Raw genomic sequence first — 57671 nt, 5'->3', positions numbered from 1 at the left:
GAGTTCATATAAGCTCCTGTTTAAAAAGAACTGGGAATTCAGACCTGCTATTGTGTTCAGATATACCAAACCGGTTCCGGTACAGCTTTCTGTTCTTGCGCAGTTATCCTATAAAGACAAGTTGTTCGGAGGTTTGAATTTCAGGACCAATGATGCAATGGGTGTTTTTGTCGGAGTAAGATTGAAAAGCCGTTTGGCAATTACCTATGGTTACGATTACAGTTATACCAAATTGAGAAAATACAGCTCAGGCTCGCATGAGATCGGTATCTCTTTTATAATTACGAAAAACAGGCCTTCGCTCGAGGAGGAAGATGATAAATTGAATAACAGTATTCTGGAAGATATCCAAAAGGAAATCGACAAGAATAAATAGTAGGATGAATTTAGAGCTTATGAAATTACGACGAATAATACTGCTACTAGCTTTGATTTTTACGGTTGGTTCATTCGAAAGTAAGGGTCAGATTGACTCGGTCTTTTGGTTTGCCGCTCCATGGGTAACGCCGAGCCATGCTGGAAATACTCCTCTGGTATTGAGGATTTCCACATTTAATTCTCCGACAACCGTTCGGGTATACCAGCCAGCCGGAACATACGATTCTACTTTTGTGATTCCAGCAAACTCACTGAACTCACATTTCCTGACTTCCATCGTAAATACCCTGGAATCAAAACCTGCGGATAATGTGCTTAATTATGGAATAAAGATAGAAGCCGATACTTTGGTTACCGTTGTTTATGAGGTGGTTACAGGTGGGAATAACCCGGAAACATATTCTTTGAAAGGTCAGAACGCGGTTGGTACCGAATTCGTGTGCCCGTTTCAGAACACCTGGATCAATGGAAATTATGCGCCTATCCAGCCGAAATCAATGATCTGTATTGTTGCAACGGAAGATAACACAACGGTTTGGATCACTCCAAAAGCTACGGTGGTAGGACATCCTGCGGGAATTACTTACTCCGTTACTTTAAACAGGGGACAAACGTATACTGTTGAAAACACTTCACAGCTGACAAATACTGCAGGAAATAATTTAGGAGGTACCATTGTTGTTTCCGATAAACCTATTGCCGTAACTGTTTCAGATGATTCTGTTACGAACTCCGGTGGTGGCTGCCGGGATTTAATGGGAGATCAGATTGTTCCGGTGGATGTAGTCGGAACAAATTACATTGTGAACAGGGGAAATATGTTTGCAAACTCCCAGGAAGGAATCTTCATTGTGGCGACTCAAAATTTTACTTCGGTAACTGTAACGACTTCCCTTGGAACATTTTCACAGCTTTTAAACCAGGGAGATACCTGGAAATATGTGCTCACTGCTTCGGAAATGCTTGCTTATGTGGATGCGGATAAAAACGTGTACGTACTTCAGGCAAGCGGATTCGGATGTGAGGTGGGAGAAGCACTGTTGCCCCCGGTTAACTGTGCCGGATCCGATCAGGTAAGTTTTACGCGTACAAATGCTCAGACATTTATCTTGAATATTCTGTGTCCGACATCGGCAATTAATAACTTTTTGCTGAATGGAAGTTCTACTTTGGTACCTGGTTCGGCCTTTAACCTTGTTCCCGGAACAGCAGGTTTCTGGAGTGGAGCTCAAATAACCTTTAATACCACTGATATTCCAGCAGGATCTTCCAATTTATTGTCAAATTCCAGTGATTACTTCGGGATGGGAGTTATCAATGGTGGGGCAGGAACTGGCTGTTATTATCACTACATGTCAGCTTTCAATAGAAAGGTCTATGTGAAAGCAGGGAATGATACAACACTTTGTAACGGGGATCCTTCCGTATTGTTGAATGGTTCCGTTGAAGGTGGTTCTATAACAGGAGAATGGACAGTAATTAACGGTGCAGGGTCTTTTGTAGATGCAACAGATCTGTCCACATCCTACGTTCCTTCTGCATCGGATTATACCCAGGGAACCCTGACATTTGTACTTGCTTCGACAGGAAATTGTGATCCGGTAAGAGATACCATGGTTGTAAACTTTATCCAATCACCGGAAGCTAATGCAGGAACGGACGATTCCTATTGTAAAAATAATGTAGGAGCGGTACCGATTTCGGGAGCCTTTGCTTATTCCGCAGCTGCAACCTGGAGTGGTGGAGACGGAGGAGCATTTGGCAATATTGGTTCCCCTTCAACAACGTATACACCTTCGCCGGCAGATCTGGCAGCAGACAGTGTGCTTCTTTTCTACACAACTACAGGAAGTTTCTTCTCTTGCCCGAATCAGCAGGACACGGTGGTCATCTACTTTACGGAAGCTCCGTTTATTGATGCCGGTGGAGATCAGTTGGTTTGCTCAAATACTACGGATGTAGCACTAAACGGGATAATTACAGGGATAACAACAACCGGTATCTGGTCGGCAAACGGAAGCGGTGGTTTCTCACCTTCCCAAACAAACCTGAATGCAAACTATGTTTTGTCAACAGCAGATATTTCGAATGGTCTGGTTACCTTGTATCTCGAATCAACGAACAATGGAAACTGTTTGGCTGTATTTGATAGCCTGGAAATCCAGATTATTGATTTCCCGGTGGTAAATATCACCTCAATGGATTCGATCTGTTCCAATAACGCAACACTGAATCTAACAGGTACGGTGACTTCCGGGTTCGCTACACAATGGACTACTTCCGGCTTCGGAAGCATTTCGGATCCTTCCAATTTATCAACGATCTATTCAATTTCTCCCGTGGATGTTACAAATGGGTTTATTGATGTCATTCTGTCTACAACGGGAATTTGTCCGATCGCTCAGGATTCCATACGGGTCACCTTTGTTTCACCGCCTCAAGCTAATGCAGGTACGGATCAAACATATTGTCAGAACCAACTGGTTCAATTGAACGGCCAAATTATCGGGGCTGATACGACAGGAACCTGGTCAACATTGGGAACTGGCTCGTTCATTCCGGGACCAACTTACCTGGATGGTTTGTATGATCCGTCTGTCGGTGATGTTTCCGGGGGGCCGATCAGTTTGATTTTGACTTCCGCATCCAATTTTGGTTGCCCACCTGATAGAGATACACTGGTAATAACGTTCAACAGAATTCCGACAGCTGATTTTACATTCACCAATGTTTGTCAGGCGAGTAATATGAATTTTACTGATGCTTCCACGGCAAATGCCGGAACATTGTCAGCATGGTCCTGGTCTTTCGGAGACAATACAAATTCCATTGCTCAAAATCCTCAGCATGCCTATACAACCCAGGGGAATTTCAATGTGCAGATGATCGTTACTTCGAGTAACGGATGTACGGATACGGTTACAAAACCGGTGACAGTTTATCCTTTACCGCTTCCTTCATTCAATGCTTCGATCGCATGTGAATCTTATCCTACAAATTTCACGAATACATCGTTTATTCCTACGGGAACAATTAACAGTTATTCATACGATTTCAACGGAATTGGTTCCAGCACTCAGCCAAATACCTCCTTCGTTTTTCCTTCCAGCGGAATTTACAATGTAAGCCTGACTGCTGTTTCCGACTTTGGGTGTACCAATACCGTGATTCAGCAAATTGATGTGCATGCAATTCCAAATGCTTCATTTACTGCAAGTCCGAATCCGGCACTGGTTGAACAGGAAATTACTTTTACGGATGTAACCGGAGGAAATATTATTTCCTGGCAATGGAATTTTGGAGACGGAGAAGGGGATAATACTCAAATTACAACTCACAGTTACGATGGTGGAGGTGTTTACACTGTCACACTTACAATTGTTGATAATATCGGGTGTAGTGACACAGTTTCAAAACAAATTTCAATTGCCTTATTGCCGGTTTTACCTAGCGGTTTCACACCAAATGGTGATGGCGAGAACGATGTGTTCATTATTCGCGGCGGACCATTCAGAAACGTTGATTTTAAAGTGTACAATAACTGGGGGCAAGTGATCTTCGAATCAACTGACTCCAATGTAGGATGGGATGGAACGTACAAGGGAGAACCAGTTCCTTTGGGTGTTTACACATGGACTTTTGTAGTTGATATGGGAAGCAATTTTGTTGTCAGGGAATCCGGCGATGTAACTTTAATACGATAAGCCATGAGAAAAAGCGAAGCTTTTGAAGACAATGTCATGACAAGCGTCAGTGCGAAAATAACAAGGAAAATAGGAATTTGTTTTTTAGCCATTTTCTTGAATGGATTGTCTTACGGACAAGATGCACATTTATCAATGTATGATGCGGCACCTTTATTTTTAAACCCTGCTCTGACAGGTGTTGTGGAAGGAGATTTCAGAGTGCATGGTCAATACCGGACTCAATGGAAATCCGTAAATTATAAACCCTACACTTCTGCTTTGATCAGCTTTGATATGCCGATCAAAAAATGGGGTTTTGGAGTTCAGATCAACAATTTCAGAGCCGGAGCAGGTAACTTTAATGTATTGCAGGGCTTGCTTTCGGCTGCATATTATCTGCCTTTGAACAAGAACAAAACACATGTCCTGAACTTCGGTGTTCAGGGTGGTGTAACTCAAAAATCAATAGAATATCAATTGTTGTCCTTCAACAACCAGTACACCTTGAATAATGGAGGTGAATTTGATCAGACACTTGTAACCGGGGAAGACTTTGGGGCTCAATCCAAATTTATTCCCATGCTGAATGCAAGTGCCTTGTATTATTACTCAAAATCACAATCGCGCTTGAATCCCTTTATTGGTGTTTCACTCTTTAATTTAACTCAGCCGAACGAATCTTTTTTCGGAAGAGAAAGTAAACTGCCTTTGCGCATGTACACGCATTTGGGAACACGTGTGAATATTACCGAATTGTTTTATGTAATTCCCAAGCTACTCATCATGAATCAAAAGAAATTTCATGAACAAACGTATGCTTTGGAAGCTGGTTATTTCCTGAAAGGAAGCGGTGCTTATGTTCTCGGTGGAGTTATTTTCAGGGCGAAAGATGCCATGATTGCAACTATCGGAGCGAAGAAGGATGCATATACGGTGAAATTAGCTTATGATTTTAATATCTCATCGCTTACATCTACATCCAAAAGCAGGGGAGGATTTGAATTGTCCTTTACTTACGTGCATGCGAAGAAAAAACCAACCGATTACAAAATCTGTCCACGATTATAATACGTTTTCCCAATTATGAAATCTAAAATTAGTTGCTTTTTGTTTATACTGCTGTCCGGTATGTCACTGGCGCAATCAAAAAAAATGTATATCTATTTGGGGAATGAGTATTTCAATAAATTAGATTACGTAAATGCTATTGAACAGTATAAGCTGGCGCTTTCCGATTCTGTGTCTGTGTCAACGATGACGTATCCCTATGAAGTTCAGGTTACCAATCAAAAGCTTTCAGAATCAAAAGTAGTGGTCGACAGTACGCTCCTGGTAACGATGGAACAATACCTGCATCATCACGTGGCATGGTGCTATTACCGTTTGCACGATTATCCGAATGCTGAAAAGCACCTGAAAAATACAGTCGCTGAAAAAGCATATCCTCACGACAGCTATTATTTGGCTCAGAGCTACATGAATAACAGTAAATACGACGAGGCGATCGCACAATTTGAAGATTACATCCGTTCACCCAAGGCGGATATTGAATTATTGCATGCTGCCCAAGTCGCAATGACAGGTTGTTACCTGGCGAAAGAGGAAATTGAAAAAACACGTGAGATCAGTGTGAAAATGGCAGATACCTCAGTTTTTAATAAAGGAACCGCGAGTTTTGCTACCATGTACTTTGATAAAGATCAGAAGCTGATGTTCACCTCGGCAAGAGAAGGAGGGGTCATTCTGAATGAAAAACAACAATCGGAATACCTGTGTGATTTGTATTGGGTTTCATTGAATGCAGATAGTACATGGACTGCACCGACCAACTTCGGAAGACCTTTGAACAGTGCACAGAATGATGGTGCCGGATCTTTCAATAATAACAATGTGATCTTTTATACACGTTGGAGCGAGGAGAAGAAAACCGAACAGAATATCTACCTGGCCCGAATGATGAATATGAAGTTTTTCGAAGCTTATAAATTGGATACTTCAGTCAATTATCCGGGGTCAAGGAGCATTCAGCCCTATGTTTCAATGGACGGAAGAACCTTGTATTTTTCATCGAATCGTCCGGGGGGGCTCGGAGGAATGGATATCTGGAAGATTGCAATTGATTCGGCTGGAAATACGCAGGGTCATGCGGAAAACCTGGGCTCGTTGATCAATTCGGATCAGGACGAGGTTACTCCGTTTTTTCACGAGGTTTCATCCACTTTGTTCTTTTCATCAAACGGACACGGAAGTATCGGCGGACTGGATATATTCAAGTCACATTACGACCGGGAAACAGAAGCTTTCAGTGTACCTGCAAATCTTGGAATGCCGATCAATTCGAGCAGGGATGATGCGTATATGATGTGGGATTCCCGCTTGTCGAAAGGATTTTTCTCCAGTGACAGGGAACCTTGTTCTGGCGGAAGCTGTTATGATATCTATGAAGTAGTAAACGAACCGATCCACATTTATTTGAGCGGATACTCTTATAATAAAGACACGGAAGAGATATTGCCTAACGTAAAGCTGGCGTTCAAAGATGTTCGCGGAGTTTTCCCGCCCTACACGATCGTTACGGATTCAAACGGATATTATGAAAAGGAACTTTCATATGGTGTAGAGTTGTTCATAAAAGGCCAGAAGATCAATTATTTTGCCGATGCAACGAGTGTGAATACCAATTCCATTACGCAAACAACCAGTATTACAAGGGATTTTTACCTGAAACCGATTCCACAGGAGGAAATTGAGATCGACGGGATCGAATACGATTTTAATTCGGATAAATTAAGACCGGCTTCCCAGGCTATTTTGGATAAGTTATTTGATTTCCTGGAACTCAACAACAACATTTCTGTTGAGATCAATTCGCACACGGATGCACGTGGAAAAGATGCTTATAACTTAGACCTGTCGCAACGAAGAGCAAAATCATGTGTGGATTACCTGGTCTCCAAAGGAATTGATCCGTCTCGTCTGATTCCGAAAGGATATGGTGAAACCCAACCCAACCAGTTATACGGCCCCGACAAAAAGCCTGTTTTGGATGCTGAGGGAAAACCGGTTATGCTTGTTGAGGCATACATCAATACCTTCAAGGTAAAAGCAGAGCGGGAAGTATTGCACCAAAAGAACAGAAGAACTTCGTTTAGTGTAATCAACCAATAGAAATTCAAAAGAAGTTTTTTGAATTTTGCATTCATAATTTTGAATTACTGATAGTTCACCCACGAAATTCCATTCTTGAACACGGTGGTGTGTTCTTTTTGAGCATTCATGTAAGAAAGCGCATTTTGAGAACGTCCTCCTTTCTCGCAAACGAAAATAACAGTATCGTAGTTTAGTAATGCCTGTTTGTGTTTTTCTAATTCCGGTAAGGGAATATTGATGCCCCGGCCGTGACCTTGTTTCCATTCTCCTTTGCTGCGCACATCCACTACGAGTGTTTTTCCGTTCGTTGGTTTTTCGTTGCAGGCAAATAAGATAGAGGATATAAAAAAGAATGATAGTGTTCTCATTTGAGATAATTGAGTGAAGAATTATCAATTATCAATGAAGTAATTATCAAGAGGATTCTTTTAACTCTCCGAATCCTCTTGATAATTAATAATTAACTCATTGATAATTAAAGGAAATCACATTCCCTGGATCAAAAACTCCGTTCTACGATTTTTTGCTTTGTTTTCAGGAGTATCGTTCGCAACTTTTGGCTGGGCTTCACCGAATCCTTTTGCTTCTAATCGCTCATCTTCGATTCCAAGTGAGATCAGGTAGTTTTTAACTCCTTTTGCACGTCTGTCGGAAAGATCTAAGTTCTTCGCATCATCACCGTCACTGTCCGTATGACCCTGGATCATGATCTTGATCGTTGGATTCGATTTCAAGAAGCGTGCAAATTCACGAAGAATGAAACGCGATTTCGTCGATAGAATGTCTGAATTGTAATCATACAAAATGTCGTTGATTGTATATGCTTCGCCGACTTTCAGTTCTTTCACCTCCAGTTTGTTGTTCACGCGGTTTTCTTTCTTTGTAAGCTCTTCTTTTGTGATCAGTTTGGAATCAAATGCGGCACCGTCTTTTTTCACTGAAACCATGATGTCCTGCGGTTTATCTGTCTTAACAACAACCGCAAACTTTCCGTCGTTTCCGTTTACCCGCACTTGTTCTACTTTCTCAGAGTTTTCGTAAGCAACTTCAATGGTTGCGTTTTCGATTGGTTTTCCCGCAGGATCCTTTAAATCTCCTTTGATGATCGTGACTGCTTTCGGACGTGCTTCTTCATATAGCTCGAAGCCGTAAATATCCCAGTTGTTTTGCTGCTTGGAAGAATAATAGGCCAGTTTACCATCTGTAGAAACGAAAATTCCCAGTTCATCATCTTTGGAATTGATCGGATAGCCGATATTTTTCGGTTTGCTCCATACCCCGTTTTCTTCGCGCATGTAAAAAATATCCAGGCCTCCAACTCCTTTGCGTGTGTCCGAAACGCTTGAAACAAAGTACAAGGTTTCACTATCCTGGTGCAGGAAAGGACTTTTGTCTTTTCCGGCTGTATTGATCTCGTCAAATGGTTTTGGGGCTCCCCAGGTGCCGTCTGCGTTCCGTTTTACGATAAAGACGTCGTTGTCTTTTGTACTGGCTCTGTTTGCTGTGTAAAACAAGGTGTTGCCATCTGCGGACATCGAAGGCTGACCTTCCCATCCGTCTGCGGAATTGATCTTTGGCCCCAGGTTTACTAATTCCGTCCATTGATAATCGGAAGGATTGGGTCCGGTTTTTTGGTAGGTCGTGGAATATAGGTCGCAGTTCATATAAGGTTGTCCGTTTACCTCGGTTTTTTTACAGGCGCAAATGACCATTTCCTTGTTATCGACCGACATAGTTGCAGCTCCATAACTTTGGAAAGTTCCGTTATTGAAAGGTTTTGGAAAAGCTTTCCCGCCGTCAAAAGCCAAACCGTCATCCGTACGGATAGAGTAGGTATAGACCTCCTGGATATTGGACACAATGTCTCCGAGATTTTTCATGTCTTGTTTACGGGTATAAAACATCAACAGGTTATCCGGTGAGATCATCGGGAAATACTCGTCATTTCCGGTACTTACGTTGGGAACTTTTTTCGGGTTGAAAGGAACTTCCTTGCTGAGCATTTCGTTTTCTTCCTTTTGAGAAACCAAAAGCTTTTTCACATCGGCCAATTGCTTGGTATATTCTGCTCCGTAACGGGAATTATCATTGTTCTTAAATAAGACGAATTTTTCGAACCAGCTGGTTGCTACTTCTTTTTCTTCTTGTGTATAATTGATCACTCCCAGGTAATAGTAAAGGTCCGAATGGTAATCCGGGCACAATTCGATGGCTTTTTCAAACAATTCTTCCGCCTTTTTAAAACTTCTGTCTCCTGTTGCAGGATTTGCCACGGTTTCATAGTATTTCATCCCGGCGTTATAGGCATACATTCCGAACTCATAATAAGGTCCCGCATTATCCGGGTCTGCTTCAATTGCTTTGGTGAAATTCTCTGCTGCGGTTTTACCGTCTGGAGCATTTTTCCCGGCGTCGATCAATTTCTGGACTTTCTTTGAAGGTGCCAGACAAGAAGGATCTTCATCCTGCGCGTAAAATGAGTTTATGAAAGCAAGAGAAATTCCTGCAATAAATAAGTAGTTCTTCCACATATGCAATAAATACTGTTTGGACAGGCAATAATTATGCCCAACCCTCTATATCGTATTTTTAACAAAAAGGTTACTGTTTTTCTGAATAAAGTTCAAAAGATTCAATGAAGGTGACTGAGCGTTGAAAACCTTGACCGAAGCGTCAATGGGAGTCGAAGTCACCTTTATCAATGTTTGGCACAATTTTTTCTATGATGAGACCAATATTCGGAATTCGTAATTAGGAATTCGTAATTTTAAGAAAAATGAAACCGATGAGAACTAAATATCTCCTGTATTGCATCTGCTTTTTATGGTTAACTGTATTTATTCCCAACAGGCTGAATGCCCAGGCTGATTGCAGCGAACAAAAAGTGGGAAGAACTTATTTCAGTATTTGTCCCGATAATATTGTAACTGAAAAGAAAAAACTGTTTCTTACAACTAAAGCTCTTCCTAAAAGAATTGATGGAAAAAACACCTTCAAAGTGGTTCACTACTATGTTTCCGATAGAAAAATCACTGAAACGGATGAGATCTTTTTAGAATACAGCAAGTTTTTGAAGAATCTGGAGTCTCATGAATTTTTCCTGAATGGCAAAGAATTTACCGGCGTATTGAAGATAGCTCTTCCTTTTAAAAATGAAGGAATCAGCGTCACTTACAGTGGTTATGACCTCCTGACTTATGAATTCAAAGAAGGAAGATTTGTTTCTAAGAGCAAATTAACAGACGTTGAGCTTGAAAAAGAAAAGGCTGTTATTCGTCCGCAATAAGAAAAAGCAAAGCTTTTGATAAGATTGAGCCATGGCCGGTGAAGAAAAGCAAAATAATTTCAGGTTGCTTAAAACGAAGGAACAGGTGTTAACGCAGTCAAAAAAAGCAATCCGCTACAGCGGATAGATAAATAAGTACAATATCACTACCATTTTATGAAATATCTACTACTAAACTTCTTATTCCTGTTTGCATTTTCAGTATTCGCACAGGATGAAGAAGATGAACCGAAATCAGTTGAAAAAATCCAGCTTGAATCACCTTTGGTAAAAGCGGTACGTGCTAAAAATCTGGCTGAAGTTAAGCGCCTGGTTGAAGCGGGTGGAGATGTCAATGAAGGTGCCAGCCCTTTTGATAATGATCCGGACCTTTTAGCAATAGCCATTTCGATGAATTCCCAGGATATTGCTAAATACCTTTTGGCAAAAGGAGCGTCTTGTCGTGTAGGTTTGTGTGATGCCATCGAAACCGGAGATGTTGCATGGGTGCAAACCCTCATTAATTATGGATTCAAATGCTCCGACGGTGTGTTGAATGCAGTTGAAGCGAATAAACCTGAAATGGTCCGTTGTTTGGTTGAGCAGGGTTTTAGAGTGAACTTTTCTCAAAAACGCAGAACAGGCTTGTTCCGGAAACACTATGTCTCTCCGCTGGGAGCTGCGATCAGTATGAACTCGAATGAAATGGTTTATTCTCTTGTAAAGGGAGGAGCCGATGTAGACGAAGCATTCGCCTATGCGGTAGAAGGAAGCCATATCAAACTGGGCCAGCAACTGATCGATTTGAATTTGAGCAGGGACAAAATGTTCTTTAGCTGTTTTAAGAACAGATCTTTGGTTTTGGCAAAATATTGTATTCAAAAGGGAGTGGATAAGAACATTTTGGACCAGGACGGTTTAAACGCATATCACTATTCGGTGAAGGCAGGTTATAAAGAAGGAATGGATTATTGCATACAGGAATTGAAACTGGATCCGAATCAAAAAACCGGTACGAATGAAACTCCCTTGATGCTTGCCTGCTATTCCGGAAGTTTATTGGTGTTTAATGAAATTTTTGCTGCTCAAAAAGGTACATTGGAAGCTTTGGATGTAGAGGGCGAAACAGCTCTTTTTTATGCTGTGAAATCCGGGAACCTGGCAATCATTGAATACCTGGTAACGGCCGGAGCAAACATCAATCATCAAAATACTTTGGGAAATACGGTCTTTATGCTTTCTGCAAATAAGGATTCCAAAGAGATTTATGATTTACTGAAGCAAGCAAAACCGGATTTGAAGCTCAAAAACAATAAAGGTCAGAATATTATTAGTTACCTGATGAGTTCTTCCTCTTCTTCTTACAACAACAATGCAAAGGAAATACTGGAATTGAACGATTTGGGGGCTTCTCTGGATGTCAAATCACTGGAGGGAGTTACGATGGCTTTTTATGCAATGAATACTTCAAATATGGAATTATTGGTGCGTGTTAAGAATACCGGGGCAAGCATGGATGCTTATGATTCGGGAGGACTGAGACCAAGCACTTCCAATGCGGAGATTATCAAATTCGCGGTGGCAAACGGATGTAACCCGAATCGGGGAGATACCTGGGGAGATTCTTATCTCACGAAAGCAATAGATGATAATCAGACTGATTTAGCCTTGTTCTTAATTCGGAACGGAGCAGACGTGAACTGGAAGAAAAGAGGAGAAGAACCATTGGTGTTTGAGACCGTAAAGGATAAAAATCTCACCGGACTTCAGCTTTTAATTGACAATGGAGCGAAGGTAAATACGACCGATCGCAGGGGACAAAGTTTATTGGATATCGCAATAGAAGGGGGTGATGCCGGTATTGTGAGTTATTTAAAGGGGAAAGGGGCTAAAACAAAGGCGGAACTGGCAGAATTGGAAGTGATCCGATCGAAGGAGATCATGAAACTGGATCAGTTAATTACGGATAAGAATATGCCGGAAGTATTGGCACTTTTAAATAAGTATCCGGATATCATGCTGTCGAAATCACAAGTAAGTAACCTGGCTATCCTGAGTGTTGAGAAGATCAATTTGCCTTTGCTGCAGCGACTGATCGAAAAGGAGGGAATGAACATCAATCAATCTCTGAACTTCCAGGAGCAGAACCTCTTGCATATCGCTGCGGGAACAGGAAACCTGGATCTGGTGAAGCTATTGATCAATAAAGGAGCTGACTCTAAGAAAAAAGATGCATACGATAAATTACCTGTCGACTACGCCAAATCAAAAGAAGTGAAGAAGTATTTAAAGGGACTTTAAATACTTAAATGATCAATCATAAATGGAATTAATTATCAAGGGGATTTTCCGCCTTGATAATTAATAATTAGATCATTGATAATTAGAGAAAAAAAATATTATTTTTTTCTCGCAATCATAACCCCGTCACGGATTGGAAGCAGGATGTTTTCTACACGAGGATCATTTTGAATGAGCTCATTGAATTCTTTCAGTAATTGGGTGTCTTTGTCAATTTTCCCTTCGCTTTGAATAACTTTTCCGGACCACAGTACATTATCCGAGAAAATATATCCGCCTGGTTTTACTTTGTCAAAAACCAAATGGTAGTAATTGATGTAATTCATTTTGTCTGCGTCGATAAAGACCAGGTCAAACTGCTCATCCATTTTCGGGATTTCTTCCATGGCATTGCAGATTCGATAGTCTATCTTGGAAGCGTATTCACTTTCGGAAATATAAGAACGAACGAAGTCTTCCAGTTGTGCATTGATATCCAATGTGATGATTTTTCCCTTTTCAATCAATCCTTCAGCCATACAAAGTGCCGAATAACCGGTATAGGTTCCGATCTCGAGAATGCGTTCCGGGCGGATCATTTTGGAAAGCATGCTCAGCAAACGTCCCTGGAAATGACCACTTAGCATCCGCGGCTGTAAAATATTCACATGCGTATCGCGGTTTAATTTCGCCAATAATGCAGATTCTGCTGTAGTATGAGCACAACAGTAATCATCCAAAGCCTGGTCAATAAATTCCATGATTATACTCCGAATTGCTTTAAATGATGATCCAAATGTTTATACATTCCCAATCCCCATTGTTCTTTGGTAATATTTCCGAAGAAAGAATGGGGTAACGAGGTACATTGATCCATTCCGCCTTCCTGGAAAGCAATTAAATGGTCGATTAGTTCCTGTTTCGCTTTTTCAAAGTCCGAAGTACTTGTTATGATAAAGTCTTTGTGTGTCGGGCTGTTTTTCGGAACGGGTTTTTCATTATAGAATGATGACTTCATCATGCTCCCGAGTATGTAACTGATAAACATGCGTTTCAGCTCCTTTTGCCCGCGGGCCACTTTCATGGTCTCACTGCAATGATCCAGCATTTGAGCGGCATTCATTTTCCCCCAAAGTGGTGGAGTATCAGCCTGTAATTGATTGATTCGCTCAATGCTTTTGTCAACAGCCTGTTTCGAAAAAAGTGTTTTCATTATCATAATCTTACCCTTTAATGTATTCCCAGTCTTTAATTTCGTTAAACTTCAGGTAATCCGCTTTCGCTTTCGGATGCCACAAAGTTGATTCAGGGGAAACGCTTGGAACTTCTTCTAAAAGTAAGTTTTTTCTGATATAAATCTGATTCATTCCCAAATCATTTGCACCAACAAGGCGATAACCTTTCTTTTCTGCCAGCTGATTCATAGCAATAACGCTCGCTCCATGGTAGATCGGGTGTTTTCCCGGATACATGTAATTTGGGTCGTAAGGAACTACGATGTTCTCCAAACCGAATTCCGTATGTGTTTCAATCACAACTACTTTTGGCTGAACCACTGTTAAAGCATCCCAAACCCAGTAATCGTTTCCGTCAATATCAATGGAAAGCAATTCGATCTCTCCGCTCAGTCCTGCTTGTTCAATCAGCTGATTGATATTTTCGCGCTGAATGATCGCCTGGATATATTTTGGTTTCGCATGATAAGGTGTTGGGATCTTTGAGTAGAATTTTTCTCCCCGGCGGATCAGTTTCGCATCACCTTCAAAGAACAGACCCGACCAGCCGAAATGAATCGCCAGGTTACTGCAGTTACTGTTAATTCCGTCGTTGGAACCGATTTCAATAAAGGTTTTACTTCCTTCACCCATTAAGGAGAACAGGAAAAGCAACAGGCCGTCCTCCTCGAATTGAGAGAAAACCTTAAATCCCGTTGTGTTGAACGCAGGAACTTGTTTGTTTACCTGGGCCAGTTGGTAGTGCTGCATCAAAGCCCGTTGCTGAATTCCTACGGAAGGGTGCAGTTTATCGCGGTGAATGCGTTTGCTGAAATAATATTTGATCAAATTCTTTAGCCAGGACATTCCGCGAATTTAGAGGATTTTTTAGACTATAGACTAAAGACAGGAGACCAAAGACCAGATTTTGTTCTTTGGCCCTGGATATAAAGTCTTTAGCCTTAAGTCTATCAGTCTTTAATACATCAACTGCTTCTTGCTGCTGTTTTTCCAGCCAGCCTGACTTTCATAGTCCACAAAATAGATCTTCAAATCTGCCTGGCTTTCATATTTCACAAAATAAACCGACTTTTTCGCCTGACTTTCGTAATCGACAAAAAACCATTTTCCGTCGTTATCTCCTGCCTGAGAAGAGTATTTCACTTTATAAACCAAGAGGTCAGCCTGTGATTCATAATCCACAACAAAGACTTTCACATCTGCCTGTGATTCATAATCTACAGAGTAAACTTGTTGTGAAAATGCCTGGCTCGCGCCTAGGAATAAAATACCAAATGCTAGTAGTGCTTTCATAAAAGGTTGTTTTAACAAATATAATTTAAATGTTCAATGGTTCAAAAGTTCAAATTAAACGATTTCTGTTTCTGAACTCTTTGACCTACAAATTGATTGCCCGATCAATTTGTATTTGATCCAGGAAAATTTCATCGTGCGAAACTACAAGGATTGTGCCATGATATTGATTAATAGCGGCTGTTAGTATTTCAATATTTTGAATGTCCAGGTTATTCGTTGGTTCATCCAGGATCAGCATATCGGGAGATTTACTGGAAATGGTAAGACAGCAGAGAAGCAAGCGCATCCGCTCGCCGCCACTCAGATTGCGACAGGATTTATCCCAGGTCTCCTTGTGAAAAAGAAAACGATTCAGCCTGATCTTTATTTCGTGTTCCAGTAAAGCGGTGTTATTAAACGCCTGCGCTTGTTCATAAACGGTTTTGGAGTTGTCGATCAATGAATAATCCTGGTCAATATAAACTGCAGAAGCGTCTATCCGCTGAATTTGTGCGTTTTCCACGTGAAATTTTCCCAGGATTAATTTAAGCAGACTTGTTTTTCCGGATCCGTTCGGACCCTGAATTGAAATCCGTTCTCCGCTGTTTATTTGAATGTTTAGGGAACGTTTCCATAAAGTCGAATTTCCATAATTCAGATTCAGGTCTTTTGCTTTAAAAAGGATTTTACCCTTATGCAAAGACGCATTAGCAAACCCGAATTGAATTTGATCAAACTCGGGCAATTTGGACCGGACCTGCTGCAAATCCCCGGAGATGCCTTCAATTTTATCCGAATGCATGTTCTTCACTTTTGCCGTGCTCTTCTCCGCATTGTTCTTCAGAGTATTCATCATGATGCGCGCAACTCCGGCCTTGTCCTGTTTCTGCTTTCCGCGGGAATCCAGTTTGTTTTGTCTTTCTAAAGTTTCGCGTTCTTTTTCCTTTGCTTTTTTGAGACTTTTTTCGGTATTCCGCAGTTCATTTAGTAAAGCCTGTTGTTCGATTTCTTTTTGTTCGGTATAAAAATCATAGGTTCCGCCATAGACTCGAATTCCGGTCTTACTCAATTCGCAGATCGTATCCGTTAAATTGAGCAGTTTTCGGTCGTGACTTACGATAAGCAGGGTAGATGTGCTGTTTTGAACGAAATCATACAGTAGCTTGCGGCCTTCGGTATCCAAATGATTCGTTGGTTCATCCATTAAAATCAGTTCCGGCTGATGTATGGAAATTCCGGCGAGAAACACTTTTGTTTTTTGTCCGCCGCTTAGGGAATCAAGTTTTTGATCGGGATCCAAACCATTTAACTGCCAAAGATTGAGTGCCGTCTCACAGCGCTCTTCAATGGTCCAGTCGTCGTTTAGCGTATTTAAATGTTCTTCCGTAACATTTCCTGCAAGAATTTCTTTGAATGCAAGCAGTTTATCTTCGATCCGTAATGCTTGTGCAATGGAAAGCTGATCAAACTGGCCGAAGTGCTGTGGAATGAAATAGGGAACCGCCTGGATTGTTAATTGTCCGCTTGTCTGATGCAATTGTCCGGCAATGATTTTCAACAGCGTGGATTTACCCACACCGTTATTTCCAATGATGGCTGCTTTATTCTGATTTTGAATGCTTAGATTGAGATTCTCAAACAAGCGATCCTTATTGGGATGTTGATATGAAATGTTTTGAAGAATAATCATGATTTCTTTCTTGAGAGTGACGAATTACGGCAAACAACTCAGCGGTTTTGCCGCCTGTATTTATAGAAAGAAATTTGATTTTACATGACTGTGTTTATTCTGATTGCAAAGATAATGATTATTCCTAATTCGTAATTAAAACATTACTCCCTTCGTTTCTTCTTCTTCAAATCATAAATATCGGTTCTGCGGTCTTTCAGGTTTCTCACGGACCCGAACTGGTTCAGCTCGCGCAATAAGGTAATATCCACATCTGCGATCAGGATCATCTCCGTGTTTGGAGTGGCTTCCGCCTTTATTCCGTTTGAAGGGAAAGCAAAATCACAAGGTGTGAATACCATGGATTGCGAATATTGAATATCCATGTTGTGTACGTTCGGAAGGTTTCCTACACTTCCGGCAATTGCCACATAACATTCGTTTTCGATTGCTCTTGCCTGGGCACAATGACGCACGCGCGAATACCCGTTTTGTGTATCTGTCAGGAAAGGAACAAAGAGAATGTCCATCCCCTCATTTGCCAGTAAGCGGCTGAGTTCCGGGAATTCTACATCGTAGCAGATCAGGATCCCGATCTTCCCGCAATCCGTATCAAATACCTGCAGGTGATTTCCGCCTTCCATTCCCCAGATTTTTGCTTCGTCAGGGGTTACGTGGATCTTCTCAAAGCTTTCAATTCTGCCGTCACGGTGACACAAATAGCCCACATTGTAAAGTCGGTCATTTTGTATTTCGGGCATACTCCCTGTAATAATATTGATGTTGTAGCTGATTGCCAGTTTCGAGAATTGCTGCACCACCTCATGAGTATATTTTGCCAATTCACGAATTGCCTGCGGTTCCGATAAATGGTTGTCTTCAGCCATCAAAGGAGCATTAAAGAACTCCGGGAACAAGGCAAAATCCGATCGATAACCAGAAACGGCATCAATAAAGTATTCGGCTTGCTGCATCAGGTCGTCCAGGTTGGAGTAGGGCCGCATTTGCCATTGGATAAGCCCCAAACGAACAACGGTTTTTATCGCACTGGGAGCTTCATTTTTTACTTCATAGTATAAATTATCCCATTCCAGCAGGACCGCATAATCTTTGGAATGTGCATCGCCTTCCAGGTAATTCTTCAGGATCTTTGAAGGGTGAAAATCATTCGACATCTGGAAATCAAGTACCGGATCATGGATCTCTTTCCGTTTTACCTTTTCGATATATTCTTTCGGCGACATCTGCTTCGCGTACTTATGAAAATTCGGAATGCGTCCGCCGAATGCAATCCCTTTGAGATTCAGTTTCTCGCACAATTCTTTGCGGTAATCGTATAAACGTCGGCCGAGGCGCAAACCGCGGAATTCTTTTTTGATAAACACATCGATACCGTACAGGATATTCCCGGTAGGACGGTGTGTCTTGAAAGTATAATTTCCCGTGATCTGTTTGTAGGTGTGCAAATGCTCGTATTTCGAAGAGTCAACAATAATAGAAAGTGCCACGCCTGCTATTTGTCCGTTGACTTTAATAGCAACCTGCCCGTCGGGAAACTGGTTAATGAGCGTCTCTATCTGCTTTCTGTTCCAGTATGGATTTGCCAAACCCGCGTAGGATTCAACCATCGCTTCTTTCAATGCTTCGTAGTCGGAAATACTTAAATAGGTGAGTTCAATATTGTCAACAATGTCCATTAATCTGTGTTTTTTTTGAAATTACTCAAAAATCAAAGAACCAGGAAAGATGTTCGTGAGAATTAGTGATTTTTTAAAGTATTGAAGCATCTCCGAAGCCAAATTCAAAATTGGCCCTTGATTGGATTTTTAAAAACCAACATAAAATGGTCAAACTTCTGCGCCTTTTGCATCCTGCGGGAACAATAAATCCTGTTTTTTCTAAAAAAAAAGTAAAATAGTTCTACGAGTTAATTTTTACCTAGCCAGAACAACAGGAACAAACTTACCGGAAAAATCAGAAAATAATACAAAGCAGCTTTTTGAAGAGCAAGGTGATAATTTGTGGAAGATTTGTTCATCTGTAAACGGACAGAGATAAAAGCCATTAAAATTGGTGCAACGAAAACGATGAAAATGACTCCAAGTGAAGCGAATGCGGACCATTCCCAAAAAAGAGTTGTGAGTATAAGTATCAAAAGAACACCGTAAATAGCGAAAACCAATAATAACTCGATGACCGGTGGATTTTTAACCTGAGCTTTAATCATTTTATCCCTCAGATGCACGAAATAAAGCATACCTATGATTGGAGTCACAAAATAAATAAGGGTGGCTATAATAATTTCGTAAGTTGTCATTTATCCTTTTTAACTGAATTCAGGCAGGTCAATAAATCTGATTATTTTAACAATGAAAATAGATAGTTATACTAAACTAGTGTTTTTCTGAAAACTTTTGCGCCTTTTGTATCCTGCGGGAACTACAAACCCTATTTTATATTTATACATAAGTCGTTTGCCGAATACTGATTCGTTCCTCCGAAGCCAGATTCAAAATTGGCCCTTATGCTGGAAATCGTTGAAAAGGAATAAATGGAGCGAAAAAAAGCATTTCTTGTTTGAGCCGTCAGTATGACGGTGAGTTTTAAATGCTTTCGCGCAATGCCATGTACTTTTCAGATTTCCGAATACAGGCCTAGCCCTTTGGTTCTTTGCGGCAATGGCAAAGAACATAAAAATTAAAAAATAGTATTCTGAATACCTCTGCGCCTTCTTGCGTAATCTGCGGACTAAGAACCCTATTTCGTCCTTAAGTCGTTTGCCGATACTTCAACACCATCCAAACAACCATAAAAACAAACGAATCTTTAATCCCGCCTAAGAAAATACCCAAACTTGTTTTGTTAAATGTTAAATGACTGCCGCTTATCGTAAGATAAAGCGCAAAAGAAAGAAGTAAAAATCCAACGATATAGAATGAGCAATAGGTGAATACTCTGATAATAACTGTTCCAAAAGTAAAATCAGGAAGTTTGGGAGTCACAAACGCGGTTCCGGCAGAAGCAAGGAAGGCGATCAAGGCTTCCAATCCTATCTTATAGAATAAATAATCTAATTGCAATAAATGATGAAACGTAAAGGACGATGCTACCAAATCAAATAAAATACTTATTACCGAAAGAAAACCCGCGGAAATAAGCGCAGTCTTAAGAATTGAGGGGTTTTTAGATGGAGAATTCATGATTTCTTCAAAAGTTAGTTAACTGCTAAACTACTATTTTTTTTAAAAATCCGTGTTCCTCCGTGCTCCTCCGTGGGAGAAACTCATTATCCAAAACTTCTGCGTAACCTCATATCACTTCTCACTAGTGTAAACTATTTTCCTTACTTCAAACCCCAAAGCATCTCCATTTTTTCCCTCTCTCGACCCTTAAGCGAAGATCAAGCGACTATAGAGTGACAGTAGAGCGACTATAGAGCGAGTATAAAGCGACTTTTGTTCAGGATTTAACAAACGAGTTTATTGGGGATTGGAACTTTTATTTAACCCAAATATGAAAAAATAATCTCCTACAGGTCTTGACATCCTAAAACCATCATGTCAAAAAGAAAATGCTCAAATCTGTAAATTCGTTTCATCACAGCAGATTCCCCATTCAATTATCTCCTTTTGAATTTTGTTCCCGGTTTCTATGAGACTATCGTAGTCCCATATATAAAACCATCACCAAAGGAAAAAGTACCAAAGCAGTGGCTTTCTTCCAAACTTTGTCATTACTGCTGAAAGTTCCCAGGATTAAAACAAGGTAACTCACAATAGATCCGTAAAACAGGTATAAAGTGATTAAGCCAGCACTTTCATTATCATGAATTCCGCCCGAATAACGCCGGATCAGGAAATCATTGAACAGTGCGAAAACGATCAAAAAGATACTTTTCAGGATGCTTCGGGATTTCTTTCCCATTCCCATAACGATGATAACTGAAGTAATTCCCAAAATAATGGGTGTTCCTAAAATTCCACTCAGCGGATAGTAATGCCCGATGATCCCATTTATAATAATGATCAATCCGGCAGATACCGCAACAACTACTTCTTTCATACTCAACGGGATCTATTAGTTTATCATCTAAATTAGTGATCCCGTGGCGGTATTGCGGGCTTTTAGTATTTATTGGCAGAATTTCATTTAATGTCATGTTCGTCAGTCAAATGGAGATCGAGTTTTTGCACAAGGATTTTGTTCTAAAAGAGATGGCTAATGGATACAATTTAGACCGGAGCATTGGAAATGTTTTTTTTGACTTTCGTCACTTTATATGTAAATTACGGTTTTATACTACGAAGTAATTATTTAAACTCACATCAACATTTTAAGTAAATTAATATGAAGACACTATTCAACACATTACTACTAATCCTAATTGGTGGAACGACATTTTCACAAACAACAGTAAATTTTAGCAATAGTTCAACATTTAATGTTCCCGCAGGAGTTACCTCCTTAGACATTGAAGTCATTGGAGCAGGAGGCGCCGGTGGCGGAAATGGAGGTGGCGGTGGAGGTGGCGGCGGTTATGCGAAAGGAACATATGCAGTAACCCCCGGTCAGATTTTAACAGTAACTGTTGGAGTGGCGGGAGGCGGACCTGCCGGAGGAACCTCGGCTGTAGACATGATGATTAGTGCTACTGGTGGAGCCAATGGAACCAGTGTAAGTAACCCTACTATTGGCGGTGGCGGTAGTGGTGGCAGTGGTTCAGGTGGTACTATTAATCGTACCGGAGGTAACGGCGGCGGCTATTGGACCTATTTCGGCGGTGGCGGTGGCGGTGGTGCCGGTTTGGTTAGTAATGGAGGTAATGGAGGTAATACAATTGCATGGACCGGACAATGCCAAACACCCGGAGGAGCTGCTGGTACAGGCGGAGGAGCACCAGGTGGTGATGGAGGTAAAGGTGCAGGTTTTACCGATCCTTCATGTAATGTTAGCAATCCATCTGGTAATGGTTTAAACTACGGCGGTGGCGGTGGTGGTGGTAATGGTAATGGTGGTGGCCCGGGAACCGGAACAGGCGGTTATGTTACTATTACTTATGTCGCTTGCACAGTTGATAATTCAACTACCTTAAACGGGATTACCATATCAGCTAATGAAGCAGGATCTACATACCAGTGGATAAACTGCTCAGGTAATACCCCGATTGCAGGAGCTACCAGCCAGAGCTTTACTCCAACACAAACCGGTAATTATGCAGTTATCGTTAATAACGGAAGCTGCTCTGATACTTCTAATTGTGTAAATGTGGTAGTATGTAACTTAACGGCAACTACAACTATTAATGGATCTACTGTTACTGCAGTTCAATCCGGAACTTATCAGTGGATAAACTGCTCAGGTAATACCCCGATTGCAGGAGCTACCAGTCAGAGTTTTACTCCGGACCAAACGGGTAATTATGCGGTAATTATTAACGAGAATGGTTGTATGGATACATCCAATTGTGTGAATGTGGTTGTTTGTACGTTTACAGCTACAACAACAGTTCAGGGCTTTGTTATTCATGCTGTTGAAACTGGTACATATCAATGGATTGATTGTACTACTTCCGCTTTAATTGTCAATGAAACAGGACAAAATTATTCACCTGCAACGAATGGAACTTACGCAGTTATCATTACTTCCAATGGATGTACTGATACTTCTGCATGTGTAGTAATCACATCATTGGGAATTGATGATAACGAACTATCAGGTGTAAACGCGTATCCAAATCCGTTTAAATCAACTATCCAGGTGTCAAATATTCCAGGAAATGAAACCTTTGAACTGATAAACACAGTCGGTCAGGTTATCTGGTCGGGTATGGAAATTAATACCAAAGATTTTTCTTCATTGCTAAAAGGAGTCTATATCCTTCAAATTATGCAAGGATTAAATGTAAGACAGTTAAGGCTTGTAAAGGAATAATTGCTTTTTAATAATGGGAAGGCGGTCAACATGACCGCCTTTTTTGTTTCCGTGGTTTTGATATTCCCTATTCAGTATTCGTAATTAATTATTGAATTAATGTTTACCTTTTCACTTTCCCAACATTAGAATGAAAACACCTTCGTAATTGGACCAAATGAATATCCAGCAAGAATTAAAACAGCTCTACCGGAAATGGCCGGATATCCGCCGCTACCTGAAGACTTTGGGCTGCGATTCGGTGAGTGGGGAAGATATTTTCCAGGAAGCGCTGCTCATTTACGTACGTAAACGCGAATCATCAGATTTTGAACTGACCGTTGAACCTTTTTTCTATGTCCGGAATACCTGCAAACTATTGTGGTATAACCAGGCACGGAAGGAACAGAAACAGCTTTCAACAGAGTTGCATGAGAATATGGAGGCAACGGAGGATGCCTGGTTCGAGAAAGAATTAAAAATTCGGGAAGTGGAATCGACATTGGAAAAATTGGGAGCTCAGTGCCAGGAACTGTTGCAGCTGTTTTATGGACTTGGTTGGAACATGGTGGATATTGCCAAAAAGATCGGACTTCGGAACGATAAAGTTGCAAAAGCACAGAAATACCGATGCCTGCAGAAAGCAAAGGAAATGATCGGAGAAAAAGAATTACAGGTTGAACCAATGAAAGCATAAGACATGGAAACAAATTGGAATCAACTAATAGAACGTTATTTGCAGAACGAACTTTCAGATGAAGGAAAAATGGCGTTTGAACAGGAATTACAGGTCAACCCGGAGTTGCGGGAAGAACTGGAACTGCATCAGCTTATTCAGTCGGCGGCAAAACGCGCTTCCCAGCGAACAATTATACAGCAGACTGGAAAATCATACCTGCGCAACTTGCGGATTAAACAGTTTATGATCACTGTATTTGTTGCAGCTGCAGCAACTGTTGGGCTTGTTTATTTGGTTCAAAACAAAAAGGACGCAGGAGTAGCTGAATCGAAATCACCGGCTGTTGCGGTAAATTCAGAAGAAGTTCGGAAAGAAACAGATATCCGCGACACGATCATCAATCAACCGGCCCCAACAGGAGACAAAAGTTCTCTTATTCAATCTTCTGATTGGAATACGGTAGAAGATCAGGCCCGGAATACAACTTCTTTCAAATCAAATATACATAAGAATGAAGCTGTAAATCCGCTGAAAAGAGTAGGAATTGCCAATTCCGGTCAGGCAGCCAAACACTTATTATCCTTAGCTGTCGATTCGCTTGTTCCTCCGGGAAAACCAACGGAAGTGGTACTGGGATATACTGATAAGAAACCGGATGAGGAAGCAGTGACACAATATGAAGATCTCAAATTGTCAAAACAATACGACAGTATCGGGAAATTCAATGATCTGTATTGCGGTTATGCATTGGTGATGGACCAGCAGAAGTTTGGGTTCATTGATTACAGGGGAAATGAGTTTATTCCCTTAATGTATGATGAGATCGTGGTTACTTCCAACATTAAATCGTCCAAAAACAAGCGGAAAGGACATTTTGGCAAGAAGCAAAAAAGAAAGGTGCTCTATATTCCGAAGCGATCCGGGAAGGATGTACGCGATTGTGAAGAAGAATATATTCGTTTGGAAAGAAACAGCGATTCCTTGAAATAAGTTGATGAGAATACTAATTTTACATAACTTAAATAACGTGTTGCCTTGAAGAAATACCATCTGATCTTATTGCTGCTTTTTTGCGGAATTCATGTGTTTGGACAAAAACGGACTGGTATTTTCCTGGGGCAGGAATTGGATACGGTGCGTTTGAATAAAATTGCAAACCTGGCCTCCAGGGAGGAAAAATCCTGGAATAAGGTCGCACATCTGATCGGTGATTCCTGTAAAACGGAATTGGAAAAAGTCTATACGATTTACACTTACATTGCAGGATCTTACAAGTACGATCTGAATCGGCTGAAACTCATTTACAAGCGCGAGATCAAGCGGGAGTTGTATTTATCCGAGGTGATCAAAAAGAAAAGGGGAGTTTGCGGCGATTTCTCAAACTTATTCGCAACATTGTGTGACAGCCTGGATATCGGATGCTTTCGTGTTTCCGGCTATTCCAGAACATTCAGCATTTTTCACCCGGTGAAGAAAAGCTATTACAATCATGCATGGAACGTTGTCCGGGTAAACGGGAAATGGTATGTCCTGGATGTGACTTTCGGGATGCAACACTTTACCAATAAAAGATTAGATCAGGAGCGGATCAATTACGACTTTTTATTTACGGATCCGGTAAAATTCGGAACAGTTCATTTGCCTGCAGACCCGGTTTTTCAATTATTGAATCAGCAGCGATCTTATAAAGACTTCCGTTACCGCCGCTTTTTATGGAAAACACCCGATCTTGCTCAAACACCTCCAAGTGATTCTATTCTGAATCTCCGCATGACGAAAGACTGGAAAGATCAGCTGCTGGATGAAGCTATTGCGGCGCAGCAATTCAATCCGAAAGTGAAGGGAGCAGGGTTGAAATTGCTTGAAATACGCATTCGCAAAGTCCTGGATAAGAAAACGAAACGCAAGCAACTGCTGTTGAAAGCGGATTATAACGATGCGATTTACCTGTATGAAGGAATCCGGAAAAACCTGTCGGAGAACCGTACCAAAAGAAAATACATCAAATACACGAACTACCGCATTTTGAAATTAGGAGAAGAGCGGGATAAATTAAAGAAATAAGCAAATAATTATCCCTTGCCCAAAGTCAGTTCCGGGGCTTGTGACACTCGATGACAACTGTTTTTTGATTTCCGCTCTGCACTTGCTGTTCAATTTTCGGACTTAGTACCGGAATTCCCAGATTAGCTCCCCTGAGAATCACCAGGATCCCGATAATGGATAACAAATAGGGGAAAGCAGCACTTATTTTACTGCGAAAGTTGGTATTGATCCGTTGAGCAAAAAATCCCGCACCGATTAAACCGGGAAGTGTTCCGAATCCGAAAGCTGCCATGGCTGCTGCACTCCCAAAGGAATTTTCGGCCAATAAAGCATTTGCAAGCGCCAGGAAGATCATCCCACAGGGAAGTAAGCCGTTTAGTAAGCCGATACCGAACAGCCTGAAAGTTCCCTGTGTTTTTAAGAGTTTGCCCATTTTTCCCGAAACCCACTGTGAAAATCCCGGCATTCTGAATTCAAAGCGTTTGATCCAGGTCTTCCGCCAGGCAATCACAATCAACAAGATCCCGAAAACGATGCTCAATACTTGAAATAAGCGGAACAGCTGAAGCGAAAAACCCAGGCTCCCGATAATCAGCCCCAGTAAGGTATAGCTAACAATCCGTCCCAGGTTTGCCTCCAGGATTCCAAGAAGAGTCTGAAGAGGTGAATTCCTGTTTAACGGAAGTGCTAATGCAATGGGGCCGCACATAGCAATACAGTGAAACGAACTTGCCAGTCCGAGCATAAAAGAGCTCAGCAGGTAGATCATTTGACAATCAGAATTTGATTCATTTCATATGGTTTCCCATTATGGAATCCCGATACAGTGCAATTGAACCGTCCTTTCGCAAGCTGTTTCACCGGAATCCGCACATTTTCCTTTGCTTCCAGGGACAGGATCAGATCCATTTTTTTGTCGTTCGGACGGATCAGCTGAACGGATGCCTTTCCGGTTTGGAATTCTTCCGGGAAGTAAAGCGAAAGTTCTTCTGAACTCAATGCTACCCGGATCGAATCCTTTGCACTTAGGTAGTTTGTTTCAGCATTGTACTGCTTGTCGTAATCCAGTTCTTTCTGGTAATAATCCTCCTGCACCAGGTCAATATTCTGGCGCATCATGATCACAACCAGCGTAATAATGAAGCCCATGAACAGGCCCATTCCGATAATAATTCCTTTTCCCCAACTCATCTGTTTAATTATTAATTCAAAATGCAAAATTCAAAACTCTTGCATTTTACATTTTTACTTTTGAATTCTTTAAAAGCTCGGTCCGATCAATTTAATGGAAACCCGGTCTATTTCTTCCCCGTTCCCTAATATGATCACATCGATTTTATGTGTTCCTTTTTCAATTACTTTATATGGAAAACGCGCTATGAAACGTTCCCTGACATGTTTTTCTCCGGGTAGACGGATCCTTTCATTCGCAATCTGAAGCTTCACTTCACCTTCGGAAGAACGCAGTCTGACATCGAAGGTTTCTTTCGTCTTATTAGTCAGATCGATCTCGAATATATTGGTAATCTGATTATCCTCATCAATTTGAAAGGTTGAACCGCGCTGTCTCAGGATCGTTGTGGAAAAATCTTCGCGCATTGCCAGCATCGTAATCCAAACTCCGATGAGGATTACCAGCAGCACGGTGTAGGAGATCACTCTTGTGGTCCATTGGAATCGCGACCGGTTTTTAATCCCGTTTTCGGAAACGAAGCGGATCAGGCCTTTCTCCAATCCCACACCATCCATCATCGTATCGCAGGCATCGATACAGGCCGTACAGTTCACACATTCCAGCTGCGTTCCGTTGCGGATATCAATTCCGGTAGGACAGACGTGGACACATTGAGCGCAATCAATACAATCTCCTTTTTTGGCTGCAGGGCGATCTTCTCCTTTTCTGAATTTGCTTCGCTGTTCTCCGCGCACATAATCATAAGCAACTACCATGGAGTTCTGGTCAAGTAAAACGCCTTGTAATCGTCCGTAGGGACAAATGGTTGTACAGACTTGTTCGCGTAAACGGGAAAACACGAAGTAGAACAAAGTAGTGAAGATTCCCATGGAAATCAAACCCCCTGTATGCAAGTGAACCGGCTCCAGGATGATTTTTAGTAAGGCATCACTCCCGATAATATAAGCGAGGAAAATATTGGCGATAACGAAAGAAATGAGCCAGAAAATGGTATGTTTCAATATTCGCTTTCCCCATTTTTTGGCATTCCAGGCTTGTTTGTCCAGGGCTTTTTGTTGGGTCCAGTCTCCATCGATCCAATATTCGATCCTGCGGAAGACAAACTCCATGAAAATAGTTTGGGGACAGAACCAGCCGCAAAATAATCTTCCGTAGATAATCGTGAAGAGAATCACGAAAACAATGAAGATGATCAATATTACGGCGAATAAATAGAGATCTTGCGGCCAGAACGTCGCCCCGAATATGGAAAATTTTCGCTCCAGGATGTTTAATTCAATAAGCTGATCTCCCTTGATTTTTATGAACGGAGCAGTCAATAAGAAGATCAATAGGGAATAACTGACCCATTTCCGACGATTCGTGAATTTCCCTTTAGGTTTCTTAGGATAAACCCAAATACGCTTTCCATCTTCGTTGACAGTTGAAATATGATCTCTGAATTCTTCTTCCATGACTCGTGTTATGTAGAAAATGCCCGCTCGTGAGAGCAGACATTTCCAGTGTTATTTTGCAGGGAACTCTTTCCCCTGAGGTTCTTTTCCGGGTTTGTATTTCAGACTTAATACATAAGAAGATACCTGCTGAAGCTGGATCGGATTGAGTTTGGAAGCATGCTCGGGCATTCCGTTCGTTGTCCCGGTTTTCACCGTTCCGAAGACCGTTTTGATATCGTTTCCATAGATCCAGAATTTATCTGTCAGATTCGGTCCGATATCTCCGCTTCCGTCTTTGTGGCAAACAGTACAATTGGCTTCAAAAAGTGATTTCCCTGTTCCTAAGGCTTCCTGGTCAGTAAGAAGGCTTACATTGCTTTCGTCCACATTCATGGCGGCTTCTTTCAAATAGGCATCAATTTCTTTCTGCGCTGCAACCATTGAATGTTTGTATTCCATTTCCTGAGAATCGCCATTGAAAACATGGTAGTATAGAATATAACAGAAAGCAAAAACGATCGTCATATAGAAACCCCACAACCACCAAGGTGGAAGGTTATTGTCTAATTCCCGGATTCCATCGTATTCATGGTCCATTAAAATACTTGATTCTTCTTCGATCGGAACAGCGTCTACCAATACTTTGGCTACTTTACTCCGTTTTGGTTTAACAGCCTTTTCTTTGCGCTTGTAAACCATGTAGTAGAAATTATTGAAAAGACTGCGTAAATAGACAACTATCAATAACAGAACGATGTTTATCCCGATTAAAACATAGACATCGGAGTTCTCTACTTTCAGCCAAGGCATTTCGGCTTGAGTAGCGTCTGTCGGATCAAAAGAGAGTGCGTAAGATTTACCGGGAATGAAAATGGTTCCTATTGAAATCAGGATTAAAACCAGTTTTGTCAATCCACCTTTGTCTTTATCTTGTTCCTGGTTTTTTAATTTGTCTTTGAAAACATCGGATTTCACAAAGCTTAGGATCGAATTGCTCATCAGGATAATGGCCAAAAGCAAGACAATGATTAGTGTTGTTAAGGCATAGAACAAATTCAGGTTCTGCCCGTAATCCGGTAAAAGTTCCGCTTCCGGGTTTGTTTTCGGATCAATTCCAATTTTCGGATCTTTCACAACCGGAACATACGTGTCCACAAAGTCCAGAATCTGGTCTATTTGTTCGGGAGTTACCTGCTGAGCCGGCATATCTGACCCGGAGAAGTCCTTGATTGCTGTCGCCATTTTACTTTTTCCGGAAGTGATCAGGCCTTTGGAATTTTTCACCCAATCGTAAAGCATCTGACCTTCACCTGCATCCGTCCATTTCGCCTTTACTCCTTTGAGCATCGGACCCGTCGAGTTTTTTTCCAGCGCATGACAGGTATTGCAATTGGCTTTGAATAAATTTTCACCCTGGGAAAACGCCTGGTTTCCGCAGATTAACGCTAATAGTATTAATAAGTAAGCTTTCATTGTTGATCGTTTAAAGATGGAACCTGATCCTTTTCTAAAGGAATATTGCTCAACTCATCGACGGTTGATTTTCTCATTCGCCAAACGCGGATAATTACGATCAGGAAAAAGGTCACGAATATTAACAGTGAAAGCATCCCGTAAAAATCCACACCCTGTTCGGTGGATAAATGATGTTTTATAAATCTTAACATGTCAGTTTACTTTTGAGGGTTTTACTTTGATATCTGTTCCGATTCGCTGCAGATAGGCAATGAGAGCAACAATTTCCTTTTGTTTCAATTCTGCTACTTTGTCCGACTCTTTCATACCGTTCAATGCTACTTTCGGCATGCTTTTTACGATGTCTGTGGCAATGACTTCTGCTTGCTTATTGAGATCGGTGAGTGCCTGGTATTCATAATTTTTAGCATACGGAACCCCCAGTTTGCGCATGGCTTGTATCTTTTTGACTAACAGGGATGTATTTAAATTATCATCTTTCATCCAGGGATAAGCCGGCATAATGGAACCGGGAGAAATTCCTTTCGGATCGATCATGTGTTTGTAATGCCAGATATTTCCGCGCAATCCTCCTTCTCTTGCCAAATCCGGTCCTGTTCGTTTGGAACCCCACAAATGCGGATGCTCATAAACGTGTTCACCGGCTTTGGTATATTCGCCGTAGCGCGTAGTTTCAAAACGCATCGGGCGAATCATTTGAGAGTGACAGTTATTACAGCCTTCCCGGATGTATAAGTCCCGTCCTTCCAATTCCAACGGAGTGTAAGGTTTTACGCTGCTGATAGTCGGAATATTGGACTTAACAGCAATCGTCGGGATAATTTCCGCAATTCCACCTATTGCAACTACGATAAGGCTTAAAATCATGAAGCGAACAGGTTTGCCCTCAACTTTCCGGTGCCAGTATTCTGATTTTGCGCTGATATGGTTTCTTTCGTCAGTAACCAATACTTCTTCGTTTGCAAGTAAAGAACCTGATCTCACGGTTTTAAACACATTGTAAACCATCATTAAAGCACCGAGTATATAGATAGCTCCACCTAAAGACCGAAGAATATAATATGGCTTCATGTCGATAACGATCTCCAAAAAGTCTTTATTCACCAGTGTTCCGTCCGGGTTAAAATGCTGCCAGCTCAATCCCTGCATAAATCCGGCAATGTACATCGGAACAGCGTAGAGGATGATTCCAAGTGTTGCAATCCAAAAATGCCGGTTTGCCAGTTTCTGGGAGTATAGTTTTGTTTGGAAAATACGTGGGATCAACCAGTATATCAATCCGAAAGTCATCATTCCGTTCCAGCCTAATCCTCCAACATGTACATGGGCAATTGTCCAGTCTGTGAAGTGGGAAATCATATTGACTGATTTAAGGGAAAGCAAGGGACCTTCGAAAGTAGCCATACCGTAGCATGTCAAAGCAACGACCATGAATTTCAGCATCACATCGTCCCGCACACGATCCCATGCACCTCGAAGAGTCAACAATCCGTTGAGCATTCCTCCCCAGGATGGAGCAATCAGCATGACTGAAAAGACAACTCCTAAACTTTGTGCCCAGTCGGGAAGTGATGTGTAAAGTAGGTGGTGAGGACCTGCCCAGATATAAATGAAGATCAGGGCCCAAAAGTGAATAATGGATAAACGGTAAGAATAAACCGGTCTGTTTGCTGCTTTTGGCACGAAGTAATACATTAAACCGAGGTAGGGAGTTGTAAGGAAGAAAGCAACGGCATTGTGTCCATACCACCATTGTACCAGTGCATCCTGAACACCGGCATACCAGGAGTAACTTTTCATAAAGGAAATCGGTAACTCGAATGAATTGAAGATATGCAGCATGGCAACCGTCACGAATGTGGCGATGTAAAACCAGATCGCTACGTACAAATGTTTCACTTTACGAATGAGGATTGTAGCAAAGAGGTTCCAGCCAAAAACAACCCAGATAATGGCAATCAGGATATCGATCCACCATTCCAGTTCGGCGTATTCTTTACTGGAGGTAATCCCGAAAGGGAGTGTAAGTACAGCGCAAACTATAATAAATTGCCAGCCCCAAAAGTTCAGGTAACTCATCTTATCACTCCACATACGGGTTTTCAGCAAACGCTGTAAGGAGTAATAGACCCCCATGAATATCCCGTTTCCGACAAAAGCAAAAATGACAGCGTTGGTGTGCAGCGGTCTGATTCTTCCGAATGAAATATAGCGAAAGCCTAAATATTCATTAAAGAATTCCGGAAATGCGAGCTGTAATGCTGCAATTAACCCGACGAGCATACCAATAACGCCCCATATGATTGTTGCAAATGCAAAATACTTTACGATTTTATTGTCGTATTTTACTGTTAGTTGTTCCATCTTTTTTTGCTTTATGTTGGTTGTGATTTGATAGTTCTGCTTTTTCTTCTTCGAAGAGAATCCTCACACTCGGAGAATAATCGTCGTCGTACTGTCCGGTTTTGGCTGCCCATAGAAAAATTACCAGGAAAAAGACTGCCAGACAAAGACTCACGATTAACATAATGTAGATCATTCCCATGGTGCAAAGAAAGCTGTCAAACACCGGAAAAAACATGACTTATGTAATAAGAAAAGCTGATTTATATCATGTTTTGCCGAAGCCCCGGATACGGAAATAAATAGGATGGATAACGAAGTAAACGGATGGTTTCAATCCTTCTGATTACCTTTGTAATATGAAGACAAATTTGCCCATCAATCCAAAGCTCTTAAGTCGGTTAGAAGAACTGGGGTTTACGACTCCAACACCGATTCAGGAGCATACCTGGAAATACCTGATTGAAAAGCACCAGGATTATGTGGGACAAGCGCATACGGGTTCCGGAAAAACAATTGCTTACGGTGTTCCGCTTTTGCAGCGGATTGATGCCAAGGACAAAGATGTTCAGGCTGTTGTCCTGGTTCCCACACGTGAATTGGTTATCCAAACAACTAAAACCCTGTTCAAGCTTTCCAAAAACCTGGATAAATTCTTTATTCAGTCGATTGTAAAGGGGGATGATATTGAGGAACAAGCCCGGAACTTAAAGCGTCCGACGCATGTTTTGGTTGCCACTCCGGGAAGATTACTCGAATTGGTGCGTATGAAGGCTGTGTCACTTCATCGGGTCAAAACAATTGTTCTTGATGAAGCGGATGAGTTGTATGCAAAAGGATTTATGAAAGAAATTGACAAGATCCTTGGCATGACGAACGACTTTCACAAGAAATGGCTCTTTTCTGCAACTATTCATGGCGAATTGACGAAATGGATCAAGAATACATTGCACGCGGATGCCCCGCAGGCTATTATTGCAACAAAAAAAGTGATGAATCCTCGGATCGAGCATCAGTATCTGGAATGTCAGAAGGAAGACAAACCCATGATGCTGCTTGAATTCCTTAGCACAATGAAAAAGGGAAGAGGGATTGTTTTCTGCCGTACTAAAGGTGATGTAGAACACATTGCCCGTTTTCTTAGGACCCATGAATTAAAGGTTACCGAAATTTACGGTGAAATGTTTCCCAAGGAACGCGAGAAAGCTATGCGCATGTTTTTACAGGAAAAAACCCAATACCTGGTGGCATCGGATATTGCCGCACGCGGAATGGATTTTCCTGATCTGGCTTTTGTCGTTCACTATCAATTGCCGGATGATCCGGATTATTACACACATCGAAGCGGAAGAACTGCAAGAGCGGGTAAAAGAGGTATTTCCCTTAGTCTTATAGAACCTGTGGAACGCAAAAAGCTGCGTTACATCCAGGAATTGTTGAACGTGGACTTTATCCAGCTTTAACGGAATCGAATTTTTTCCGGATTGTCAGAAAGCTTGCTAAAGATACTACGGTTATGGAGCTTAGCGGCATCAGGATTGTTGCTACAAAAGGAGTTAGCTGCCCGCTGACTGCAAATCCGATTCCGGTGAGGTTATAGCAGAGTGAGAAGGCAAAGCAAATCCGGAGAAAATTTTTCCCATCCCGGATGAATTTAAAATAGTCTGCCAGTTTTTTCAGGTTGTCTGCTTTCAAAATAGCGTCCGAAGCGGGTGTGAAACGGACCAGGTCTTCTGAAAGTGCAATTCCCACGAATGCTTCATTCAAAGCTCCGGCATCATTTAAGCCGTCACCGATCATAAGGGCGTAGTTTCCTTTTGCCTGCAGATCACGTATAAATTCCTTTTTCTGAAGAGGCTGCTGTTCAAAATGAAAACTGGTTCCGGGAGGGAAAATATCCCGGAGCAAATCCAGGTCTTTGGACTTATCACCGGAAACAACTGCCAGTTTGTAATCTGGAGCTAAATGTTGAACCAGTTCTTTTAACTGAGTCCGTAATTTGGATTGAAAGGTAAAGGTTCCCAGCAGTTTTCCTTCGCCAGCAAAGTACACCACTGATTCGTCAGTGTGTAAGTTTTCCAGCCCGATAAACTCAGCTGAACCAAGCTGGAATAAACCAAGTGATATCCCTTTTCCAGGGATTTCAATAGCCATACTATCTTGTCCGGGATCGGTCACCGAAAGCGAAAGCATCTCGTGAATTCCCCTTGCATAAGGGTGAACAGCATGTTTTGTCATCTGAAAAAGACTAAGTTTTTCAAACTCGGTGAGCCCCCTTCCTTCGTACCGGATTTGTTTGTGATCTTGTTCGGTCAAAGTCCCGGTTTTATCAAAAACCACGTAATTGCATTGCTGTATGCGCTCAATGATTGCTGTATTCCGGAGATAGAAACCGTTTTTTCCCAGTACGCGTAGCATGTTTCCATAAACAAAGGGAACGGATAAAGCCAGGGCGCAAGGACAGGCAACGATCAGAATAGCAGTAACAATTTCAGGAATCTGTACCGGATCGATCCACAACCAAACCACTGAAGAAACAATTGCAAGAATGAGTACTGCTGCAATAAAATATTTCGAGATGCGGTCCTGGCGTGTTTGAAAAGCGAGCTCTGTTCGTTTGTTATGGTGCTCATTCCAAAGTTGAGTTAAAATACTCCGTTCGGTAGTTTTGGATACGGCCAGCTGAATACTTTCTCCGAAGTTCTTGCCCCCGGCATAAAGTAAATCACCTTTCTTTTTTTCGATCCAATCTGCCTCACCGCTTACAAAACTATAATCAACAGTGGCTTTTTCGCTAAGTAAAATACAATCGCATGGAATGATTTCCTCGTTCCGTATAAAAATTTCATCGCCGATCTGTAATTCATCGATCGGACACAGTGATGTGGACTTGTTTGTTCTTTTGATTACGGCTACCGGGAAGTAAGACCTGAAATCCCGCTCAAAAGACAGCCATTGATAGGTTTTTCCCTGGAACCATTTACCAATTAAAAGAAAGAAAATAAATGCTGCAAACGAATCCATATAACCGGGTCCTTCCTGGCTGAAAATTGCAACACAACTTCGTATATATAATGCAAGGATCCCGATTGCTATTGGGATATCCAGGTTCAGGCTACGCAGACGAATCCCTGCGATTGCTGATTTAAAATAATCCCTTGCTGAGAACAGCAATACCGGGATTGAGACGGCAAAAGACAAATAAGAACTCAGATTGCGAATCCCGGAATAACTGTGATCAATTCCTAAGTATTCCGGAAAACTCCAGAGCATAATACTTCCGAAAGCAAAACCTGCTATTCCCAATTGCAGCAGCAGACGTTTGTCGAAAGTGGAGGAAGATTTGTCAATTGATTTGAAATCGGGTTCATAACCTGTTTTGGTTAGAAGTACTGCCAGTTCGGAAAGTTTGATCAGCCCGGTGTTTACGGTAATCGTTGCGGTTTTCTTGGGGAAATGAACTGTAGAGCGAATGATTCCCTCGTGCAGGCGATGTAAATGTTCCAATAAGAAAATGCAGCTTGCGCAATGTATTTGGGGTAAATGTAGGGTCAGCCTAACACTGTCTCCTTCCTGGAAATCAATGTATTTTTTTCGTAATTCCAAATCATCCAGTACGGAAAAGGTTTCTTTAGCGGTGTTATTCGGACGAATTCCGGCATTTGCATCTTGTTCATAATAGGCTCCGAGCTCGTTTGCAGAAAGTAAGAGATAGACCTGTTTACATCCGTTGCAGCAAAAAGCATGTTCATCTGCATAAAGAACATTAGCCGGCAAAGCATCATGGCAATGATAACAATTCGTATTTTCTATTTGTTTTTCTGTAAGCACGTTTTCTGGTTCTCTATATGGTCATACTGAATTGTTTCACCGGGATCTGATCCTTCAAATAGGCATCGAATGCCATGCAACAGTTCCGGACAAACGGAATTCCCTGAGGAAGAATACGGATCGTATTTTCAACCCATTCCACCAATCCGTCGGAAATAAGTTCATGCAATTGAAGTTCCAGTTCCAAACGGTTAAGGACTGTTTTTTCCGGAAGTTCGGTTTCAAAACGGCACATCAGGTTCAGTATGTGTTTGCGAATCTCCTGGTCTGATTGATTCATATGGTGTCCCCTGGTAAGTGGTAATTGCCCGTTTTCTACCAATTCAAGATAGCGCGCTACTGTTTTCTCGTTTTGTGCAAAACCAAAGGTACATTCTGAAATAGCAGACATTCCAAGCCCAATTAACAAGCTGGAAGCGTTGGTGGTATATCCCATAAAATTGCGGTGCAGCCTTTTTTGTTTTGCTGCCAGAGCTAATGAGTCATTCGGAAGAGCAAAGTGATCCATTCCGATTTCTACGTATCCATCTGCAAGGAAGGTTTGCTTAGCCATTTCGTAAAGCATCCGTTTCAAATTTGCATCCGGAAGATCCTGTTCGTTATATCCGCGTTGTCCTGTTCCTTTAATCCAGGGTACATGCGCATAGGAATAGAGAGAAATCCGCTGAGGTTTCAGTTCCAGGGTTTTTAAAATGGTCTCGTTAAATCCGGAAATGGTTTGTTTAGGCAGACCATAGACCAAATCATGTGAAATCTCATTGAATCCGTGGTTTTTTGCCGACTCATGACAGGTTTTTACCTGCTCATATGTTTGGATGCGATGGATGGCTTGCTGAACAAGCGGATCATAATCCTGGATTCCGAAACTAACCCTGCGGAATCCTTGTTCGTACAGCACCTGCAAATGCTCCCGGCTCGTGGAATTCGGATGTGCTTCAAAACTGAGCTCAGCGTTTGTTGTAAAAGGGAAAATAAGTTTGATCCCTTCTATTAATCGTTTCAATTCTTTCGGATCAAAGAAGGTGGGAGTTCCGCCGCCTAAATGAAGTTCGTGAATTTGGGAATCTTTATCGAGTGAGGAAGCGAGCATCTGCCATTCTTTCAAAACCGCATCGATGTACCTGCTCTCTACATCATGATTCGTGGTAATGTGTTTGTGACAACCGCAAAAGGTGCAAAGCGAGTCGCAATAGGGAAGATGAATATAGATAGCCAGGTGTTTAGACGGATCATTTTGCTGTGAAGTGTTGATAAGCTCACACCATTTAGCTGTTTCCCATTGGGTTATATTCCAATATGGCACCGTTGGATAGGAGGTATATCTTGGACCAGGGACATTGTACTTTGCAATAAGATCTGGTTTTGCCATGACTTTTTTTTGCAAAACTAAGTACGATGCCCGCTGCAAAAAATGATGTGCGTCAGCTTTTCTGCATTCAGTATTTTAGCTACCTTTGTGGAAAATTAGTGCACGATAACAAGCTATGGTAGAAAAATCGCATAAACATGTGAGTTGTGAGTCTTGCGCTGTCAGAACCAATAGTTTGTTTGCACATTTCACCCCGGATGAGGTGAGTGAACTGAATCACCACAAATCGTGTCAGTTTTACAAAAAGAATCAAACCATTTTCGTAGAGGGAAGTTTTCCCAGGGGAGTTTTCTGTATCAATCACGGTAAGGTAAAGGTTTATGCTTTGGGTGATGAAGGAAAAGAACAAATCGTTCATATTGCAAAAGCCGGAGAAGTTATTGGTTTCAGAGCGATGCTAAGCGGTGAACAATACAAGTTGTCGGCTTCAACCTTGGAGGATTCCAATGTATGTTTCGTCTCAAAAGATGATTTCCTGAACATGATGGATACGAATGCAAGCCTAAGAAATTCACTGATCCAGGAATTATCAAAAGAATTAGGTGAACGGGCTATTTTTATCACCAACCTGGCTCAAAAAACAGTTCGCGAACGACTTGCTTATTCCTTAATGATCTTAGCGGACATTTACGGTGATGAACCGATTAATTTATCACGCGAGGACCTGGCTAATTTTGTCGGAACCGCAACCGAAACCCTGATTCGTTTGTTGAAGGATATGAAAGAAGAAGGTTTCATTGATACGCAAACCCGTAAGATCTTTATTCTCAAAAGAGAAGAGCTGATTCAGCTTGCGGGCGGACATCGCTAATAATTTTATTTTTACTATAGTCTTGCCCAGTTTTCTTTAATAAAAGTTTGAACATCTTTGGGAAGTCTGGAAAAAACAGTTCCGTGCTGACCTCTTTCTTTTGCAGTGGGTTGTTTATCAGAAATTGTATCTCCTGATCCTTGAAAGAAATAATGAATTTTTTGCGCGCCCTCTTCCGTGATATGATAAGTTCCCAATTTCATGTTAACGTGATATTTAATACCAGAATAAGTCCATGATTTGTAACCCATTCCTTCTTCAATTGAAGCTAATGCTGCAGTGGTATCTGCTTGCCTTTTTGCAGCAGCGGCTCTTTCAGCCTTATATTTTCCAAGTTGTTCTTTCTGTGTGGCATTCATCCAGGCACAGTCTTTAGCATCATATGTCGACCAGTCAGCCAATTCTTCCTGGGTCAATTCTTTGTTTTCTTCATCATCGTCTTCTTCATCATCAGAATCTACCAGTTGGGCAACTTGAGCAGTATGATTTATACTCTCTTGTAATTTACGCTGGACAATAGCTTCAGGCCGGTTATCAACAAATTGGAATGTTGATTCTCTTACGCTTTTATTTTTGGAAACTTTGTCAGCCATAAATTGGCTTTTGTTTTCCTTCTTTCCGGAATAAGTGTTCATAGTGTTTGGTTTCAGTTATTGAATAACCTAATAATAGTGAAAGTAATTATTATCAGCCTGTATTTCAATTTTTTGGGTAAAATATTTGGCGAATTGCTAATTTATTCTTCTATGTTGAGCTGTTTGGAATCGGGTATAGTTTTCAACAAAACTAATTGATCCATGGATAAACTTCTAATTTTATAGAAAATTGTATTCAGATGAAAAATGCCCCATATTCGGTAGAGGAACGCTTTGTTCGTTATGTGCAAATTGATACCACAGCAGATCCCAATTCGCCTTCCTTTCCATCAAGTGAAAAACAGAAAGACCTTTCTCGTTTGCTGGTAAAAGAGTTGAAAGCTTTGGGAATCGAAGATGCGGAAGCAGATCAGTGGGGATACGTATATGCAACCATTCCGGCAACTTCAGCCAAAGAAAATATTCCAACGATTTGTTTCTGCTCTCATATGGATACTGCTCCGGATTGCTCGGGAACAAATGTAAAACCGATCATACACCGCAATTATACCGGGGCTCCCATTACTCTTCCGGATGATCCGACACAAATTATTACAACTGAAAAGCATGCTTACCTCAAGGAAAAGATCGGTGATGATTTGATCACTGCCTCGGGTCTTACATTGTTGGGAGCCGATGACAAAGCAGGAGTTGCAATTATTATGGATCTTGCTGAGCAATTGATGAGAAAGAAGGATATTCCTCATGGAAAGATCAGAATCTTATTCACCCCGGATGAAGAAGTTGGAAGAGGAGTAGAACAGCTGGACATGGAAAAACTGGGTGCAGATTTCGGGTATACGCTTGATTCCGGTGAACTTGGAGCTATAGAAGACGAATCATTTTCGGCAGATGCCATGACTTTTGTGATCACAGGAGTAAGTGCACATCCGGGTTATGCGAAAGGTAAGATGGTTCATGCAATGAAGGTTGCAGGTGCATTTATCGATAAATTGCCAAAAGACGAATGGTCGCCTGAAAGCACTAAAGGCAGAGAAGGATTTGTTCACCCGACAGCAATTTCCGGTGGTTTGGAAGAAGTAACGCTTAGCTTTATTATCCGTGACCATGTAACTGCAAAGCTGGCAGAATACGAATCGCGCCTGGAAGGGATCTTGAAAGAAGTTATTGCACAATTTCCCGGGGCAACTTATACATCAAAAGTCACTGAGCAATACCGGAATATGAAAGAGATCATCAAGGATGTTCCTTTTGTTACGGATTATGCGATTGAGGCTATGAAAAATGCAGGAATTACTCCTAAACCAACCATTATTCGTGGCGGAACAGACGGTTCAAGAATGTCATTCATGGGCTTACCTTGTCCGAATATTTTCACCGGCGAAATGGCAATTCACAGCAAACATGAGTATGTAAGCGTTCAGGATATGCAAAAAGCCGTGGATACCCTGATAGAACTTGTGCAGATTTGGGAGAAACACTAACTCAATTCAAAATTGAAAATGCAAAATTCAAAAGATGAAGACTAAGATTTAGAAGACTATAGCCAGATACTGTCTTATGTCTTTAATCTTCGGTCTTAAGTCTTTCAATTAATTGAACTATGGAAAATCAATCAGAAAACATTTTGTACAATGATTTGAAGGAAGCCTTTTTGCTTCGCAAGGATATTTCTTTCTTGAACTTTGGTTCTTTTGGTGCTTGTCCGAAACCAATTTTTGATGAATACCAACGATTTCAGCGTGAGTTGGAGTACGAACCGGTGCAGTTCATCTTAAATAAGGGACCGGAATATTTGAAAGAAAGCAGAATTCGCCTGGCGGAATATTTGACTTGTAATTCCGATGACCTGGTGTATGTTCCTAATCCTACTTATGGGGTAAACATTGTAGCACGCTCATTGGATCTGCAGCCAGGTGATGAGATCCTGGGTACAAATATCGAGTACGGTGCTTGTGACCGAACCTGGGATTTTTACTGTGCGGAAAAGGGGGCTTCTTACATCAAACAGAGTATTTCATTACCAATAAAATCTAAGGAAGCATTTTTAGACGATTTCCGGAAAGGTTTCAGTGATAAGACGAGATTGGTTTTCCTTTCACAAATAACGTCGGCCACGGGGCTTATTTTGCCGGTTAAAGAGATTTGTGAAGAAGCGAAGCAAAGAGGGATACTTGTTTTTATTGATGGTGCGCATGTTCCGGGACATATTCCATTGAATTTGGAAACTTTGGGTCCTGATTTTTACACAGGTGCCTGTCATAAATGGATGATGACCCCGAAAGGCTCAAGCTTTCTTTATGTCAAGCCGGAACATCAAAAACAATTAGATCCTTTGATCGTGAGTTGGGGATACCAGGCAGATTTCCCTAGTCATTCGCAATTTCTGGATTATCATCAGTTTAATGGAACGCGTGATTTTTCTGCTTACCTGACTATTCCCAAAGCAATTGACTTTATGAAATCGAATGATTGGTGGGGAGTTGCAGAAGATTGCAGAATCCTGGTCCAAAAATGGCTTCCAAAATTGTGCGATGTGGTTGGTTCTGAGCCCCTGGCTCCGGTAAATGATGAATTTATAGGTCAGATGGGAAGTGTTCCTGTTCAATGTAAAAATCCGATCGAATTGAAACAGGTCCTTTACAATGAATACAAAATCGAGATCCCGGTAATGGTTCAAAATGGCCAGGCGTATGTTCGTTTTTCGATTAATGCATTTAATTCGGAGAAGGACTTGATTAAACTTGAGAATGCACTTGCTGAATTGAAAGAACGGAAACTAATTTATTAGGTATTAAATGAAGATTCAACAACATATTTTCCTTATTGGCTTCATGGGAAGCGGTAAATCAACTGTTGGTAAACTATTGGCTGAACGATTGCATCTTCCGTTTATAGATTCGGATAAAGAAATTGAGAAAACAGCAGGAAAGACCATTAATGAAATTTTTTCAGGCGAGGGAGAAGAAGCTTTCCGCAGATTGGAAATGACTTTTCTCACTCAATTAAGTTCCTCAAAACCTTCTGTCGTTGCGGTAGGAGGTGGATTTCCTATGCTTGAAGGTGCTCTTGAACTCATGCATGAATCAGGATTGGTTATTTATTTGAATACAAGCTTATTGACTTTGATCAAGAGGTTGAAAGAAGAAAAGCAGGACCGACCTTTATTAAGAGATTTGAGTGATTCCGAATTCCATCCCTTTGTGGAAGATTTATTGAGTAAGCGTGTGCACTTTTACAAGCAAGCGAAGTTAATTATGCCAAATGAACGAAACTCACCTAATGAACTAGTTGAAAAGCTGGTAAAAGAATTAAATAAACTAATTGATTAGTTATTCAAAGTCTTCTTCTATCCCAAAGAAATTGGTCTTTTCTCCCTGTGATTCTTTATTCAGGAAGTAATAGTAAAGACTGGAATGTCCGATCAAAAGGAAGAACGCAATCTTATCGAAGGTCGTGGTATCATCATACCAGTAAGAAATACCTAATAAAAACCACATAGACAGTAAATAGATGCTACCGCCAGCCCAGATGAAATAAATGAAATAAACCTTTTTTCGCCATTGCAGAACCAACCCAATGAAAATACCGGTCCAGGCGATCAGAGCAATGTTATAGAAAGTAATGAGATTCTTTTGGAAGTCTGTCCCCGCAAATCCGAGAATTTCGCCTCTTTGTTCAATAAGCGAATGGACGTCTAATCCTTTTTCCTGTTCTATCCAATCCGTATTCGTAAGGACGACGTAACCAAGAATTGTCCAAACTAAAAATATCGTCCAAATAATAATTCCCAGGTAAAAACTTATTTGGGTGTAAGTATCCGGGGACTCTTTTCCAAAAATCAGATTACGCAACCTGGATAAAATAGGAATGGGGCTTTCCAGGTGAGCTTCAAATTCTTCCCGGAATGAATGTTTTTTATCTGAATCAGTCACTCAACGAATTTAACTAATTTCGCAGAATGAATGTGCAAGATCAGGAAGGAAAATGGGAAGAATTTCTTATGGAAACACCGTCGATGAATTATTCCAGTGCGGAAGTGCAGCAATTCATTCAAACTATCCCGGTTTATACTGATTCCATTCAACAAGCAGTTTCAATTTATCAAACAGTCCGCGATTCATTTTTATATGATCCTTATCACCTGGATTTAAGACCGGATTTTTTAAAGGCAAGTGTGATCGTTTCAAAAAAACGCGCCTGGTGTGTGGAGAAAGCTGTTCTCGCTTGTGCGTGTTTCCGTGCTTTTGGTTTTCCGGCCAGATTGGGTTTTGGGATCGTTAAAAACCACATTGGGGTTGAGAAATTAGTTACTTATCTGAAACGCGAAGAGATCGTCTTTCATGGTTATGTGGAAGTTTGGATAGAAGGAAAATGGAGTAAATGTACCCCGGCATTTGATCCAAGGATCTGCAAATTAAGCGGGGTTCCTTTATTGGAATGGAATGGAAGAGAAGATTCCCTTTTTCAAGCGTATGTTGAAGATACTCAGTTTATGGAGTATTTACATTTTTACGGAGAGTTCGGAGATGTGCCTTTTGAGCTGATGCACCGGGAAATGCAGCATTATTATCCGGATTTGTTTGATGATCCGATTGATACGAGGGCATTTTCGTTTCATTTTGAATCCGGATTGATTTCCTGATTTTGGGATTTCCCAAAATCCCAATGTCCCAATATTGGGACAGGATTGATAATCAAACGATTACACCTGTTTGTTTCTTTGTACTTCTGAAAAAATAACTAATCAACTACAACAGCTACTTCATGTGCCGAACCGTTTTTCGCATTCCTCGTCTTTACAAACTTCGGTTCTAAGATCATAAACGTACAGTCATCTGTTTGCTCTCCTTCTCCTTTCCAAAAGGAGAATTGATTCATTAAACGATTGTACAGTACACTTCCATTTTGATCAGAAGCGCGCGACAAGATAAACCTCAATTGTTTTTTTCCGAATTTCTTATTGGATTCCATTCCGAACTGGTCGACCATCCCGTCTGTGAAAACAACCAGTTTGTCCTCTTCTTCCAGGATCAGATGCTGTGATTTGAATTCCAGGTGATTCATATAGGTAAAACCAATTGGAACACGTTCCCCGTTTAATTCGATTACTTCTGAGTTTCTGACGATCCAGAGCGGCATTTGAGCCCCGGAAAAGTGTAATTCACGACTTCGTTTGTCCATGCAAAAAATAGCGATGTCCATACCGTCCATTCGTTGTTCTTCTTCCGAACTGATTCTCCGAAGAATGGTTTTGCGCAGGGAGTCGAGCAATTCATTCGGTTTACGAATACCGTCGGCGAACAGTTCATCTAAGGTGTTCATTCCTAAAACACTGAGTAAAGCACCGGGAACGCCATGTCCGGTACAATCCGCTAATGCGAAAAGAATTTTTTCACTGCCATTTTCCCGGAAACTTTTCATCCAGTAGAAATCTCCTCCAACCAGGTTTTTAGGTGTATAATGCACATGTACCTGTTCGAAATGCTGGGTCAATTGTTTCCGCGATACTAATAAGGATTCCTGTAATTTTTGTGCATAACGCAGGCTATCCATCATTTCGGAATGTTGTTTTTCCAGCTGAATATTCTTCTCGTGCAAGGCAGTTGTTCTTCTCATTACCCGGTCTTCCAGTAAGTGTACATCCCACTTGATCTTTCGTGCCATTTTCAGGAACTGAATGCTGATTTGTCCGATTTCGTTTTTAGGGAGTTGATGTGAAATACTTTCATATGCCTGGTAATTGGAAGAGATGAATTCATTCATACTGCGCTGGAGCCTGCTTACCTGGATAGTAATATTCCGCACAATATAGACACTGCCAAGGATTAGTGCTAAAAAAGCGATTCCTGAAATGATATACTGCATGCTCAATGAATCATTTGATAAGGCGTATGACTCCCGGATGAATTCACCTCTGAAACGACGCAGATTGGATTGAATGTTGGATATATTCAGTGACCAGCTTGAATAATGATTGCGGTTCGGTATTGCAAATAGCAGTTGCATGCGGTTTCTAACCGAATCAAAGTACTGAAGGTATTGAGTCAGTTCCGAAGGACAATTTCCACGGGCCTGCCAATCAGCAATTTCCTGGTGAAGTGATAGGGCGTAATTTTCATCGTTCCGCATAATATAGTCCTTTTCATGTCTGCGTAAACTTAGAATTTGCTGATCAAACTGGGGGAATTCCTCTTCAATATGATGAATCACTTCCCGCATTTTCCCGATGTATCCGAATTCCTTAAATCCGATTTTTGCAAGGTCATTTAGAATACGGTCTTCTGTAAGCAACAAATCATCTAGGGTGCTCAGGAAATCCCTTTCAACCTTTTTATCGAAGAAAAAGACATTGCTGACTTCCTGTCGGATTAACTCATGGGTGAAACTGTTTTTCCTTCGGTATTCATATTCCATTTTGGCAATTGAATCATACAGGAACCGCTGATTTGTAAGATGTTCCATCCAGTCTTTGTGATCCTGTATTTGTGTAGATAAATTATCCAGCTTGAGAAGTAAAGCTTGTTTCTCGTGCATTTTCCTGTTAAAATACCAGGACATTGAGGCAAATATTAATAACACGAGACCAAATCCTCCAAGGACTACCACCAACGATTTTTTCATACTGCAAAATTCAGGTCTTCCTTTTGCTACAATGTGAATCGCATGTCAAATTGCTGTTAACTGGGATTAGAAAATGATGAATTTCTTTTGAAAGAAGTATATTTGACCAAATTAAATCGGAGCAATGAAAGCAGTATTACTTTTATTATCACTTGGACTGGCGGGCATTATCAATGCACAAAAAATTCACTATGCATTGCGGATGACCAAGCCGCAAAATCATTATTTTGAGGTGGAAATGGAGATTTCCGAATTCAAAGCAGGAGATTTGACTGTTAAAATGCCTGTTTGGGCTCCGGGTTCTTATTTAGTTAGAGAGTTTTCTAAAAATGTCAATTTGGTCCGTGCTTATAATGAAAAAGGAGAGGTGCTGAAGGTTGGGAAAACTTCGAAAAATGCATGGAAAGTTACTACAGGAAAGGCAAAAAAGGTACGCGTACAGTATGAAGTATATGCATTTGAATTGTCAGTTAGAACCAGCTTCCTTGATTTAACTCATGGATTTGCATCCAGTTCGGGAATCTTTTGTTATTTGGATGGTCATAAAGACAAAGCGGGTACGGTAACTGTTTATCCTTATACTGATTTTAAGGTAATAACAACTCCATTGGAAAAAGCAAGCGAACAAAAGTCGGGTGAAGGAGCCGAAACTTTCCAGTTTCCTAATTACGATGTCCTGGTTGATTCCCCGTTTGAGATTGGAAACCAGGAAGTTTTTGACTTTACGGTTGGTGAAACAAAACACAAAGTAGCCATTTATGGTTCTGGGAATTACGATGTTGATGAGCTGAAAGTAGATATGGCTCGTATTGTCAAATCAGAAAATGAAGTTTTTGCAGGGAAGAACCCCAATAAAAATTACACCTTCATTATTCACAATGTAGTGAACGGGCAAGGAGGTTTGGAACATGCAAATTCATGTGTGCTGAGCGTAAACCGATGGACATACGGAAGTGGATATAAAGACTTTTTATCCCTGGTTGCACACGAATATTTCCATTTATGGAATGTAAAACGCATTCGTCCGATTCAATTGGGACCATTCAACTATGACGAGGAAAACTATACATCCCTGCTTTGGGTAATGGAAGGTTTTACCTCCTATTACGACGAATTATTACTTGTAAGAGCAGGGTATTTGACCAAAGAAGAGTATTTAAGAAAATTGCAGGGAACTTTAAATTATGTTGAGGGCTCAGTTGGTACACGTGTTCAACCGGTTGCTCATTCAAGCTATGACGCCTGGATCAAAGGATATCGTCCGAATGAGAACAGTGCAAATACGACAATGACTTACTATTCCAGGGGTGCAATTCTCGGTGCTTACCTCGACGCAGTAATTATTGATAAATTCAATGGTTCAAAATGTTTGGATCACTTCATGCAATACTTGTATGACGAATTCTATATCAAGAAGAATCGCGGATTTACTGAAACAGAATTCCAGGATGCTTTGGAGAAATTCCTGGGGCAGGATATGGATTATTTCTTTGACAAGTATGTAAATGGTACCGAAGTTCCGAACTACAAGGAGGTGTTTGGGAAGATCGGAATTGATGTGATTTATACAGGAAAAGCAACTACTTCTTTCGGGGCATCACTTTCCCAGGAAGGTGGTAGCTGTATTGTTAAAGGAATCCGGGCCGGAAGTGCTGCAGAAACTGCAGGTTTGAGCGTGGGAGACGAGATTATTGCAGCGGACGGAATGCGTGTGGATAATAGTGCAGTTGAAAGTTATGTAGGAAGTTTGGGAGAAGGAGAAACCTGTAAATTATTGATTGCAAGAGATGATGTTTTAATGGAACTTACAGTTCAGATGACTTTGTATGAAAGACCATCGTTTAAATTGGAACCAAATGGATCAGCAAAAAACAAGTTGGATTATTGGCTGAGAACTACGAACTGATAACTGTGATAAAATAGTAGACGGGACTTTCGAGAGATGGTCCCGTTTTTCGTTTTTAAACCGTTTATTCAGAACTATGATGCTGCTATGCGGAGACAAGAGAAGAATATGAAGCATTACTTTCTTCCTCTCGGAGTTGATTTTTTTCCTTTGAAATTGCCGGTTTTTCCTCCAGTTCTGCCAGTTCCTCCAGGTTTGTTCCCAAAAGTACGGGAAGATTTTTGCTGTCCGGTTTTTTGCTGTTGAGCTGGCGCCTTTTTCTTAGGAGGATTTGGTTTGTTGTGAGTTTTGTCAGCTTCACCCGAAGAATCTTTCAGTAATTCGTTCATGATCCGCATTTCCGAATCTGTCAATTCGCGCCATTCACCCAATGGAATTCCTTTGAGTTCAATATTCATGATGCGTGTCCGTTCCAGTTTGGTCACATTATAACCGAAATACTCACACATTCTACGAATCTGACGATTCAGTCCCTGAACTAATATGATCTTGAAAACATTGGTAGAAATCTGTTCAACAACACATTTTTTGGTTACAACACCCAAGATGGGAACTCCGGCAGCCATTCGTTCCGCAAAATCCGGTGAAATGGGCTTGTCAACCGTAACTATGTATTCTTTCTGATGCTGGTTTCCGGCGCGCAGAATCTTGTTCACGATATCGCCATTACTGGTTAGGAAGATCAATCCTTGTGAATCTTTGTCCAATCTCCCGATGGGGAAAATACGTCTCGGATGACCGATATAATCTACTATATTGTCTTCAACCCCCTTTTCTGTCGTACAGGTAATCCCTTTGGGTTTATTCAAAGCAATGTACAAATCGTCTTCCTCATCTTTCCGTTGGATTGTATGACCGTTAACAACCACCGTATCGCGAGGGAAAACCTGTGTACCGATCTTTGCACGCGCACCGTTAATGAACACCGACCCTTGCTCAATGTATTTATCGGCCTCTCTTCGTGAGCAATAACCGCTATCACTGATGAATTTATTTAATCGGATCGATTCGTGCATGACACTTTATTAAAAAACAAATTAGAATGCGAAGTTAGTTTATTCTATCCGATCTCTATATTTGATTCGTACTATTTAGCTTATTTAAAGCTGAACACTAATTGTAATCTCACCTTTTTTTTCGCAAGCAGTGATGTCCTGATTTGAAGTATATTGTATGCAATTATTTACGCATTGCATGATCGTATCTAATTCTGTGGATGCTAATTCTTTTTGAGAATTGATTTGGTAAACTTCATCCTGCGACTCAGGTTGTAACTTAAGCACCAAAACAGAAAGTGTTTCGGCATTGACTTTTTTTGAATACGTTACAAATCCATCTACAGTAAATTCTATTAGGATCTCTTTTTGATCTGTGGCAAACTCGAAACTTAGATCGGAACCAAGATCCTTTTTAAACAATAGATTGTTTTTTGTATCTGAAATGATAATTACACCATTTTTCTTGTTGCCGGTTATCTTTCCGGCTAAACGATTGATATTTCCACCCAAATGAGCGATTTCAATTGCATAATTCAATGGTTTCTGATACTGATCCAATGAAAACCAATACTCATGTGTTTTATCTTCGCGGATTGTTTGATGTAAGATTTGCCCATAGATGGTTTGGAAAGCCATTAAAGCAATAAGGGTAGTTATCGTTTTCATTTAAGTTTTTCAAGTTTTTGTAGCACAGTAAAAGTAATATCAAAATTGAAAAAATGAACAAAAAAAAGGCCGACTCTGTTCAAAATCGGCCACAAAAGTAAAAAACGATAATTCTATTTTATTGCTCCGGCACATAACTTCATGCGAAGTACACGTTTTGCTGCAGCATCAACAAGTGCTTTAAAATTGGCATCAGAACGGTATTTCGTCAGGATTTCACCATGAGACTTCATACAATCCAAAGGCATCAATAAAATATCAACACCTGCTTCAATCGCTTTCACACTATTTCCTTTTACTGCGGTAACTCCTCCCATGTTCATTGCGTCAGTAACTACCAAGCCTTTAAAACCAAGTTCTTTGCGCAATAGGTCAGTGATGATCACTTTCGAACAAGTAGCCGGGAGTCCGTTTGTATTGTACTTTGGATTATTTACAACTGCCAGGTGACCAATCATAATACTCAAAACCCCTTTTTCGATCAGGCTAGGGTAGGTCGGTACTTCTTTCAATTCACCGTCGATTGCCTGAAGTGATTTATGTGTATCACCGGAAACTAAGCCATGTCCGGGGAAATGCTTAGCTGTAGCAATGATTCCATGTTCCTGCATACGGGCAATAAAAGCATTTGACCATGGGATATTGTTTGCCTCTACTTTCGCGAATCCTCTGTAGCCAACCGTTCCGTTCTTCGCTAAATCAACAACCGGAGCAAAATTGTAATTGATTCCAATTGCTTTTAATGTTGCTGCAATGGTGTCAGCGCATTGATTCACTTCTGCAAGAGAAGTAATTTCATTTGCTTTCTTAACCGGTGAAGAACCGGAAATTTTGCGGTTAAACAAACTTGGTTCAGCATCAGCACTATATAAGAATCCCGGGTTTCCATTTTTACCATTCAAGTCATTAAATTCCTTAATCCAGGAAGTGAATTCCGTTTTACTTCCATTCAGCATTAAGACTCCGCCAATTGTACGCTTTCCAATCAATGCTTTGATGGAGTTTGGAGTATTTCCAAGTCGGCCTACAGCAGGCATAATTAATTGCGCTACAATGGCTGTGTCATCCAGGGTTTTAAACAGTTCTTCCACATCTTTGTCCAAATCCGCATTCTCACTCAGATAATCAGTAAGCTTGAACGTATGTTTTATTTCGGGAAGTTGCGGAACCTTCCGCTCTTCTTTTTGAGTTTCTGTTTTAGTACCTTCAGCATTTTGTCCGCAAGCCTGCAGTAATAGTGCAGAACAAGCGCAAATTGTGATCCAATGTTTCATCTCTACTTTTATCATAGTTGCTGCAAATGTAAGCCGAAAGTTAGTAAAGATTGCTTTTTGGATCGGCACTTATAAACAATTCAGGAGTGAATTACGCCATTTTGGAGGAAGCAAAAAAGCCGGTCTGCTATATCAGACCGGCATACTTATGGGATTGATCTTATTGTTTTACAATTCGTAATACATTATTTTCTCCGGATTCCAGAGTGACGTTCACAAGGTAAATTCCTGAAGGTAAAGTGTTCATCTGAATTTCTTTTCCGCTAATGGTTACTCGTTGGGCTTTTCCAAATACATCCGATACTTCAATTGTCCAGATCGATCCATCAACTGAGATTCTCAAGATGTCCGTTACCGGATTGGGGGAAGCGGAAATAGTTGTTTTCAAAGTTTCTTCCAGTCCCGCAGTTGAATAAATAAGACACGAAGATGTATCCGTACAGTTATTAACCGTAACAGCTACTGCATAAGAACCATCGGTATTCGGGGAGAATGTCTGCCCGGTTTCTCCGGAAATAATGGCAAAACCGGCGTTACAATTCAACCATTGATATTGAGCGCCGTTTGCTGTCGCGCTTAACTGATGCCCCGAAATGCTGGCAGCGTTATTGATCGTGTTTACTGTCAGAACTGTTGTTACAACACTGTCACATCCCAGAAAAGAAGTCAAGGTGTCATTGTATGTTCCGGAAGTGGTGTGAGTAAATGAACCAACAGTAAAGCTTTCTCCGTTGCAAATTGCTGCCGTTTGACTGGATCCGATAGCCGCCGGTTCCGTAAGCACCTGGTTTACCAGTGTCGTACACCCTGTGGCATCGGTAATGATGCAGGTATAGTTTCCGGCTCCAACGGAATTCAGGTTTTGTGTGTTTGTCGGAGGAGTGGTATTCCAGGAGAAACTGAAGGGCGTCAATCCGGAAGGGGTCAGCTGGATAGAACCGCTATTGTCTCCGTTACAGTTCAGGTCCTGGTGACTTAAAATACTACTGGAACTTACAACCGGAGTGCCCGAAAGGGCAAAAAATGCGACTCTATTGGTTGGAGAAGCTGTGGTGTTGATGATCATCACTCTTCGAACAAGTTTGGCTTGATCGGTGCAGGACAAGTTCACATCGATCCGGAATAAATGTGGTGCGGATGTATTGTGATTAGCCAGGTCCCCCGGCCGGTATGTCCTGTCAAACCCGCTGATCACAGCTCCGGAACCGGTCATCCAATTCGGAACTGTAGGGTTAGGTTGTGGCAAGATCCATACAGTTCCATCTGTGAATTCGATAATGCCTAAAATAGATCCGTCTCCTTCCGTTGAAAAGCCAAGAAAACTAAGTGAAGAATAAGATGCAGGTGTAGTTAATTCGAGGGAGTCCATTTGCCCGGTAGAAAGCAAAATACAGTTTTTGGATGTGTAAGGAGCTAATTGGTAAGTACTGCTTCCAGAAGTAATTAGCCCGTTATCGGGTAATCCGGTACCGGTGTTAAGTTGGGTGCCATAATTCTGATTGTAAAGCACGTAATTGTCACTACCAAAGGTAGTGTCGGTTGTTGCAACAGCGGGAGTGGTTTCCGCGATGACGTCGTAATTGTATCCTGTGACAGCAATTGGAGTGTGATTCTGGCTATAAGATAGCGAGGATGCTGCCAGGAAAATCGGCAAAATAAAGGAGATTTTCATAACGTGTTTGTTTTTAAGTTTAACGATTGATCCCAGCTCTGTTAGAGGCATGCCATTAAGCAATTCCTCAAAAGAGTTAAGGTAGCTTTTTCATACATACACATATTACATGGTGTGTTATGAGACAAAGCTATTTCAAGTATGGGATTATCTGGTTATGAAAATGCCGTAAATACTTTTGAATTTACTGACGCGTTTTTTTAGTGTTCTTTGAAGCAGGTTCTTTTTTAGAAACAGCAGTTGTTTTTTTTGCTGTTGTGGGTTTTCGTTCAGCTGGCTTACGAGATGGAGGATTTTTATCCTCATGATTTTCTTCTGCTTCTTCTATGGAGTGGGAAGTTTGCAAAGTCTTTTCTTTCTCCGATAACTCACTTAGTTTTTGGTAGTATTTTTGAACAGTTATCATTTCCTCTTCGGTCATACTTTCAATATCTACCAATCGGTTACTGGACTTATTACTGGATGCGACCAATTCATTCAATTTCAACTGGATGGCAAGCGAATCTTTATTCTGGGATTTTTGGATGAGGAATACCATTAAAAATGTGATAATGGTTGTTCCCGTATTTATTATCAATTGCCAAGTCTCAGAAAAGTCAAAAAATGGCCCACACACAGCCCATAGAATAACAATTGAAAGCGCACTTATAAAAGCATAGGAACTTCCTACTGCTTTTGATGCTTTTGAAGCGAAATTTTCAAAAAATTGCTTACCGGATTTTTTATGTTTCATAACATTTTTCTTTTTGAGATTAACTTCCAACAATTTCACCTCCGTTCACGTGAATCATTTGTCCGGTGATATAACTACTGTCCTGAGAAGCCAGAAATACATAAGCAGGACCAACTTCTGATGGTTGCCCCGCACGGCCCATTGGTGTGTCTTTTCCAAATTTTTCCAAATCATCAAAGCTGGAAACGATTAAAGGTGTCCAAATAGGACCTGGCGCAACTCCGTTTACACGGATTCCTTTTTTCGCCAGCATAGTAGCGAGTGATTTTGTGAAAGTTGAAATAGCGCCTTTTGTACTTGAATAGTCAAGTAAATGGTCACTTCCCCGATTAGCAGTCACGGACGAGGTGTTAATAATCGTATCTCCTTTTTTAAGGTGTGGAAGAGCCGCTTTTACAAAGTAAAATAACGGGTAAATGTTTGTTTCAAATGTTTTCTTTAGGTTCTCAGTGGTTACTTCCGTTGGGGTATCCGCATTAAAATGTGTTCCGGCATTATTGATAATGATATTCATGTGACCATATTCCTTCAATACATCATCAATACATTTTTTACAAAACTTCTCGTCCGTTATATCTCCCTTTAATAACAGACATTTCCTATTCTGAGCTTCAACAAGTTTTTTGGTTTCTTTCGCATCTTTATTCTCAGAGAGGTATATAATTGCAATATCTGCACCTTCATGAGCATAATGAACCGCGATACTCCGCCCGATGCCGCTGTCTCCACCGGTTATAACAGCAATTTTATTCTTGAGTTTGCCGCTTGCTTTATATTTTTTACTGATATACTCAGGTTTCGGAGTCATCTCGGATTCAATGCCCGGCTTTTCCTGCTTTTGATTTTTAAACTTACTTGGTTTCATAAATAAGAAATTTTAAGTTTATCTATGAAAAATTAAAGTAAGGGTATTTATTTTCCAAAAACTTTATCCCAATAAACGCTAAAGTTTATGTTTCCAAAATCTCTTGTCCTGCTTGAAAACAAGGTTCCTCCTTTTGGTCCCCGTATAATAAGACCGTATACGAACAAGGGAGTTTTTCTTTTTCCGTTTGTAATTGCAGTTGCTGTACCGAATCGCAGATCATAGATGAATAAAGTGTCGGAGCGACGATCAACAGAGTAAAAACCGTTTGTAATATGTTCAATTTGTTCAATTCGTGAATTTCCATTCCACTCAACAAGTTTCAAAAGATGGTGATTCTTGGGAATGACTTCAACTTGTTTTGGATCAAAGGATGCGAAAAGTGATTTGTAACCGACGTAGTAATTCGAATCATCCTCTGCTATCAAATCCCAATAGAAAGAAGTTAGGGGCATAGGAGTTACCATTGTTCTTTCAGGTTGAATACCTGCACGTTCAAAGTATGAATCTGTGTTACCGTATACAATTAATTTGATTACAACACCCCATAACAAGTAGACGCAAGAATAGATGATTCCGGAAATGTTCCAAATTCGTCGTCTTTTGGATTCCCTTTTCGAAAAGAGTGCTCCTATTAACAAGATCATGAATGGAAGGGTATAAAGCGGATCAATTACAAAAACAGAATTGAATGTTAAGCGCCAATCAAATGGCCAGAAAAACTGGGTTCCGTAATTGGTGAATATATCCAAAAGTGGGTGAGTAACAATTGAAAGGAACCACAGTAAATACCATGTTTTGAATGTATAGTTCGTTTTGCTGAGTTTATGTAAAATGAAAGCAAAGCACGGACCTGCCAATAGAGCAAAGAGCAAAGAATGTGAGAAACCCCGGTGAACCAAGGCTGCATCCAACGGATCATAAAATAAACAAACAAAGACATCCAGATCCGGGAGTGTACCACCAATTGCACCCCACAGAGCGGCTTTTGCGCCCATTTTTCTTCCCGCAACAGCCTCACCGACGGCTGCGCCCAAAACGATCTGAGTTAATGAATCCATAACACTAAAAATAGCACTTTATAGTCTGAATTTGAAAGAAATAACATTGATTATATTTTAAGATAAAAATGTTGAAAAAAATGGAAAAATAAATTTTTAAATGCTTTTTTGACCAGAACTATTTTCTTACCTTCATGGGAAAAAAGGTGAAATGCAAGTGCAAAAAATGACAATCCGTCACTGGTCGGAAGAGGATAGACCACGTGAGAAAATGATGCTTAAAGGAAGAAACTCGCTTTCGGACGCAGAATTAATTGCAATTCTTATTGGGACGGGTAGCGGAAATAAATCAGCAGTTGATTTGGGAAGGGAGTTACTTTTGTTGTCAAAAGGTGATTTATATGAATTCGGAAAATTGAGATTGTCTCAGTTCTGTGAGGTTAAAGGAATTGGCAAGTCGAAGGCAGTTTCTATTTTAGCTGCTTTGGAGTTGGGGCGCAGAAGAAAAGAAATCCGGATTAAAAAACGTCCGAAAATTGATAGTTCTGAGAGGGCTTTTAAGGAGTTTAGGCCTTATTTCACAGATTTGAGCCACGAGGAGTTTTTTGTTATGTACCTTAATCGTGCAAATGAATTGGTTCGGGTTAAGCAATTGTCTATAGGCGGAGTCTCAGGAACTTATGTTGATCCCAAAATTATATTTAAGTACGGAATTGATATGGATGCCTCAGCTATTATTCTGGCTCACAATCATCCGAGCGGAAATCGTAAACCGAGTGAATCAGATAAGAAAATCACCAAACAGATCAAACAATTCGGAGAGCTTATTGAAATGCCTGTTCTTGATCATCTCATTATCACAGATAATGGCTACTTTAGCTTCTCAGATCAAGAACTTCTTTGAGAAATGTTGTTTTACGTTGATGAAATCTCTGTCCGTTTAATTTATACCCTGGATTTTGTGTTCAGGGAGCATGGTTTAGAATATCAACTGACTAATGACAAACAGGTTTTTACTTCCTTTGAAGGAGCAAAAATTTCCTATTCCAATTTCGAATTTGACCATTCCCCGATTTTAAATCCGGCAGGTTTGCTGTTTGAAGAACAATTTCGTGACTCTATTCTGGTAGAAAAGGGAAGTTGGGGAAATGTCGATTGTTTGAAGTTTGATGCTGTTCCTGATCCATTAGCAGCTGTTTTCTACGTCCTCACCCGTTATGAAGAATATCACTCTAAGTTTCCCGATAAGCATGGCAGATTTACCTCAAAGGAAAGCCTGCAAAGCAAATTCGGCTGGCTGCATATCCAAATTGTGGAACGTTGGATAGAAGTCTTTTTCAAGGTGTATTCTCCCGAATATCTTAAGCGATTAGAATCTCAAAAAACGATTCGGATTATTCCCTCTTTTGATATCGATAATACCTACGCCTTCAAGTGGAAAGAGGGCTGGCGCTCCTGGCTTTCAAATAGCAAAGATTTGCTAAAGAACAATAAAGATCGGATAAAAACCAGGAAGTTGGTTCAACGGGGAGAATTGAAGGATCCTTTTGATTCTTTCGAAATTATCCGGTCCGTATATAACGATTATCCCGAAACACGTGTGTTTTGGCAATTAGGGAACTATGCAAAATACGACACGAATATTGCATGGAATGATCCGAGACACCAGGAGCTCATATCAGAAATAAGTCGTTTGGGACATTTAGGATTGCATCCGAGCTACGCGAGTAATTATTCCGATGAGAAACTGGAGCGGGAAGTAAGGCGAATTAAAGCAATCACTTCAAAAGTAATCACAGAATCCAGGCAGCATTTTTTGAAACTCAATTTGCCTCAAACGTACCATCGAATGATGGAGCACGGTTTTGAAAAAGATTTTACAATGGGCTATGCTGATGATTATGGTTTTAGAGCCGGTACTGCACGTGAACATGCTTTCTTTGACTTATTGGCCAATGAATCCTACCCAAATTACAGAATTGTGCCTTTCGTTTATATGGATGGAACCTTGCTTGAATATAAAAAAATGAGTATTGAGCAAAGTTCACAAGCCGTGGATCAACTGATCCGGGAAGTCAAAGTATATGGGGGGACTTTTTGTTTTATCTGGCACAATGAAACACTTGCCGAAGCTGGAAAATGGAAAGGATGGAAGAAAGTATTTGATTATACATTAGAACAATTCAAATGATTATTTCAGCAGCAAGTTTAAGTCAGAAGAAAGCTTTCCCGAAAATTCAGCACGGTGATGAAATCGTTCAATTGGGGTCCTGTTTTTCATCCACGATGTCTTATTGGTTTCGCAGAGCCGGTTTTCGGGTAATGGATAATCCTTTAGGAGTGATCTTTCATCCCGTTCCATTGGCAAAACAGATTCTAATGGCATTTGGCAAAGCAGAATGGAGTGGATTTGTGCAAAAGGAAGATGTCCATGTGAGTTATGATGCAAGCAGCGTCTTATATTCCATGACTGCATCCGGATTGGAGGCATTGGTGGAGCAACAAATGAAAGAGCTTAGAATTTCTTTGCAGAAAGCTAAACTCCTGGTGATAACGCTCGGTTCTGCTCATGGATACCGTCTGAAGCAATCCGGGAATCTGGTGGCCAATTGTCACCAGCAGGCACACTCATTTTTTGAAAAGGAATTGACCGGGGCAGAGGAGATGGCTTCGATTTGGGAATCGGCCATAAAGGAATTGAAAAGTGTAAATCCAAGTATTCAAATCGTTTTTACTGTTAGCCCAGTTCGCTACATCCGTGATGGTTTGATGGAGAATTCCCGGTCAAAATCGGAATTGTTTCGTTTGGTTTCTCTTCTTAAAAGAGATTCAGTACATTATTTTCCGGCTTATGAATTAGTCAACGATGTGTTGAGAGATTATCGTTACTTTGATGTGGATGGCGTCCATCCTTCAGATGAGGCAACAGAATTTGTCTGGGACTTTCTTAAAGAAGAACTTTTTTCTACTCAAACAAATGAGCTGATAGAAGAAATCATGAAGCTTCGCAAAATGGAGGAACACAAGCTGATGTATCCGGAATCCAAAAAAGCGGAAGAATATCTCAGGCAATTAAAACAAAAAAGGGAAAGTTTCCTTTCCCAATACCCAGTAGTAGTCTGGTGCTAAATTTTATTGCGTTCTGATAACGATCGTTCCTTTATATTCTCTTGGTTCTCCCGGATTAGGATTTCCCATGACAACTTTCCATAAGACAACGGCTCCATTTTTCAAAACTTCACCTGTATTGCTATCAACACCATTCCAACCTGCAGATACGTCAGTCGTTTTGTAGATAACCC

51 protein-coding genes (2 of these 51 cut by a window edge) are annotated in these 57671 nt (G+C 40.9%); 20 read left to right on the top strand and 31 right to left on the bottom strand.

The window, feature by feature from the left end:
* The 4 genes from K0S23_RS05015 to K0S23_RS05000 all read left to right on the top strand — a co-directional run.
* Positions 1 to 376: the 3' end of a type IX secretion system membrane protein PorP/SprF gene (locus tag K0S23_RS05015; RefSeq protein WP_300355150.1), read on the top strand. Its footprint begins 587 nt before the window's first position; 376 of the gene's 963 nt are visible here — the last part of the coding sequence; its start codon lies off the left edge, out of view; the stop codon is at positions 374 to 376.
* A gap of 19 nt (positions 377 to 395) precedes the next feature.
* Entirely contained in the window at positions 396 to 4082 is a 3687-nt protein-coding gene (locus K0S23_RS05010) for a PKD domain-containing protein (RefSeq protein ID WP_300355147.1), read from the top strand.
* Positions 4083 to 4085: 3 nt separating this feature from the next.
* On the top strand, positions 4086 to 5132 hold the full coding sequence (locus tag K0S23_RS05005; protein WP_300355144.1) for a PorP/SprF family type IX secretion system membrane protein: 1047 nt from the start codon (positions 4086 to 4088) through the stop codon (positions 5130 to 5132).
* Positions 5133 to 5216: 84 nt separating this feature from the next.
* Positions 5217 to 7232, top strand: coding sequence for an OmpA family protein (locus K0S23_RS05000; protein ID WP_300355142.1), 2016 nt, complete (start codon positions 5217 to 5219; stop codon positions 7230 to 7232).
* Between the two features lie 44 nt (positions 7233 to 7276).
* On the opposite strand, the gene K0S23_RS04995 is transcribed toward K0S23_RS05000, so the two are convergent.
* Complete coding sequence (locus K0S23_RS04995; RefSeq protein ID WP_300355139.1) at positions 7277 to 7582, bottom strand: rhodanese-like domain-containing protein; 306 nt, start codon at positions 7580 to 7582, stop codon at positions 7277 to 7279.
* 117 nt (positions 7583 to 7699) lie between these two features.
* Complete coding sequence (locus tag K0S23_RS04990; protein WP_300355136.1) at positions 7700 to 9745, bottom strand: OmpA family protein; 2046 nt, start codon at positions 9743 to 9745, stop codon at positions 7700 to 7702.
* Positions 9746 to 9999: 254 nt separating this feature from the next.
* On the opposite strand from K0S23_RS04990, the gene K0S23_RS04985 reads away from it, so the two are divergent.
* Together K0S23_RS04985 and K0S23_RS04980 are read left to right on the top strand one after the other, a co-directional pair.
* A complete protein-coding gene (locus tag K0S23_RS04985; RefSeq protein WP_300355133.1) occupies positions 10000 to 10500 on the top strand; it encodes a hypothetical protein in 501 nt (166 codons plus the stop codon).
* Between the two features lie 156 nt (positions 10501 to 10656).
* On the top strand, positions 10657 to 12780 hold the full coding sequence (locus K0S23_RS04980) for an ankyrin repeat domain-containing protein (RefSeq protein WP_300355130.1): 2124 nt from the start codon (positions 10657 to 10659) through the stop codon (positions 12778 to 12780).
* Positions 12781 to 12878: 98 nt separating this feature from the next.
* On the opposite strand, the gene K0S23_RS04975 is transcribed toward K0S23_RS04980, so the two are convergent.
* The 9 genes from K0S23_RS04975 to K0S23_RS04935 form a co-directional block, all read right to left on the bottom strand.
* Positions 12879 to 13520 carry an O-methyltransferase gene (locus K0S23_RS04975; RefSeq protein WP_300355127.1) on the bottom strand — a complete coding sequence of 214 codons (642 nt, stop codon included), beginning with the start codon at positions 13518 to 13520 and terminating at the stop codon, positions 12879 to 12881.
* A gap of 2 nt (positions 13521 to 13522) precedes the next feature.
* On the bottom strand, positions 13523 to 13972 hold the full coding sequence (locus K0S23_RS04970; protein WP_300355124.1) for a DUF1569 domain-containing protein: 450 nt from the start codon (positions 13970 to 13972) through the stop codon (positions 13523 to 13525).
* 10 nt (positions 13973 to 13982) lie between these two features.
* Positions 13983 to 14840 carry a hypothetical protein gene (locus K0S23_RS04965; protein WP_300355121.1) on the bottom strand — a complete coding sequence of 286 codons (858 nt, stop codon included), beginning with the start codon at positions 14838 to 14840 and terminating at the stop codon, positions 13983 to 13985.
* Positions 14841 to 14951: 111 nt separating this feature from the next.
* Positions 14952 to 15287, bottom strand: coding sequence for a DUF6150 family protein (locus K0S23_RS04960; protein ID WP_300355119.1), 336 nt, complete (start codon positions 15285 to 15287; stop codon positions 14952 to 14954).
* A gap of 85 nt (positions 15288 to 15372) precedes the next feature.
* A complete protein-coding gene (gene abc-f, locus K0S23_RS04955; RefSeq protein WP_300355117.1) occupies positions 15373 to 16959 on the bottom strand; it encodes a ribosomal protection-like ABC-F family protein in 1587 nt (528 codons plus the stop codon).
* Positions 16960 to 17102: 143 nt separating this feature from the next.
* On the bottom strand, positions 17103 to 18635 hold the full coding sequence (locus K0S23_RS04950) for a carbon-nitrogen hydrolase family protein (protein WP_300355114.1): 1533 nt from the start codon (positions 18633 to 18635) through the stop codon (positions 17103 to 17105).
* Between the two features lie 230 nt (positions 18636 to 18865).
* Positions 18866 to 19255, bottom strand: coding sequence for a hypothetical protein (locus K0S23_RS04945; protein ID WP_300355111.1), 390 nt, complete (start codon positions 19253 to 19255; stop codon positions 18866 to 18868).
* A 451-nt stretch (positions 19256 to 19706) separates the two neighbouring features.
* A complete protein-coding gene (locus K0S23_RS04940; protein ID WP_300355108.1) occupies positions 19707 to 20138 on the bottom strand; it encodes a hypothetical protein in 432 nt (143 codons plus the stop codon).
* Between the two features lie 457 nt (positions 20139 to 20595).
* On the bottom strand, positions 20596 to 21000 hold the full coding sequence (locus tag K0S23_RS04935; protein WP_300355106.1) for a hypothetical protein: 405 nt from the start codon (positions 20998 to 21000) through the stop codon (positions 20596 to 20598).
* A 285-nt stretch (positions 21001 to 21285) separates the two neighbouring features.
* Here K0S23_RS04935 and K0S23_RS04930 point away from each other — a divergent pair, with 285 nt between their 5' ends.
* From K0S23_RS04930 to K0S23_RS04915, 4 genes are all read left to right on the top strand, one after another.
* Positions 21286 to 22869 carry a T9SS type A sorting domain-containing protein gene (locus K0S23_RS04930; RefSeq protein WP_300355103.1) on the top strand — a complete coding sequence of 528 codons (1584 nt, stop codon included), beginning with the start codon at positions 21286 to 21288 and terminating at the stop codon, positions 22867 to 22869.
* 157 nt (positions 22870 to 23026) lie between these two features.
* Positions 23027 to 23545: a sigma-70 family RNA polymerase sigma factor gene (locus K0S23_RS04925; protein WP_300355099.1), complete on the top strand. Its 519-nt coding sequence runs from the start codon at positions 23027 to 23029 to the stop codon at positions 23543 to 23545.
* 3 nt (positions 23546 to 23548) lie between these two features.
* Entirely contained in the window at positions 23549 to 24517 is a 969-nt protein-coding gene (locus K0S23_RS04920; protein WP_300355096.1) for a hypothetical protein, read from the top strand.
* A gap of 45 nt (positions 24518 to 24562) precedes the next feature.
* A complete protein-coding gene (locus K0S23_RS04915; RefSeq protein WP_300355093.1) occupies positions 24563 to 25591 on the top strand; it encodes a transglutaminase domain-containing protein in 1029 nt (342 codons plus the stop codon).
* Between the two features lie 25 nt (positions 25592 to 25616).
* Here the strand turns inward: K0S23_RS04915 and K0S23_RS04910 are convergent, their stop codons facing one another.
* The 7 genes from K0S23_RS04910 to ccoS all read right to left on the bottom strand — a co-directional run bounded on the left by K0S23_RS04910 (position 25617) and on the right by ccoS (position 32261).
* Entirely contained in the window at positions 25617 to 26342 is a 726-nt protein-coding gene (locus K0S23_RS04910; RefSeq protein WP_300355090.1) for a sulfite exporter TauE/SafE family protein, read from the bottom strand.
* Positions 26339 to 26764 carry a FixH family protein gene (locus K0S23_RS04905; protein WP_300355087.1) on the bottom strand — a complete coding sequence of 142 codons (426 nt, stop codon included), beginning with the start codon at positions 26762 to 26764 and terminating at the stop codon, positions 26339 to 26341. Before K0S23_RS04905 ends, K0S23_RS04910 begins: the two co-directional genes overlap by 4 nt.
* A 69-nt stretch (positions 26765 to 26833) precedes the next feature.
* Complete coding sequence (ccoG, locus tag K0S23_RS04900; RefSeq protein ID WP_300355084.1) at positions 26834 to 28222, bottom strand: cytochrome c oxidase accessory protein CcoG; 1389 nt, start codon at positions 28220 to 28222, stop codon at positions 26834 to 26836.
* Between the two features lie 51 nt (positions 28223 to 28273).
* Entirely contained in the window at positions 28274 to 29677 is a 1404-nt protein-coding gene (locus tag K0S23_RS04895) for a cbb3-type cytochrome c oxidase N-terminal domain-containing protein (protein ID WP_300355082.1), read from the bottom strand.
* The gene (locus K0S23_RS04890; protein WP_300355079.1) at positions 29674 to 29871 is read right to left on the bottom strand and encodes a CcoQ/FixQ family Cbb3-type cytochrome c oxidase assembly chaperone; all 198 of its coding nucleotides are present in this window, start codon (positions 29869 to 29871) and stop codon (positions 29674 to 29676) included. The genes K0S23_RS04895 and K0S23_RS04890 overlap by 4 nt, the downstream gene beginning before the upstream one ends.
* Before the next feature lies 1 nt (position 29872).
* Complete coding sequence (gene ccoN, locus K0S23_RS04885; protein ID WP_300355076.1) at positions 29873 to 32044, bottom strand: cytochrome-c oxidase, cbb3-type subunit I; 2172 nt, start codon at positions 32042 to 32044, stop codon at positions 29873 to 29875.
* Positions 32013 to 32261: a cbb3-type cytochrome oxidase assembly protein CcoS gene (gene ccoS, locus K0S23_RS04880; RefSeq protein ID WP_366944282.1), complete on the bottom strand. Its 249-nt coding sequence runs from the start codon at positions 32259 to 32261 to the stop codon at positions 32013 to 32015. Before ccoS ends, ccoN begins: the two co-directional genes overlap by 32 nt.
* Before the next feature lie 121 nt (positions 32262 to 32382).
* Here ccoS and K0S23_RS04875 point away from each other — a divergent pair, with 121 nt between their 5' ends.
* Positions 32383 to 33486 (top strand): DEAD/DEAH box helicase, encoded by a 1104-nt coding sequence (locus K0S23_RS04875; RefSeq protein ID WP_300355073.1) that lies wholly within the window; start codon positions 32383 to 32385, stop codon positions 33484 to 33486.
* On the opposite strand, the gene K0S23_RS04870 is transcribed toward K0S23_RS04875, so the two are convergent.
* Together K0S23_RS04870 and hemN are read right to left on the bottom strand one after the other, a co-directional pair.
* Positions 33473 to 35854, bottom strand: a complete 2382-nt coding sequence (locus tag K0S23_RS04870; protein WP_300355071.1) for a heavy metal translocating P-type ATPase metal-binding domain-containing protein — start codon at positions 35852 to 35854, stop codon at positions 33473 to 33475. The two genes, K0S23_RS04875 and K0S23_RS04870, sit on opposite strands and share 14 nt — an antisense overlap.
* Before the next feature lie 13 nt (positions 35855 to 35867).
* Positions 35868 to 37223 carry an oxygen-independent coproporphyrinogen III oxidase gene (gene hemN, locus K0S23_RS04865; RefSeq protein ID WP_300355068.1) on the bottom strand — a complete coding sequence of 452 codons (1356 nt, stop codon included), beginning with the start codon at positions 37221 to 37223 and terminating at the stop codon, positions 35868 to 35870.
* Between the two features lie 115 nt (positions 37224 to 37338).
* On the opposite strand from hemN, the gene K0S23_RS04860 reads away from it, so the two are divergent.
* The gene (locus K0S23_RS04860) at positions 37339 to 38034 is read left to right on the top strand and encodes a Crp/Fnr family transcriptional regulator (RefSeq protein ID WP_300355065.1); all 696 of its coding nucleotides are present in this window, start codon (positions 37339 to 37341) and stop codon (positions 38032 to 38034) included.
* Positions 38035 to 38048: 14 nt separating this feature from the next.
* Here the strand turns inward: K0S23_RS04860 and K0S23_RS04855 are convergent, their stop codons facing one another.
* A complete protein-coding gene (locus tag K0S23_RS04855; protein ID WP_300355063.1) occupies positions 38049 to 38669 on the bottom strand; it encodes a hypothetical protein in 621 nt (206 codons plus the stop codon).
* A gap of 200 nt (positions 38670 to 38869) precedes the next feature.
* Between K0S23_RS04855 and pepT the strand changes: the two genes are divergently transcribed.
* The 3 genes from pepT (at position 38870) to K0S23_RS04840 (ending at position 41962) form a co-directional block, all read left to right on the top strand.
* Complete coding sequence (pepT, locus tag K0S23_RS04850; protein WP_300355060.1) at positions 38870 to 40114, top strand: peptidase T; 1245 nt, start codon at positions 38870 to 38872, stop codon at positions 40112 to 40114.
* Between the two features lie 119 nt (positions 40115 to 40233).
* On the top strand, positions 40234 to 41421 hold the full coding sequence (locus tag K0S23_RS04845; protein WP_300355057.1) for an aminotransferase class V-fold PLP-dependent enzyme: 1188 nt from the start codon (positions 40234 to 40236) through the stop codon (positions 41419 to 41421).
* Positions 41422 to 41428: 7 nt separating this feature from the next.
* Positions 41429 to 41962 (top strand): shikimate kinase, encoded by a 534-nt coding sequence (locus K0S23_RS04840; RefSeq protein ID WP_300355054.1) that lies wholly within the window; start codon positions 41429 to 41431, stop codon positions 41960 to 41962.
* On the opposite strand, the gene K0S23_RS04835 is transcribed toward K0S23_RS04840, so the two are convergent.
* Positions 41963 to 42565: a hypothetical protein gene (locus K0S23_RS04835; RefSeq protein ID WP_300355052.1), complete on the bottom strand. Its 603-nt coding sequence runs from the start codon at positions 42563 to 42565 to the stop codon at positions 41963 to 41965.
* A gap of 26 nt (positions 42566 to 42591) precedes the next feature.
* Here K0S23_RS04835 and K0S23_RS04830 point away from each other — a divergent pair, with 26 nt between their 5' ends.
* Entirely contained in the window at positions 42592 to 43275 is a 684-nt protein-coding gene (locus K0S23_RS04830; RefSeq protein WP_300355049.1) for a transglutaminase family protein, read from the top strand.
* Positions 43276 to 43373: 98 nt separating this feature from the next.
* Here K0S23_RS04830 and K0S23_RS04825 read toward each other — a convergent pair whose 3' ends face one another.
* Positions 43374 to 45254, bottom strand: a complete 1881-nt coding sequence (locus K0S23_RS04825) for a SpoIIE family protein phosphatase (protein WP_300355046.1) — start codon at positions 45252 to 45254, stop codon at positions 43374 to 43376.
* Between the two features lie 124 nt (positions 45255 to 45378).
* Here K0S23_RS04825 and K0S23_RS04820 point away from each other — a divergent pair, with 124 nt between their 5' ends.
* The gene (locus K0S23_RS04820) at positions 45379 to 47160 is read left to right on the top strand and encodes a PDZ domain-containing protein (RefSeq protein WP_300355043.1); all 1782 of its coding nucleotides are present in this window, start codon (positions 45379 to 45381) and stop codon (positions 47158 to 47160) included.
* Positions 47161 to 47276: 116 nt separating this feature from the next.
* On the opposite strand, the gene rluF is transcribed toward K0S23_RS04820, so the two are convergent.
* The 7 genes from rluF to K0S23_RS04785 all read right to left on the bottom strand — a co-directional run bounded on the left by rluF (position 47277) and on the right by K0S23_RS04785 (position 54429).
* On the bottom strand, positions 47277 to 48176 hold the full coding sequence (gene rluF, locus K0S23_RS04815; protein ID WP_300355041.1) for a 23S rRNA pseudouridine(2604) synthase RluF: 900 nt from the start codon (positions 48174 to 48176) through the stop codon (positions 47277 to 47279).
* Positions 48177 to 48260: 84 nt separating this feature from the next.
* Entirely contained in the window at positions 48261 to 48824 is a 564-nt protein-coding gene (locus K0S23_RS04810; RefSeq protein ID WP_300355038.1) for a hypothetical protein, read from the bottom strand.
* Positions 48825 to 48937: 113 nt separating this feature from the next.
* The gene (locus K0S23_RS04805; RefSeq protein WP_300355036.1) at positions 48938 to 50098 is read right to left on the bottom strand and encodes a glycoside hydrolase family 3 N-terminal domain-containing protein; all 1161 of its coding nucleotides are present in this window, start codon (positions 50096 to 50098) and stop codon (positions 48938 to 48940) included.
* 160 nt (positions 50099 to 50258) lie between these two features.
* Positions 50259 to 51770: a T9SS type A sorting domain-containing protein gene (locus K0S23_RS04800; RefSeq protein WP_300355033.1), complete on the bottom strand. Its 1512-nt coding sequence runs from the start codon at positions 51768 to 51770 to the stop codon at positions 50259 to 50261.
* A gap of 184 nt (positions 51771 to 51954) precedes the next feature.
* Positions 51955 to 52542: a low affinity iron permease family protein gene (locus K0S23_RS04795; RefSeq protein WP_300355030.1), complete on the bottom strand. Its 588-nt coding sequence runs from the start codon at positions 52540 to 52542 to the stop codon at positions 51955 to 51957.
* Positions 52523 to 53368 carry an SDR family oxidoreductase gene (locus tag K0S23_RS04790; RefSeq protein ID WP_300355028.1) on the bottom strand — a complete coding sequence of 282 codons (846 nt, stop codon included), beginning with the start codon at positions 53366 to 53368 and terminating at the stop codon, positions 52523 to 52525. Before K0S23_RS04790 ends, K0S23_RS04795 begins: the two co-directional genes overlap by 20 nt.
* Before the next feature lie 47 nt (positions 53369 to 53415).
* A complete protein-coding gene (locus tag K0S23_RS04785) occupies positions 53416 to 54429 on the bottom strand; it encodes a metal-dependent hydrolase (protein WP_300355024.1) in 1014 nt (337 codons plus the stop codon).
* A gap of 151 nt (positions 54430 to 54580) precedes the next feature.
* On the opposite strand from K0S23_RS04785, the gene radC reads away from it, so the two are divergent.
* From radC to K0S23_RS04770, 3 genes are read left to right on the top strand one after another with little or no spacing between them, the layout of a single operon-like run.
* Entirely contained in the window at positions 54581 to 55273 is a 693-nt protein-coding gene (gene radC / locus K0S23_RS04780; RefSeq protein WP_300355021.1) for a DNA repair protein RadC, read from the top strand.
* A 3-nt stretch (positions 55274 to 55276) separates the two neighbouring features.
* Positions 55277 to 56560 (top strand): polysaccharide deacetylase family protein, encoded by a 1284-nt coding sequence (locus K0S23_RS04775; protein WP_300355018.1) that lies wholly within the window; start codon positions 55277 to 55279, stop codon positions 56558 to 56560.
* A complete protein-coding gene (locus K0S23_RS04770) occupies positions 56557 to 57498 on the top strand; it encodes a GSCFA domain-containing protein (protein WP_300355015.1) in 942 nt (313 codons plus the stop codon). The genes K0S23_RS04775 and K0S23_RS04770 overlap by 4 nt, the downstream gene beginning before the upstream one ends.
* 3 nt (positions 57499 to 57501) lie before the next feature.
* Here K0S23_RS04770 and K0S23_RS04765 read toward each other — a convergent pair whose 3' ends face one another.
* A protein-coding gene (locus tag K0S23_RS04765; protein ID WP_300355013.1) for a hypothetical protein crosses the window boundary here: on the bottom strand, positions 57502 to 57671 show its 3' end. It continues 1096 nt past the right edge of the window; 170 of the gene's 1266 nt are visible here — the last part of the coding sequence; its start codon lies off the right edge, out of view; the stop codon is at positions 57502 to 57504.

This window comes from Fluviicola sp. (assembly GCF_029266855.1).
Lineage (GTDB): Bacteria > Bacteroidota > Bacteroidia > Flavobacteriales_D > Crocinitomicaceae > Fluviicola.
The sequence above is the reverse complement of the archived record's forward strand: the minus strand, read 5'-3'. Positions and strand labels throughout refer to the sequence as shown.

Coding starts and splice junctions, on each gene's coding strand:
- K0S23_RS04985 (WP_300355133.1), top strand. CDS start 10,000: ATGAGAACTAAATATCTCCTGTATTGCATCTGCTTTTTATGGTTAACT.
- abc-f (WP_300355117.1), bottom strand. CDS start 16,959: ATGATTATTCTTCAAAACATTTCATATCAACATCCCAATAAGGATCGC.
- radC (WP_300355021.1), top strand. CDS start 54,581: ATGCAAGTGCAAAAAATGACAATCCGTCACTGGTCGGAAGAGGATAGA.
- K0S23_RS04840 (WP_300355054.1), top strand. CDS start 41,429: ATGAAGATTCAACAACATATTTTCCTTATTGGCTTCATGGGAAGCGGT.
- hemN (WP_300355068.1), bottom strand. CDS start 37,223: ATGGCAAAACCAGATCTTATTGCAAAGTACAATGTCCCTGGTCCAAGA.
- K0S23_RS04945 (WP_300355111.1), bottom strand. CDS start 19,255: ATGACAACTTACGAAATTATTATAGCCACCCTTATTTATTTTGTGACT.
- K0S23_RS04775 (WP_300355018.1), top strand. CDS start 55,277: ATGTTGTTTTACGTTGATGAAATCTCTGTCCGTTTAATTTATACCCTG.
- K0S23_RS04935 (WP_300355106.1), bottom strand. CDS start 21,000: ATGAAAGAAGTAGTTGTTGCGGTATCTGCCGGATTGATCATTATTATA.
- K0S23_RS04805 (WP_300355036.1), bottom strand. CDS start 50,098: ATGAAACATTGGATCACAATTTGCGCTTGTTCTGCACTATTACTGCAG.
- K0S23_RS04890 (WP_300355079.1), bottom strand. CDS start 29,871: ATGTTAAGATTTATAAAACATCATTTATCCACCGAACAGGGTGTGGAT.
- K0S23_RS04970 (WP_300355124.1), bottom strand. CDS start 13,972: ATGAAAACACTTTTTTCGAAACAGGCTGTTGACAAAAGCATTGAGCGA.
- K0S23_RS04810 (WP_300355038.1), bottom strand. CDS start 48,824: ATGAAAACGATAACTACCCTTATTGCTTTAATGGCTTTCCAAACCATC.
- K0S23_RS04980 (WP_300355130.1), top strand. CDS start 10,657: ATGAAATATCTACTACTAAACTTCTTATTCCTGTTTGCATTTTCAGTA.
- K0S23_RS04960 (WP_300355119.1), bottom strand. CDS start 15,287: ATGAAAGCACTACTAGCATTTGGTATTTTATTCCTAGGCGCGAGCCAG.
- K0S23_RS05000 (WP_300355142.1), top strand. CDS start 5,217: ATGTATATCTATTTGGGGAATGAGTATTTCAATAAATTAGATTACGTA.
- K0S23_RS04860 (WP_300355065.1), top strand. CDS start 37,339: ATGGTAGAAAAATCGCATAAACATGTGAGTTGTGAGTCTTGCGCTGTC.
- pepT (WP_300355060.1), top strand. CDS start 38,870: ATGAAAAATGCCCCATATTCGGTAGAGGAACGCTTTGTTCGTTATGTG.
- rluF (WP_300355041.1), bottom strand. CDS start 48,176: ATGCACGAATCGATCCGATTAAATAAATTCATCAGTGATAGCGGTTAT.
- K0S23_RS04995 (WP_300355139.1), bottom strand. CDS start 7,582: ATGAGAACACTATCATTCTTTTTTATATCCTCTATCTTATTTGCCTGC.
- K0S23_RS05005 (WP_300355144.1), top strand. CDS start 4,086: ATGAGAAAAAGCGAAGCTTTTGAAGACAATGTCATGACAAGCGTCAGT.
- K0S23_RS04950 (WP_300355114.1), bottom strand. CDS start 18,635: ATGGACATTGTTGACAATATTGAACTCACCTATTTAAGTATTTCCGAC.
- K0S23_RS04785 (WP_300355024.1), bottom strand. CDS start 54,429: ATGGATTCATTAACTCAGATCGTTTTGGGCGCAGCCGTCGGTGAGGCT.
- K0S23_RS04875 (WP_300355073.1), top strand. CDS start 32,383: ATGAAGACAAATTTGCCCATCAATCCAAAGCTCTTAAGTCGGTTAGAA.
- K0S23_RS04975 (WP_300355127.1), bottom strand. CDS start 13,520: ATGGAATTTATTGACCAGGCTTTGGATGATTACTGTTGTGCTCATACT.
- K0S23_RS04800 (WP_300355033.1), bottom strand. CDS start 51,770: ATGAAAATCTCCTTTATTTTGCCGATTTTCCTGGCAGCATCCTCGCTA.
- K0S23_RS04930 (WP_300355103.1), top strand. CDS start 21,286: ATGAAGACACTATTCAACACATTACTACTAATCCTAATTGGTGGAACG.
- K0S23_RS04855 (WP_300355063.1), bottom strand. CDS start 38,669: ATGAACACTTATTCCGGAAAGAAGGAAAACAAAAGCCAATTTATGGCT.
- K0S23_RS04965 (WP_300355121.1), bottom strand. CDS start 14,840: ATGTCCTGGCTAAAGAATTTGATCAAATATTATTTCAGCAAACGCATT.
- K0S23_RS04895 (WP_300355082.1), bottom strand. CDS start 29,677: ATGAAAGCTTACTTATTAATACTATTAGCGTTAATCTGCGGAAACCAG.
- K0S23_RS04845 (WP_300355057.1), top strand. CDS start 40,234: ATGGAAAATCAATCAGAAAACATTTTGTACAATGATTTGAAGGAAGCC.
- K0S23_RS04825 (WP_300355046.1), bottom strand. CDS start 45,254: ATGAAAAAATCGTTGGTGGTAGTCCTTGGAGGATTTGGTCTCGTGTTA.
- K0S23_RS04910 (WP_300355090.1), bottom strand. CDS start 26,342: ATGATCTACCTGCTGAGCTCTTTTATGCTCGGACTGGCAAGTTCGTTT.
- K0S23_RS04820 (WP_300355043.1), top strand. CDS start 45,379: ATGAAAGCAGTATTACTTTTATTATCACTTGGACTGGCGGGCATTATC.
- K0S23_RS04905 (WP_300355087.1), bottom strand. CDS start 26,764: ATGAGTTGGGGAAAAGGAATTATTATCGGAATGGGCCTGTTCATGGGC.
- K0S23_RS04940 (WP_300355108.1), bottom strand. CDS start 20,138: ATGAATTCTCCATCTAAAAACCCCTCAATTCTTAAGACTGCGCTTATT.
- K0S23_RS05010 (WP_300355147.1), top strand. CDS start 396: ATGAAATTACGACGAATAATACTGCTACTAGCTTTGATTTTTACGGTT.
- K0S23_RS04925 (WP_300355099.1), top strand. CDS start 23,027: ATGAATATCCAGCAAGAATTAAAACAGCTCTACCGGAAATGGCCGGAT.
- K0S23_RS04790 (WP_300355028.1), bottom strand. CDS start 53,368: ATGAAACCAAGTAAGTTTAAAAATCAAAAGCAGGAAAAGCCGGGCATT.
- K0S23_RS04920 (WP_300355096.1), top strand. CDS start 23,549: ATGGAAACAAATTGGAATCAACTAATAGAACGTTATTTGCAGAACGAA.
- K0S23_RS04770 (WP_300355015.1), top strand. CDS start 56,557: ATGATTATTTCAGCAGCAAGTTTAAGTCAGAAGAAAGCTTTCCCGAAA.
- K0S23_RS04830 (WP_300355049.1), top strand. CDS start 42,592: ATGAATGTGCAAGATCAGGAAGGAAAATGGGAAGAATTTCTTATGGAA.
- ccoS (WP_366944282.1), bottom strand. CDS start 32,261: ATGTTTTTTCCGGTGTTTGACAGCTTTCTTTGCACCATGGGAATGATC.
- K0S23_RS04990 (WP_300355136.1), bottom strand. CDS start 9,745: ATGTGGAAGAACTACTTATTTATTGCAGGAATTTCTCTTGCTTTCATA.
- ccoG (WP_300355084.1), bottom strand. CDS start 28,222: ATGGAAGAAGAATTCAGAGATCATATTTCAACTGTCAACGAAGATGGA.
- ccoN (WP_300355076.1), bottom strand. CDS start 32,044: ATGGAACAACTAACAGTAAAATACGACAATAAAATCGTAAAGTATTTT.